Annotated in this window: 55 protein-coding genes and 4 tRNA genes (1 of these 59 only partly in view); 46 read left to right on the forward strand and 13 right to left on the reverse strand. The window is 66.5% G+C overall.

The genetic code is table 11. The features are described 5' to 3' along the window. The first annotated feature begins 112 nt into the window (after positions 1-112). From ACCD11_RS18040 to ACCD11_RS18145, 22 genes are all read left to right on the forward strand, one after another. Entirely contained in the window at positions 113-2086 is a 1974-nt protein-coding gene (locus ACCD11_RS18040) for a caspase family protein (protein WP_413314922.1), read from the forward strand. Between the two features lie 55 nt (positions 2087-2141). Continuing rightward, positions 2142-2699: a type VI secretion system tube protein Hcp gene (locus tag ACCD11_RS18045; protein WP_007833348.1), complete on the forward strand. Its 558-nt coding sequence runs from the start codon at positions 2142-2144 to the stop codon at positions 2697-2699. Between the two features lie 28 nt (positions 2700-2727). Next, positions 2728-3546, forward strand: coding sequence for a type VI secretion system accessory protein TagJ (locus ACCD11_RS18050; RefSeq protein ID WP_007833350.1), 819 nt, complete (start codon positions 2728-2730; stop codon positions 3544-3546). After that, positions 3539-4051 carry a type VI secretion system baseplate subunit TssE gene (gene tssE / locus ACCD11_RS18055; protein ID WP_007833351.1) on the forward strand — a complete coding sequence of 171 codons (513 nt, stop codon included), beginning with the start codon at positions 3539-3541 and terminating at the stop codon, positions 4049-4051. Before ACCD11_RS18050 ends, tssE begins: the two co-directional genes overlap by 8 nt. Positions 4052-4162: 111 nt before the next feature. After that, on the forward strand, positions 4163-6055 hold the full coding sequence (gene tssF, locus ACCD11_RS18060) for a type VI secretion system baseplate subunit TssF (protein ID WP_413314923.1): 1893 nt from the start codon (positions 4163-4165) through the stop codon (positions 6053-6055). After that, positions 6052-7116, forward strand: a complete 1065-nt coding sequence (gene tssG, locus ACCD11_RS18065) for a type VI secretion system baseplate subunit TssG (RefSeq protein ID WP_413314924.1) — start codon at positions 6052-6054, stop codon at positions 7114-7116. The genes tssF and tssG overlap by 4 nt, the downstream gene beginning before the upstream one ends. Further along, a complete protein-coding gene (tssH, locus tag ACCD11_RS18070; RefSeq protein WP_413314925.1) occupies positions 7113-9839 on the forward strand; it encodes a type VI secretion system ATPase TssH in 2727 nt (908 codons plus the stop codon). The genes tssG and tssH overlap by 4 nt, the downstream gene beginning before the upstream one ends. 321 nt (positions 9840-10160) lie before the next feature. After that, positions 10161-13049, forward strand: a complete 2889-nt coding sequence (locus ACCD11_RS18075) for a type VI secretion system Vgr family protein (protein WP_413314926.1) — start codon at positions 10161-10163, stop codon at positions 13047-13049. A gap of 17 nt (positions 13050-13066) precedes the next feature. Next, the gene (locus ACCD11_RS18080) at positions 13067-15670 is read left to right on the forward strand and encodes a DUF2169 domain-containing protein (protein ID WP_413314927.1); all 2604 of its coding nucleotides are present in this window, start codon (positions 13067-13069) and stop codon (positions 15668-15670) included. A gap of 22 nt (positions 15671-15692) precedes the next feature. Next, positions 15693-16742 carry a pentapeptide repeat-containing protein gene (locus ACCD11_RS18085; protein ID WP_413314928.1) on the forward strand — a complete coding sequence of 350 codons (1050 nt, stop codon included), beginning with the start codon at positions 15693-15695 and terminating at the stop codon, positions 16740-16742. Between the two features lie 16 nt (positions 16743-16758). Beyond that, positions 16759-17412 carry a DUF3540 domain-containing protein gene (locus ACCD11_RS18090; protein WP_413314929.1) on the forward strand — a complete coding sequence of 218 codons (654 nt, stop codon included), beginning with the start codon at positions 16759-16761 and terminating at the stop codon, positions 17410-17412. 11 nt (positions 17413-17423) lie between these two features. Beyond that, complete coding sequence (locus tag ACCD11_RS18095) at positions 17424-17819, forward strand: DUF4150 domain-containing protein (RefSeq protein WP_007830901.1); 396 nt, start codon at positions 17424-17426, stop codon at positions 17817-17819. 74 nt (positions 17820-17893) lie between these two features. Next, a complete protein-coding gene (locus ACCD11_RS18100) occupies positions 17894-20239 on the forward strand; it encodes a type VI secretion system Vgr family protein (protein WP_413314930.1) in 2346 nt (781 codons plus the stop codon). Positions 20240-20242: 3 nt separating this feature from the next. After that, entirely contained in the window at positions 20243-20716 is a 474-nt protein-coding gene (locus ACCD11_RS18105) for a DUF6484 domain-containing protein (protein ID WP_413314931.1), read from the forward strand. Positions 20717-20727: 11 nt separating this feature from the next. Beyond that, positions 20728-21777 carry a DUF2169 domain-containing protein gene (locus tag ACCD11_RS18110; RefSeq protein ID WP_413314932.1) on the forward strand — a complete coding sequence of 350 codons (1050 nt, stop codon included), beginning with the start codon at positions 20728-20730 and terminating at the stop codon, positions 21775-21777. After that, a complete protein-coding gene (locus tag ACCD11_RS18115) occupies positions 21774-22838 on the forward strand; it encodes a beta-ketoacyl synthase N-terminal-like domain-containing protein (protein WP_413314933.1) in 1065 nt (354 codons plus the stop codon). Before ACCD11_RS18110 ends, ACCD11_RS18115 begins: the two co-directional genes overlap by 4 nt. Positions 22839-22841: 3 nt before the next feature. Further along, on the forward strand, positions 22842-23774 hold the full coding sequence (locus tag ACCD11_RS18120; protein ID WP_007830908.1) for a PAAR-like domain-containing protein: 933 nt from the start codon (positions 22842-22844) through the stop codon (positions 23772-23774). Between the two features lie 30 nt (positions 23775-23804). Continuing rightward, complete coding sequence (locus tag ACCD11_RS18125) at positions 23805-24746, forward strand: type VI immunity family protein (protein WP_413314934.1); 942 nt, start codon at positions 23805-23807, stop codon at positions 24744-24746. A gap of 5 nt (positions 24747-24751) precedes the next feature. Beyond that, positions 24752-25432, forward strand: a complete 681-nt coding sequence (locus ACCD11_RS18130; protein WP_007830916.1) for a hypothetical protein — start codon at positions 24752-24754, stop codon at positions 25430-25432. Further along, complete coding sequence (locus ACCD11_RS18135; protein ID WP_413314935.1) at positions 25429-26697, forward strand: TIGR02270 family protein; 1269 nt, start codon at positions 25429-25431, stop codon at positions 26695-26697. Before ACCD11_RS18130 ends, ACCD11_RS18135 begins: the two co-directional genes overlap by 4 nt. Positions 26698-26776: 79 nt before the next feature. Beyond that, positions 26777-28438: a type VI secretion system-associated FHA domain protein TagH gene (gene tagH / locus ACCD11_RS18140; RefSeq protein WP_413314937.1), complete on the forward strand. Its 1662-nt coding sequence runs from the start codon at positions 26777-26779 to the stop codon at positions 28436-28438. A 36-nt stretch (positions 28439-28474) separates the two neighbouring features. Continuing rightward, entirely contained in the window at positions 28475-29266 is a 792-nt protein-coding gene (locus ACCD11_RS18145; protein ID WP_413314938.1) for a PP2C family protein-serine/threonine phosphatase, read from the forward strand. Positions 29267-29363: 97 nt separating this feature from the next. Here the strand turns inward: ACCD11_RS18145 and ACCD11_RS18150 are convergent, their stop codons facing one another. The 5 genes from ACCD11_RS18150 to tssA form a co-directional block, all read right to left on the reverse strand. Further along, on the reverse strand, positions 29364-29903 hold the full coding sequence (locus ACCD11_RS18150; RefSeq protein ID WP_007830924.1) for a peptidoglycan-binding domain-containing protein: 540 nt from the start codon (positions 29901-29903) through the stop codon (positions 29364-29366). A gap of 87 nt (positions 29904-29990) precedes the next feature. Then, positions 29991-30470, reverse strand: coding sequence for an Hcp family type VI secretion system effector (locus ACCD11_RS18155; RefSeq protein ID WP_007830926.1), 480 nt, complete (start codon positions 30468-30470; stop codon positions 29991-29993). A gap of 152 nt (positions 30471-30622) precedes the next feature. Further along, positions 30623-32116: a type VI secretion system contractile sheath large subunit gene (tssC, locus tag ACCD11_RS18160; protein WP_007830928.1), complete on the reverse strand. Its 1494-nt coding sequence runs from the start codon at positions 32114-32116 to the stop codon at positions 30623-30625. Between the two features lie 32 nt (positions 32117-32148). Further along, a complete protein-coding gene (tssB, locus tag ACCD11_RS18165; protein WP_007830930.1) occupies positions 32149-32664 on the reverse strand; it encodes a type VI secretion system contractile sheath small subunit in 516 nt (171 codons plus the stop codon). 51 nt (positions 32665-32715) lie between these two features. Then, positions 32716-33753 carry a type VI secretion system protein TssA gene (gene tssA, locus ACCD11_RS18170; protein WP_413314939.1) on the reverse strand — a complete coding sequence of 346 codons (1038 nt, stop codon included), beginning with the start codon at positions 33751-33753 and terminating at the stop codon, positions 32716-32718. A 71-nt stretch (positions 33754-33824) separates the two neighbouring features. Between tssA and tssJ the strand changes: the two genes are divergently transcribed. Then, the gene (tssJ, locus tag ACCD11_RS18175; protein ID WP_007830934.1) at positions 33825-34337 is read left to right on the forward strand and encodes a type VI secretion system lipoprotein TssJ; all 513 of its coding nucleotides are present in this window, start codon (positions 33825-33827) and stop codon (positions 34335-34337) included. A 58-nt stretch (positions 34338-34395) separates the two neighbouring features. Here tssJ and ACCD11_RS18180 read toward each other — a convergent pair whose 3' ends face one another. Next, a complete protein-coding gene (locus ACCD11_RS18180; RefSeq protein ID WP_413314940.1) occupies positions 34396-35739 on the reverse strand; it encodes a DotU family type IV/VI secretion system protein in 1344 nt (447 codons plus the stop codon). Positions 35740-35981: 242 nt separating this feature from the next. Here ACCD11_RS18180 and ACCD11_RS18185 point away from each other — a divergent pair, with 242 nt between their 5' ends. Further along, complete coding sequence (locus ACCD11_RS18185) at positions 35982-36677, forward strand: response regulator transcription factor (protein WP_007830939.1); 696 nt, start codon at positions 35982-35984, stop codon at positions 36675-36677. A 19-nt stretch (positions 36678-36696) separates the two neighbouring features. Here the strand turns inward: ACCD11_RS18185 and ACCD11_RS18190 are convergent, their stop codons facing one another. The 6 genes from ACCD11_RS18190 to ACCD11_RS18215 all read right to left on the reverse strand — a co-directional run bounded on the left by ACCD11_RS18190 (position 36697) and on the right by ACCD11_RS18215 (position 41677). Further along, on the reverse strand, positions 36697-37233 hold the full coding sequence (locus tag ACCD11_RS18190; protein WP_413314941.1) for an Rrf2 family transcriptional regulator: 537 nt from the start codon (positions 37231-37233) through the stop codon (positions 36697-36699). A 213-nt stretch (positions 37234-37446) separates the two neighbouring features. Then, positions 37447-37908, reverse strand: a complete 462-nt coding sequence (locus ACCD11_RS18195; protein WP_413314942.1) for a methyltransferase family protein — start codon at positions 37906-37908, stop codon at positions 37447-37449. A 46-nt stretch (positions 37909-37954) separates the two neighbouring features. Then, entirely contained in the window at positions 37955-38761 is an 807-nt protein-coding gene (locus ACCD11_RS18200; RefSeq protein WP_007830949.1) for an oxidoreductase, read from the reverse strand. A gap of 38 nt (positions 38762-38799) precedes the next feature. Beyond that, positions 38800-39681, reverse strand: coding sequence for a class I SAM-dependent methyltransferase (locus ACCD11_RS18205; protein ID WP_413314943.1), 882 nt, complete (start codon positions 39679-39681; stop codon positions 38800-38802). A 65-nt stretch (positions 39682-39746) separates the two neighbouring features. Beyond that, entirely contained in the window at positions 39747-40592 is an 846-nt protein-coding gene (locus ACCD11_RS18210; protein WP_145744280.1) for an alpha/beta fold hydrolase, read from the reverse strand. Between the two features lie 191 nt (positions 40593-40783). Next, a complete protein-coding gene (locus ACCD11_RS18215) occupies positions 40784-41677 on the reverse strand; it encodes an NAD(P)/FAD-dependent oxidoreductase (RefSeq protein ID WP_413314944.1) in 894 nt (297 codons plus the stop codon). Positions 41678-41836: 159 nt separating this feature from the next. On the opposite strand from ACCD11_RS18215, the gene ACCD11_RS18220 reads away from it, so the two are divergent. Next, entirely contained in the window at positions 41837-42412 is a 576-nt protein-coding gene (locus ACCD11_RS18220) for a TetR/AcrR family transcriptional regulator (RefSeq protein ID WP_413314945.1), read from the forward strand. Between the two features lie 288 nt (positions 42413-42700). Continuing rightward, positions 42701-43411: a phosphoglycolate phosphatase gene (gph, locus tag ACCD11_RS18225; protein ID WP_413314946.1), complete on the forward strand. Its 711-nt coding sequence runs from the start codon at positions 42701-42703 to the stop codon at positions 43409-43411. A 24-nt stretch (positions 43412-43435) separates the two neighbouring features. On the opposite strand, the gene ACCD11_RS18230 is transcribed toward gph, so the two are convergent. Continuing rightward, complete coding sequence (locus tag ACCD11_RS18230) at positions 43436-44041, reverse strand: chalcone isomerase family protein (RefSeq protein WP_007830959.1); 606 nt, start codon at positions 44039-44041, stop codon at positions 43436-43438. 349 nt (positions 44042-44390) lie between these two features. On the opposite strand from ACCD11_RS18230, the gene trpE reads away from it, so the two are divergent. The 20 genes from trpE to rpoB form a co-directional block, all read left to right on the forward strand. Next, on the forward strand, positions 44391-45893 hold the full coding sequence (gene trpE / locus ACCD11_RS18235) for an anthranilate synthase component I (RefSeq protein WP_413314947.1): 1503 nt from the start codon (positions 44391-44393) through the stop codon (positions 45891-45893). Further along, complete coding sequence (locus ACCD11_RS18240; protein WP_007830965.1) at positions 45890-46282, forward strand: GxxExxY protein; 393 nt, start codon at positions 45890-45892, stop codon at positions 46280-46282. Before trpE ends, ACCD11_RS18240 begins: the two co-directional genes overlap by 4 nt. After that, complete coding sequence (locus ACCD11_RS18245; protein ID WP_007830966.1) at positions 46279-46863, forward strand: aminodeoxychorismate/anthranilate synthase component II; 585 nt, start codon at positions 46279-46281, stop codon at positions 46861-46863. The genes ACCD11_RS18240 and ACCD11_RS18245 overlap by 4 nt, the downstream gene beginning before the upstream one ends. Before the next feature lie 7 nt (positions 46864-46870). Next, positions 46871-47932: a low-specificity L-threonine aldolase gene (gene ltaE, locus ACCD11_RS18250; RefSeq protein ID WP_413314948.1), complete on the forward strand. Its 1062-nt coding sequence runs from the start codon at positions 46871-46873 to the stop codon at positions 47930-47932. A 16-nt stretch (positions 47933-47948) separates the two neighbouring features. Then, a complete protein-coding gene (locus tag ACCD11_RS18255) occupies positions 47949-48608 on the forward strand; it encodes a LysE family translocator (protein WP_007830968.1) in 660 nt (219 codons plus the stop codon). 22 nt (positions 48609-48630) lie between these two features. Further along, a complete protein-coding gene (gene trpD / locus ACCD11_RS18260) occupies positions 48631-49653 on the forward strand; it encodes an anthranilate phosphoribosyltransferase (RefSeq protein ID WP_413314949.1) in 1023 nt (340 codons plus the stop codon). A 26-nt stretch (positions 49654-49679) separates the two neighbouring features. Further along, entirely contained in the window at positions 49680-50480 is an 801-nt protein-coding gene (trpC, locus tag ACCD11_RS18265; protein ID WP_413314950.1) for an indole-3-glycerol phosphate synthase TrpC, read from the forward strand. Further along, entirely contained in the window at positions 50477-51184 is a 708-nt protein-coding gene (locus ACCD11_RS18270) for a uracil-DNA glycosylase (RefSeq protein ID WP_413314951.1), read from the forward strand. The genes trpC and ACCD11_RS18270 overlap by 4 nt, the downstream gene beginning before the upstream one ends. A 106-nt stretch (positions 51185-51290) precedes the next feature. Next, positions 51291-51376, forward strand: a tRNA-Tyr gene (locus ACCD11_RS18275). A gap of 65 nt (positions 51377-51441) precedes the next feature. Then, positions 51442-51515, forward strand: a tRNA-Gly gene (locus ACCD11_RS18280). A gap of 41 nt (positions 51516-51556) precedes the next feature. Next, a tRNA-Thr gene (locus ACCD11_RS18285) sits at positions 51557-51631 on the forward strand. 73 nt (positions 51632-51704) lie between these two features. Further along, entirely contained in the window at positions 51705-52898 is a 1194-nt protein-coding gene (gene tuf, locus ACCD11_RS18290) for an elongation factor Tu (protein ID WP_108143266.1), read from the forward strand. Positions 52899-52919: 21 nt separating this feature from the next. After that, a tRNA-Trp gene (locus ACCD11_RS18295) sits at positions 52920-52995 on the forward strand. 102 nt (positions 52996-53097) lie between these two features. Continuing rightward, positions 53098-53481 carry a preprotein translocase subunit SecE gene (gene secE, locus ACCD11_RS18300; protein WP_007831049.1) on the forward strand — a complete coding sequence of 128 codons (384 nt, stop codon included), beginning with the start codon at positions 53098-53100 and terminating at the stop codon, positions 53479-53481. A 3-nt stretch (positions 53482-53484) separates the two neighbouring features. Then, on the forward strand, positions 53485-54087 hold the full coding sequence (gene nusG, locus ACCD11_RS18305; protein WP_007831050.1) for a transcription termination/antitermination protein NusG: 603 nt from the start codon (positions 53485-53487) through the stop codon (positions 54085-54087). A 137-nt stretch (positions 54088-54224) separates the two neighbouring features. After that, entirely contained in the window at positions 54225-54656 is a 432-nt protein-coding gene (gene rplK, locus ACCD11_RS18310) for a 50S ribosomal protein L11 (RefSeq protein ID WP_007831051.1), read from the forward strand. Beyond that, complete coding sequence (rplA, locus tag ACCD11_RS18315; RefSeq protein WP_007831052.1) at positions 54657-55355, forward strand: 50S ribosomal protein L1; 699 nt, start codon at positions 54657-54659, stop codon at positions 55353-55355. A gap of 260 nt (positions 55356-55615) precedes the next feature. Continuing rightward, a complete protein-coding gene (gene rplJ, locus ACCD11_RS18320) occupies positions 55616-56152 on the forward strand; it encodes a 50S ribosomal protein L10 (RefSeq protein WP_007831059.1) in 537 nt (178 codons plus the stop codon). A gap of 43 nt (positions 56153-56195) precedes the next feature. After that, complete coding sequence (rplL, locus tag ACCD11_RS18325) at positions 56196-56570, forward strand: 50S ribosomal protein L7/L12 (RefSeq protein WP_007831060.1); 375 nt, start codon at positions 56196-56198, stop codon at positions 56568-56570. A 296-nt stretch (positions 56571-56866) separates the two neighbouring features. Next, a protein-coding gene (gene rpoB, locus ACCD11_RS18330) for a DNA-directed RNA polymerase subunit beta (RefSeq protein WP_007831061.1) crosses the window boundary here: on the forward strand, positions 56867-57120 show its start. It continues 3871 nt past the right edge of the window; only the first 254 of its 4125 coding nucleotides appear in the window; its start codon is at positions 56867-56869; its stop codon lies off the right edge, out of view.

Here is a 57120-nt window from a genome sequence, read left to right on the forward strand (position 1 = left end):
GGCCGGGGTGGGGGCAGGCGGCGTATCCGACGGGCGCTCTGCCCGCCCCCATCCCAGCCTTCCCCCAAAGAGGGAAGGAACAACACAACTTCGCGTTCTGCAGGTGCTGCTCGTGCTGTGGCTGCTCGCCTGCTGCACCCTTGCTTTCGCCACCCCGCGCGCGCTACTCGTCGGCGTCTCCGAACTCGCCAACCAGCCGCAGGCGCTGTGGCTGCAAGCGCCGCGCAACGACGTGATGCTGATGCGCGATGCGCTGCTCAAGCAGGGCTTCGCGGCGTCCGACATCGCCATGCTCGCCGACGGCGTGAATGGCGCCGCATTGCCCGAATCGCAGGCCATCCACGAGGCTCTTGCCAAGTTGCTTGCGCAGTCGGGAAGCGGCGACTTCGTGCTGCTGTACTTCTCCGGCCACGGCACCCGGCTGCGCGACATCGCCAAGCGCTACCAGGAGCCCGATGGCCTCTCCGAGAACTTCCTCGCGCGCGACGTGCGCGGCACGCTGGGCAGCGACAACGTGCTCACGGGCGACCTGCGCGACGCCGACTTCGATGCATGGATCCAGTCCTTCCTCGCGAAGAACGTGTTCGTCGCCTCGGTGTTCGACACCTGCTCTGCCAACTCCATGACGCGCGGCACCGCCGATGCACCCGCCACCGCCGAGGGCCCGAGCGACGACGAGGTGCGCTGGCGCGGCCTGCGCGCGACCCAACTGACTGGCGGTGCAGCGCCGGTACGACCCCTGACGCCGCCCATACCGGCCGAAGCCGTGCCGCGCGCCCGCTACGTCGCCTTCTTCGCCTCCGAGAGCCACCAGATCACGCCCGAGCTGCGCCTGCCGCGCAAGGCGCGCAACGCCCGGCCGCAGGGCCTGCTGACCTGGGCCATGGTCGAGGCGCTGTCGCGCAAGCCCGCCACCTGGCGCGACCTGTTCGACGGCGTGCTCGCGCTGTACCCGCCGGTCATCGACGAACTCGCACAGCGCTTTCCCACGCGCGAGCTGCCGTCCCCGGTGGCCGAAGGCAACCTCGATGCGCCGCTGTTCGCCAACAGCGGCGCGCCCGCGTCCACGCGCCCCGTGTGGCGCGCGCAGCGCAGCGGCGACAGCCTGGCCATCAAGGCCGGCCTGCTCGATGGCCTTGCACAGCAGCAGGAGCTGCGTGTGATCGCGACGCTCGACGACGGCGCCGTGCGCAGCGCGCCGGCCACGGTGGCGCAGATCAAGCTCGGCGGCGCGTGGCTCGCTGTACCCGCGGCGTTGAAGGACGTGTCGGGCAGCGCGTTCTGGAGCGTCACGCCCATGACCGAGCCGGTCGCCACCGCCTTGCGCGTGCGTGCCGACAAGCCCTTGCCCGCCGGCCTCAGCCTCGACTATCCGGCGGCGATCCGCCGGGCCGACGACGCGGCCACCGCCGACGTGCGCTGGACCGACCTCGGCCCCCCGGGACAGCGCCTCGAGCTGCTCGCGCCGATGCTCGGCGCGACGGTCTCCACCGTGGTGCTGCCCGACACCGCTGCCCTGCGCCGCCGCCTGCAGGCCCTGGCGCAGCTCAAGTGGCTCGCGCAGCTGCAGGCCTATGGCAAGGACGGCCAGCTCGACGGCTTCGATGCGACGCTCGAGGTCTGGAGCGCCGATCGGCTGCTGCGCAGCGTGCCCGTCGTTCAGGCTGCAGCCATGCTGCCATCGCCGCGCGCCGGGGAGCGCGTGCGCCTGACCGTGCGCAACACCAGCGGCCGCTCGCTCGACCTCGTCATCGCCGGCATCGATGCGCGCGGCAACCTGCAGTCGGTCTACCCCGACGAGCTCGGCGAAACCAACCGCTTCAAGCGCGGCACGCCCGAGCAGCCCTCGGTCAAGCGCTTCGACCTGCCCTGGCTCGACGCCGCCGGCGATGCGCGCCTGCTGGTCATGGCCGTGCCCGCCACGCCCTACAGCGCGCCACGCCTGTTCGGCGTGGCTTACGCACAGGCCGAGGTGTCGGAAGTGCGCGTGCGCGGCGGCCAGCCGCCGGCCGAGAGTGGCGAGCGGCAGGTGTTCGCGGCCTTGCTGCGCAGAAGCGGCGCTGCGGACGGCGGAGCCCGGCCATGAAGCCGGCGCATGCGATTTCGGTTCAACCTTTTTTCTTTCGCACCCCGGAGGTGATATGGCATTTCTCGACGACGGCTCCTGGAGCCCTGAAGACGCCCGGCAGTTCTACGACCTGATCGGCACCGGCTCCGCGGAAACCGACCTTGTCATGCTGATCGAGAACAAGGGCGCGCCCGTCGAAGCCGAGCTCGACCGCTCCTTCGACGACGGCAAGGCGCGGCTGAACATCGGCGGCTACTACTGGTCGGTGCAGGTGCCCGAGTCGTCCAGCCAGAACCAGGTCGTGCCCAACAACCTGATCGTCGCGCGCCGCAGCGACGCGGCCACCGCCACGCTCGCCAGCCTGCTGCGCACGCAGGAGAAAGACCTGAAGGTCGTCATCAGCGCCTTCAAGGCCGGCGGCGACGAGCGCTCGCCCGATGCGCAGTCGACTTTCGAGCTGGTGCTGGAGAACGCCCGCATCTGCCGGCTGGTGCTCAACTCCGGCGGCCACTGGGGCGTGCCCTCGGAGCTGGTCTCCATCAGCTACCGCACGGTGAAGGTCAAGTCGGCGCCGCAGAAGACCACCGGCTTGCGCGGCGCGGTGCGCGAATGCCAGTTCACCCGCGCCTGAACGCCGCCACATCCAGGAGCCGCACACCATGACGACCGCCGCCGAACTCCTCAAGGCCGCCGACCCGGCCGCCGCCCTCAAGGCCCTGAGCGACGACGTGCGCGCCAGGCCCGCAGACAGCAAGCACCGCGTCTTCATGGCGCAGCTGCTGTGCGTGCTCGGCCAATGGGAGCGCGCGCTGAACCAGCTCAGCGTGGCGGCCGAACTCGACGCGCTCGCCGTGCCCATGAAGCAGGTCTACGGCGAGGCCGTGCGCTGCGAGGGCCTGCGCGCCGAAGTGTTCGCCGGCACGCGCACGCCGATGATCTTCGGCCAGCCCGACGAGTGGCTGGCGCTGCTCATCGAGTCGCTGCTGCGCCAGGGCCGCGGAGAAAGCGAGCTGGCCGAGGACCTGCGCCAGCGCGCCTTCGACGGTGCGCCCGCCATCAGCGGCACCATCGACGGCGCGCCCTTCGAGTGGCTCGCCGATGCCGACATGCGCCTGGGGCCGGTGCTCGAAGCCTTCGTCAACGGCAAGTACTACTGGATTCCGTACGCGCGCCTCGCGCACATCAAGATCGAGCCGCCCGAGGACCTGCGCGACTGCGTGTGGATGCCCGCGCACCTGCAGTTCGAGAACGGCGGCGAAACGCTTGCGCTGATTCCCACGCGCTACGAAGGCACCGAGAAGACCGAGGACGGCGAGCTGCTTCTTGCGCGCAAGACCGAGTGGCGCGAACTGCGCCCCGAGGTCTGGGCCGGCCATGGCCAGCGCGTGCTCGGCAGCGACGCGGGCGAGTACGCGCTGATGGACGTGCGCGAGATCCTGTTCACGCCCGAGGGCGGCGAAAGCAGCGCCGGTGGCTGAACTCACCGCGCAGGAGCGGCTGCAGCCTTCGCTGCTCGACCGCCTCGTCGACAACGCGCCCGACGAGAAGCGCGAGAGCGACGAGAAGCGCACGCTGACCAAGCAGGCGCTGCGCCAGGCCGTGCTGCGCGACCTCGGCTGGCTGTTCAACGCCACCGGCTACGGCCTTGCGATGGACGACAGGCAGTACCCGAATGCCGCACGCTCGGTCATCAACTACGGATTGCCTATGCTGTCTGGCCAGTTCACCTCGTCGGTGCAGCGTGTCAGCATGGAACAGGCTTTGAAGAACGCAATCCTGCAGTTCGAGCCGCGCATTTTGTCCCGCACACTCGAAGTGGAACTCGTCATGGAAGGCCCGGCACTGGACTCCCACAACAGCATCGGCCTGCAGATCCGCGGCATGCTGTGGGCGCAGCCGGTACCGCTCGAGTTCCTGATGCGAAGCCGCGTAGACCTGGAAGAAGGACGCATCGAGATCGTGGACATGGCGCAGAAGTTATGAGCCCCCCGGCTTTTCACTGCGCTGCGCTTCGTGTAATTCGCCACCCCCCGAGGGGGAGGCGCGGCCCGCCTCGGGGCGGCCCGGCGGCGGCCGCCTTCCTGGAGTGAAGAGATGGACCCCAGGCTGCTGAGTCTGTACGAACAGGAGCTGCGCTACTTCCGCGAAAGCTCTGCCGAGTTCGCGCGCGCGTTCCCGAAGATCGCGCACCGACTTGGCATCGAGGGCCAGGAGGTGGCCGACCCTTACGTGGAGCGGCTCATCGAGGCCACCGCGTTCCTGTCGGCGCGCGTGGGCCTGAAGCTCGACGCCGAGTACCCGCGCTTCACGGGCCACCTGCTCGACATCGTCTATCCGCACTTCCTCGCGCCGACGCCGGCGATGGTGATCGTGTCCTTCGTGCCCGACCCCGACGACGCGAACCTCGCGACCGGCCCGAGCCTGCCGCGCGGCAGCGGCCTGCGTGCGCGGCAGGCCGTGGGGCAGAACACACATTGCGAGTTCCGCACGGCCAGCGCGCTGCGCGTGTGGCCCATCGAGGTGCAGCGTGCGCAGTACTTCACCTACGCCCCCGACCTGCCACTCAACACGCACCCGCAGTCGCGCGCCATCCGCGGCGGCCTGCGCATCGCGCTGCGCGCCACGGCCGGCCTGAACTTCAGCCAGATCGCGCTTGACGACCTCGTGCTGCACTTCGGAGGCGCCGAAGACGTGGCCTGGCAGCTGCACGAATGCGCGCTGGGCCAGCCCGTCGGCGTGCTGGTGCGGCCGCTGGCACCGAGTGGTGCCTTGCAGGGCGCGGCACAGAGCCTGCCCGCCAGCGCCATCGGCGCGGTCGGCTTCGAGGACGACGAGGCGCTGCTGCCCGCCACTGCCACCGGCTTCTCGGGCTTTCGCCTGCTTCAGGAGTACTTCGCGTTTGCGCAGCGCTTCCAGTTCGTGCGCATCGGCGGGCTCGAGGCGCTGCTGGCCACGATGCCGGTGACCGATGTCGAGATCGTGCTGCTGTTCTCGCGCGGCGACGCGGCGCTCGAAAAGCTCGTGAGCGCCGACAACGTGCAGCTGCATTGCGTGCCCGCCGTCAACCTTTTCACCAAGCGGCTCGACCGCGTGGCCATGACCGAGGGCGTGAGCCAGTTCCACCTCGTGCCCGACCGCACGCGGCCGCAGGACTTCGAGGTGCACACCGTCACCGAGGTCATCGGCCATGGCGCGCCCGGTGCCGATGCGGCGGCGGTCGAGCAGCCGTTCAGGCCCTTCTACTCGGCCTTCCACGGCAGCCGCACGAGCCACCCGGCCTACTTCACCACCACGCGCGAGCCGCGCATGCTGTCGGTGCGCCAGCGCACCGAGGGCAACCGCAGCAGCCACATTGGCTCCGAGGTCTACATGCAGATCGTCGATCCGCAGCAGGCGCCGTATGCGGCCACGCTGCGGCAGCTGGCGGTGACCGCGCTGTGCACCAACCGCGACCTGCCGCTGCTCATGCCGCTGGGCCGCGAGAACGACTTCGACTGCGTCGATTCCTTCCCCGTGCAGCGCGTGCGCATGGTGCGCGGGCCGTCGCGGCCGGTGTCGCCGGTAGTGAGCCAGGGGCTGGGGTGGCGCGTGGTCGACCACCTCGCGCTCAACTACCTGTCGCTGTCCGACAGCACGCCGGAGCAGGGCGCCGCCGCATTGCGCGAGACGCTGATGCTCTATGCCGTGCATGCCGACGAGATGCGCCAGGGCCAGGTGCGCGGGCTGCTGTCGGTGAAGTGCAGGCCCGTCGCGCGCAGGCTGCCGCTCAAAGGGCCGATCGCCTTCGGGCGCGGGCTCGAAGTGACGCTTGAAGTCGACAAGGACGCCTTCCACGGCCACAGCGCGTTCCTGTTCGGCGCTGTGCTCGCGCGCTTCCTGTCGCGCCATGTAGAGGTGAATCATTTCGTCGAAACCGTGCTGCGCATCGCAGGCAAGGGCGAGACCATGCGCTGGAGGCCGCTGTGCGGGACGCGCCAGATTCTGTGAGTGCGCGGGTCGACGCCGCACTGCGCGAGTGGTCGGCGCAGCCGTGGGCCTTCGACTATTTCGCGGTGATGCGGCGGCTCGAATCGGTCGCGAAGACCACGCCGCGCTGGGGCCGTGCCCTGTTGCCGAACGCCGAACCGGTGCGTGTGGGGCAGGAGCCTTCGCTGTCGTTCGCTCCCGCGAGCTTCAGCCGCTTCGAGCCCGCCACTGCGCATTCACCGCCACGCTTGCGCCAGCAGTTCTTCGGCTACATCGGCCCCAACGGCCCGCTGCCGGTGCACCTGAGCGACTTCATCCGCGAGCGCAGCCTGAACCACGGCGACCCGACGTGGCTGGCCTTTCTCGACAGCTTCTCGCACCGTTTCTCGCTGCACTTCTATCGCGCCTGGGCGCAGTCGCGGCCGGCCGTGGCGCTCGACCGGCCGGGCGAGGACCGCTTCCGCCTGCAGATCGGCGCGCTGATCGGCATCGGCACGCCGGGCCGCGTGGACCGCGACGAGATCCATGACGACGCGCGCCTGCATTTCTCGGGCTGGCTCGCGCGCCGCGTGCACAACGTGGAGGGCGTGGAGTCGGTGCTGTGCAGCTACTTCGGCGTGCCCGTGAAGCTGGAGCGCTGGGTCGGCCACTGGATGAGCCTGCCGGCCGGGGAGCTCACGCGGCTGGGGCGGGGCGAGAGTTCGCGCTCGATGGGCATGGGCGCCATGCTCGGCACCCGCGCCTGGGACCGCCAGCACCGCGTGCGGCTGCACCTGGGGCCGCTCACGCTCGACCAGTACCGCATGTTCCTGCCGATCGGCAACGCACGGCCCGTGCTGCAGCGCTGGATGCAGCAACTGCTGGGCGACGAGCTGGAGTGGGACGCCGAACTCGTGCTCGAAAAGACGCAGGTGCCGCTCACGCGCCTCGGCGATGCGAAGGGCAACGGGCCGCGCCTCGGCTGGGTCTCGTGGCTCGGGCAGCGCACACGTTCGCGCGACGCAGCGGAGGTGCGCATCGGCAGCCAGCCTTTCAATCAACCCATCTTCATTCGTTCAGAAGAGATACGGAGTCCCTCATGAGTGAAATCAGCCGCACCGCCCTTTTCGGCAAGCTCAACGCGCTGGCCTACAAGGCCATCGAGGGCGCCACCGTGTTCTGCAAGATGAGGGGCAATCCGTACGTGGAGCTGGAGCACTGGTTCGCCCAGCTGCTGCAGGCGCAGGACTCCGACCTGCACCGCGTGATCCAGCACTACGGGCTCGACGTGTCGGTCATCGCGAAAGACATGACCGCCGCGCTCGACCGCCTGCCGCGCGGCGCCACCGCCATCAGCGACTTTTCGCCGCACATCGAGAACGCCATCGAGCGCGCCTGGACCTACGCCACGCTGCAGTTCGGCGAGGCACAGGTGCGCACCGGCTACCTGCTGGTGGGCATGCTCAAGACGCAGAGCCTGCGCAACCCGCTGTTCGGCTTGTCGAAGCAGTTCGAGAAGGTCAAGGTCGAAGACCTGGCGGACAACTTCGCCAAGATCTGCGATGCCTCGCCCGAAGCGCAGATGCGCGCGCAGGACGGCACCGGCATGGGCAGCGGCGCACCCGGCGAAGACTCGGGCGCGATGGCGCCGGCCGCAATGGGCAAGGGCGATGCGCTGAAGAAGTTCGCGGTCGACCTCACTGAGAAGGCGAAGAAGGGCGAGATGGATCCGGTGACCGGGCGCGACGAGGAGATCCGCCAGATCGTCGACATCCTCATGCGCCGCCGCCAGAACAACCCGCTGCTGACCGGCGAGGCGGGCGTCGGCAAGACGGCCGTGGTCGAGGGCTTCGCGCAGAGGCTCGCGCGTGGCGACGTGCCGCCGCAGCTGAAGGACGTGAAGCTGCTCACGCTCGACATCGGCCTGCTGCAGGCCGGCGCGAGCATGAAGGGCGAGTTCGAGCAGCGGTTGCGGCAGGTGATCGACGAGGTGCAGAGCTCGCCCACGCCCATCATCCTGTTCATCGACGAGATCCACACGCTGGTGGGCGCGGGCGGCGCGGCCGGCACCGGCGACGCGGCCAACCTGCTCAAGCCGGCACTGGCGCGCGGCAACCTGCGCACCATCGGCGCCACCACCTGGGCCGAGTACAAGAAATACATCGAGAAAGACCCGGCGCTCACCCGCCGCTTCCAGGTCGTGCAGGTGCCCGAGCCCGACGAGACCAAGGCGATCCTGATGCTGCGCGGCGTGGCCAGCGTGCTCGAGAAGCACCACCGCGTGCAGCTGCTCGACGAGGCCATCGAGGCGGCGGTGAAGCTGAGCCACCGCTACATTCCCGCGCGCCAGCTGCCCGACAAGGCCGTGAGCCTGCTCGACACCGCCTGCGCGCGCGTGGCCGTGTCGCAGCACGCGACGCCGCCCGAGGTGGAAGACTGCATGCGCCGCATCGAGGGGCTCACGGTCGAGCAGGAAATCATCGGGCGCGAGGAGGCCATCGGCATCGATGTGACCAAGCGCGCGGCGCAGGTAGCGGGGCTGCTCGACGAATCGAAGACCCAGCTCGAAGGGCTCAATGCGCGGTGGAAGGAAGAGAAGGGACTGGTCGACCGGCTGCTCGAACTGCGCGCCAAGCTGCGGGCGGGGAACAAGCCGGTCGATGCGCCGGCCGGCGGTGATGCCAAGGCCGACGTGCCCCCACCCCAGCCCTCCCCCAGCGGGGGAGGGAGCGAAGACCGTGCCGCGCTGCTTGAGGAGTTGCACGAGCTGCAGGCCAAGATCCACGCGGTGCAGGGCGAGTCGCCGCTCATCCTGCCCTCGGTCGACGAGCAGGCGGTGGCCTCGGTCGTCGCCGACTGGACCGGCATTCCCGTCGGCCGCATGGTCAAGAACGAAGTCGAAGCCGTGCTCAAGCTCGCCGACACGCTCAACCAGCGCGTCATCGGCCAGAAGCACGGCCTGGAGATGATCGCGCGCCGCATCCAGACCTCGCGCGCGCGGCTCGACAACCCGCAGAAGCCCATCGGTGTGTTCATGCTCTGCGGCACCTCGGGCGTGGGCAAGACCGAGACCGCGCTCGCGCTGGCCGAGGCGCTGTACGGTGGCGAGCAGAACATCATCACCATCAACATGAGCGAGTTCCAGGAGGCGCACACGGTCTCCACGCTCAAGGGCGCGCCGCCGGGCTACGTGGGCTACGGCGAGGGCGGCATCCTGACCGAGGCGGTGCGCCGCCGTCCGTACAGCGTGGTGCTGCTCGACGAAGTGGAGAAGGCCCACCCCGACGTGCACGAGATCTTCTTCCAGGTGTTCGACAAGGGCTGGATGGAAGACGGCGAGGGCCGCATGATCGATTTCAAGAACACGATCATCCTGCTGACCACCAACGCCGGCAGCGAGCTGGTGATGAGCATGTGCCGCGACCCCGAGCTACTGCCCGATTCCAATGCGTTGGCCGATGCGCTCAAGGCGCCGCTGATGAAGGTGTTCCCGCCCGCGCTGCTGGGCCGCATCGTCACCATTCCCTATTACCCGCTGTCGCCCGAGATGATGAAGAAGATCGTGCGGCTGCAGCTGGGCCGCATCAAGAAGCGCGTGGAGACCAACCACGGCGTGCCTTTCGAATACAGCGAGGCGGTGGTCGAGCAGGTGGTCGCGCGCTGCCAGGACCCGGAGTCGGGCGGGCGCGTGATCGACGCGATCCTGACGAACACCGTGCTGCCGACGATCTCGGTCGAGTACCTGCAACGGCTGGCGTCGGGTGGGGAGATCCGCCGGGTGGCACTCGACGTGAAGGATGCCGACTTCACTTATGCCTTCGACTGAAATGAAAGTCTGCTCTTCAGTTTGCGTTGTGCATTGGTCGCGGTGGGATCACGCCGACGGGGTACCTTGCTCCGCGAATGTCCCCCGGCCTGCGGCCTCCTCCCTTATTTCGCTGCGCAAGGCACCCCATCGGCGTGATCGTTCAGAGCACTTGTTGATCGAGCGAAACAACGGCAGCGCCCATCGTGCACAGGGCATCGGGTGCTCCCCGCAGCGAAATAAAGGAGGAGGGCGAAGCCCGGGGGACATTCGCGCAGGGGAGTACCCGGTGGCCTGTGCACGCACCCCGAACAAGCGCCCATAAGTTCCAAAGAGAAAAAAATGGCCGACAACGAGTTCCGCATAGAGACCGACTCCCCCGCCAAGGACGACCTGATGTTCTGGCGCATCGTCGGCCATGAAGCGCTCGCGCGCCCGTCGTTCTACGAGCTCACGGTTCTCTCGAAGAACCGGGCCATCGATGCGAAGGACATCCTCGGGCGTGCCTTCGACGTGGTGATCGAATTCCTGGATTCGGATGGCGGCACGCACGAGCGGCATTGCCAGGGACATGCGGTGCGCTTCACGCGCGTGCAGGCGGCCGGCCGCTACTTCGAGTACCGCATCGCGCTGCGCTCGTGGTTCTGGCTTCTGACCAAGCGCAGCAACTCTCGCATCCTGCAGGACAAGAAGGTGCTCGAGGTGCTCGACGCCGTCTTCGAGGACAGCCCGATCAAGCGATTCAAGAAGACCAAGCCGGGCAAGGTGATCGGTGCCCACAAGCCTCGCCGCTATTGCGTGCAGCACCTCGAGAGCGACTATCGCTACCTGTCGCGCCTGCTCGAGGACGAGGGCATCTACTACTGGTTCGATGCGCACGACGCGCCCGGCACGATGCATCTGTCCGACGCCAGCGACATCGCGCACGACAAACTGCCCGTGGCCGACACGCTGAACCACATGGCCGGCAATGCGAGCGAGGCGCGCTTCAACGAGATTTCCCAATGGGTCAGCGCGCGCCAGTTCGACACCGGCAAGCATGCGAGCCGCGACAGCGACTTCAAGGCCATCAACAAGACGCTGGGTGCCAACGTCGACGCGGCCGACGACCACGAACTGGCGGATTTCGAGGCCTTCGATTTTCCGGGCGGCTACTTCAGCGGCGAGGATGCCGAGAGCAGCGCCAAGGTGCGCGCCGAGGAGCTGGGTGCACGGCGCGACCGGCACTGGGCGTTCACCGCATGGCCCGACGTGACCGCCGGCCGCAGCTTCGCCTACAAGGGCGACCCCGACCGCACGCGCGACGGCGACTATTTCATCGCGGCCTGCACCTTCGTCGCGAGCCATCCGGGCTACGAGGGCCTGCACATCGGCGACGCTCCCGAGCCCTTGGCGCTCACGTTGCGCGAGGCACTGGACGACGACGCCGTCGGTGCCGACACGCGCGCCGTCCTCGAGGCGCTGATTGCGCGCATGCCCGACGTGCGCGGCGGCTGCGCCTTCCTGCTCACGGTGCTGCCCATGGACATGCCGTTCCGTCCACCGCGCCTCACGCCGCGCGTGGTCATGCCGGGGCCGCAGACCGCCATCGTGGTCGGTGCCAAGGGCAAGGAGCACGACGTGGACGAGTTCGGCCGCGTCAAGGTGCATTTCTTCTGGGACCGCTACGACGAGAGCGACGAGAAGTCCACCTGCTGGGTGCGGGTCTCGCAGCCCTGGGCCGGCAAGGGATGGGGCGGCTACTTCGCGCCGCGCATCGGCCAGGAAGTGATCGTCGACTTCATCAACGGCAACCCCGACCGGCCGATCATCGTGGGCCGCGTCTACAACGACGAGCAAGGCATTCCCTACAAGTCGGCCACGCAGAGCGGCTTCAGGACGCGCTCGACGCCTGGCGGCAGCCCCTCGAACTACAACGAGATCATGTTCGAGGACCAGAAGGGCTCCGAGCTGGTCAACATCCATGCCGAGCGCAACATGTCGACCTCGGTCGAGGTGGACGATTCCACCAGCGTCGGCCATGACCAGAGCCTCACGGTGGAAAACGACCGCCACGTCACGGTCAAGAAATTCGAGACGCACGTGGTGGGCAAGAATCAGGACGTGGAGATCCACGGCTACAACACCAGCAAGATCGGCAAGGACTATGCGCTGCTGGTGACCGGCAACCTGCTCACCCAGACCAAGGGTTTCCGTACCGACGTGTCGGTGCTCGGCGAACTCCGCACCGTCGGCGTCGGCCAGACCATCGGCGTGTCGGGCCCGGTAGTGCACGGCTCGGCCTCGCTGGCCGTCACCACGGGCGAAATGAGCGTCACCACTTCGGCGACCAAGCTCGGCGCATCGGGCGACATCAGCGTGACGGCGGGGGGCGCACGCAAGGACGTCGCAACCGGCTCGCACACCATCGCATCGAGCGCCGGCATCAAGCTGGTGGCGGGCGCCGACATCGACCTGATGGCCTACGCGAACATCAATGCGACCTCGATGGGCTCCAACACCACGGTGCTGGGCTCCAACTCGAGCGGCTACATCGGGTCGTCCAGCGAAGCCAACATGGGCATGGCGCGCAGCACCTTCATGGGGCTGCAGATGAGCAACTTCCTCGGCGTGAGCATCGACAACGCGCTGGCGATCCAGATGGAGAACTGCGCCGCGCTGCAGATGCACAACGTGGCCGCGCTGGACCTCACCAACACGCCGGCCGACATCGAGTGCACGGCCGTCAAGATCATCCAGCCCGGTGCCGGCGCGGGCGGGGCCGCCGGCGCGGCCGTGGTCGGTGCGCTGGGCGGATTGGTGGCGGGCGTGCTCGGCCTCGGCGATACCGCGGCGACCATGAAGCAGTACGCCGATGCGGCGCAGGCGCTGCGCGATGCCGCCAAGGACATTCCCGAACTGCCGGGGCTGCAGACCAAGCTCAATGCCCTGGCCGACAGCGCGGACCGCCGGCAGCGGCAAGTCGGCACGGCCGTCGGGGCTGGCGTGGGTGCGGCGGTGGGATTCGTGGCGGGTGGGCCGCTCGGCGCCGCGGCGGGTGCCGCGGTTGGCTCGCAACTGGGAGGCAACTACCTGCCGGGTGCGGCGACCAAGGCCGCCGGGTTCGTGGACGACCACACCAAGGGCGTCGGCGAAGCCGCGGACAAGGCGTGGGATGCCGCCATGCCGGCTGCGGGCAAGTCTCCCGGTCCCCAGGGCGGCAGCGGTGGCTCCAATCCGGTGGGCAGCTGATGCAGGTCTGCAAGCCCATGTCGCTCGGCTTCTCGAGCCGCGCGATCGAATACCGCAAACGCTACGGCCTGTGCGTCACGCACTGCCTGTACCTGCCGTTCGAGCAAGGCGCAAGCGGACGGCTCTGGGGCGAACAGTCGATGTGGAACTTCGTGGGCCGCGAGATGGCCCTGCCGCTGCTCGACGAAGGCGTGGCGAAGCTCACGCCCGAGTTCCTGGTGCACGGCCATGCGTGGCCCGACCCGGCCGGCTCGTCGCCGGACTGCGCCGTGCGGGTCCGGCTCGCCGGAACGCAGAAGACCGTGCTCGCCTTCGGCGACCGGTGGTGGGACGGTGACGAGCCGCGCGCGGCACCGGCGGCAGTGCCCGGGAAGATCGACCTCGACTGGACCAATGCCTATGGCGGCAGCGACTTCGCGCCGAACCCGTTGGGCAAGGGGCGCGCGGCTGGCGCAGGCGTGCGCTTCCTGCCGAACCTCGAGCTGCCGGGCTCGCGCGTTCTGTCGCCACGGTCCGAGGTGGTGCCGGCCGGCTATGGACCGCTCGATTCAACGCATCCGCAGCGCATCGCGTACCGCGGAAGCTACGACGCCGACTACCTCAAGACGCATGCGCCGGGCTTTCCGCCGGACCTCGACTGGAAGCACTTCAACATGGCGCCGAAGGACCAGTGGCTTGGCGAAGCGCTGCGCGGGGACGAGCCCTACGCGCTCGACAACCTGCATCCGACGCAGCGCCACATCGAGGGCCGGTTGCCGGGCCTGCGCGTGCGCACCTTCGTCAACTACGCGCGGGGCGCGTCCGGCGACCACAAGTTGCGCGAGGTGCCGATGCGGCTCACCACCGTGTGGTTCTTCCCGCATGCGGAGCGTCTGGTGCTGGTGTTCCATGGGATGGCCGAATGCGCGGAGGACGATGGCGCCGACATCGTGCACCTGCTCGGCGCGGTCGAGCGGCTGGGTGCCCCCAAATCCGACGCGCACTACATCGACGTGCTGGCCCGGCGCAGCGATCCGAAGCACGGCGGCCTCGAGGCGCTGAACGACACGGACCTGCTGCCCGAAGGCATCGACACCCGCGACCCGGAGGCCGAGCAGGCCGAACAGGCCTTCGCGATGGAGGGACTGCAGGGCCAGGCGCAACGCCAGCGCGCAGAGGTCGACATCGCCCTTGCGCGCGAGGCCCTGCGCGCGCAGGGCAAGGACCCGGACGCACTGGGCATGGTGCTGCCGCCGCCCGAGAAGAAACGCAGCATGGCCGAGCTCCCGGCCTACCTCAAGGCCAGGCAGCAGGAGGCCGAGGCCTCGCGCTGGGCCGCGATCGAGGAGATGGTCGGGCAGGTCCAGCGCGTGCTCGACATGGAAGAGGCGGGCCAGGTCGACATGGCGAAGCTTGCGCACCGCGGGCCGCCACGCTACAACGCCGAAGCCCATCTGGCCGAGCTCGACGCGCAGCGCGCGGAGGGCCTGGCCTTCGACCAGCGCGTCGTCGCCCGGCAACTGGCCCAGCGCGAAGGCGCCGAGCGCCTGGGCTACCTGCAGGCGGCGCACCTCCAGCCGCCGGCCTATGCGCAGCAAGGCGAGGTGGCGGCCGGCGGGCGCTCCCTGATGCAATGGATGCTGGGCAAGGGGCTGCGCAGCTTTCCCGGCATCGACCTCACCGGTGCCGACCTGTCGGCGCTGGATTTGCGCGACGTCGACTTCACCGACGCCTGGCTCGAGAGCGCGAACCTGCAGGGTTCGAACGTGTCCGGTGCGAACTTCACGCGGGCCGTGCTCGCGCATGCCGGGCTGCAGGGCACGATCGCCATCGGTGCCACCTTCACCCATGCCAACCTGGGCCGTGCCCGGCTGGCGGGCGCGGTGTTCGACCAGGCCCAACTCCAGGGCGCCGTCCTGATGCACTGCCAACTCGCGCAGACCAGCCTGCGGCGCGCGGACATCGCTGGCGCGAACCTGCTCGAGACCACGTGGGGCCCGGCCGACTGGAGCGGTGTCGAAGCCGGCAACAACCTGTTCTACAAGCTCGACATGCGGGGGCTGCAGGCCGGCGAGGCGAACCTTGCGGGCGCCACGCTGGTCGAGTGCGACCTGAGCGAGACCGACCTGCGCGGTGCGCGGCTGGCCGGCGCCAGCTTCGTCACCTGCCGGCTCGACCGCACACGGCTGGCCGGCGCCCAACTCGATGGCGCGGTCTTCACCAAGGACTGCTCGCTCACCGAAGCCGACCTGTCGCGAGCCAGCCTGCGCGGCGCCAACCTGGGCGAGGTCGAGATGCGCGGGTGCACGCTGGTCAGGGCGCAGTTGAACGGCGCGAACCTCGGTGCGGCGCGCCTTGCGGGTTGCGACGCGCGCCTGGCCGTTGCCGAAGGCACGCTGCTGCGCAAGGCGGTGCTGACCGGGGCTCGCCTCGCGGGCGTGAACTTCAAGGACGCCATGCTGCAGCATGCCGACCTGCGCAGCGCCGATCTGCGCAACGCCAACTTCTTCGGCGCCGACATCTCCCGCACGAAGCTGGACGGCGACGTGCGATTCGATGGCGCGCTGCTGGAGCGGGTGCGCACCTGGCCGCGGCTCACGCCCGAGCAGCAGGCGCGCCATGCGGCGGCCCACCCGATCTGAACGGGGCGACGGAGAACACCCAGTGAAAGCCGAACACCTCACGCTTGCCATCGGCATGGGAGAGACCATCGACGGACTTGACCTGCGCAAGGGCCGCTTCGCGAAAACCTTCATCGGCGGTGGCGTGTTCACGAAGGCGCAGCTCGACGAAGTCGACCTCCGTGAAGCCGATGGCCGCGAGACCGTGTTCGACCGCTGCCACCTCACGGGCGCGATGTTCAACGGCGCCAATCTGCGTCGCGCGGTGTTCCACCAGTGTGAGCTGGCCCACGCGGATTTCCGCAACGCACACCTGCATGGCGCGACCTTCAGCGAATGCAGCCTGAGCCATGCCCAGTTCGCGCAGGCCTGGATGGGCATGGCGACGTTCTCGCGCTGCCGGCTCGACCACGCGAGCCTGTCGGAAGCCGCGCTCGAGTCTGCGGTGTTCACGGATTGTTCCCTGATCGACGTCAACGCCGACGGCAGCGAATGGAAACATACCTGCGTGCTGCAGTGCGACCTGTCGCAGCTCACCTGGGCGGGCGCGCGCATGACCCGCGCGACGTTCAGCAAGACCGCGCTGCGCCGGAAGTCCTTCGAGGGACTGGCGCTCGACGGCTGCCAGTTTTCCTTTGCCGATCTCAGCGAGGCGAATTTTTCGGGCGTCTCGCTGCGGCAATGCAACTTCCAGGGCGCGACCCTCGACCGGGCCGACTTCAGCCATGCGGTCGGCCCCAACGCGCTGTTCTGCGACGCGCAGGGCGAGCAGGCGAACTTCTCGCAGGCCCGGCTGCGCCAGGCGCTCTTCACGGGCGGCCGCTTTCCGGCGGCGCGCTTCGATGGCGCCGATCTCTACCAATGCCATTTCGCCCATGCGCAACTGGCGGGTGCTAGCCTGGCGGGCGCCGAACTCACCTACGCAGATTTCCGGCACGCAGACCTCGTCAACGCCGACCTGCGCCAGGCCACGATGCTGCGGACCTGCCTGCATGGCGCGAAGGCGGCCGGCGCCCAGATGACCGACCGCGCCCGCGCGCTCGAAACCGACCCCGAGCTGGACCGCGCCGAGCGCTGGACAGCCACCGCCTGATCTTCCGGAGACGACCATGACCACCATCACTCCCTCTGCCCGCCGCCGCGCATCCGCGCGCGACACCTCGCCGGCCACGCCGGCGCAAAGCTGCGTCGGCCTGATCACCGGCAGCGACGCGCAAGGCTTCAGCGTGGCCAGTGGCGGCTTGCGTGCACGCGGCCGGCGCGCCGCGAGCTGCCTGCTCGAGCCGGCCGCCGGCGACACCGTCGCCTGCCTGCTGGTGGCGCCCGACGAGGTCTGGGTGCTGGCGGTGCTGCAGCGCGAAGAGGGCGTAGCCAACGTGCTGAGCTGCCATGGCGATACCCGGTTCGCGGTCGAGGGCGGCGCGCTGAGCCTGGCCGCGCAGACGCTGTCGCTGGAGGCGGCTGCGTTCTCGCTGAAGACGGACAAGGCCAGCGTCTGCGCCGAGGACGCCGAGCTCATGGGCCGGAACCTGCGCGTCATCGGTACCGCGGTCAAGCTGGTGGGGGCGGTGCTGTCGACCGTGTTCGACCGGGTCACTCACTTCAGCCGCCATCACCTGCGCACGACAGAAGGTATCGACCGCGTGCAGGCCACGCACGTGGAATGCGAGGCGCAGCAGTTGCTGCGCCTGTCGGGCGAGCATGCGCTGGTGAACGGCGAGAAGCTCGTCAAGGCGCGCGGCGGCCAGATCCACTTCGGTTGAAGGAGCGCGCCATGTTCGCCAACTGCCAGATGATGGGGATGGACATGGGCTTTCCCGACGTCTGCATCACGCCGGCCGCGCCGTCGCCCATTCCCGTGCCCTATCCCAACATCGCGATGGGGCCGATGGCGATCCCGAACTGCCCGACCATCCTGATCATGGGCATGCCGGCGCACAACCTCGGCACCACCATCCCGATGACGAACGGCGACAACGCCGGCGTGTTGATGGGCGTGGCCTCGGGCACGGTGATGGGGCCGAGCCGGCACCTGACGGCGGCGTTCACCGTGCTCTTCTGCGGCATGCCGGCCACGCGGCTGACCAGCGTGTCGCTGCAGAACAGCACGAACTGCCCGGGTGTGCGCACGGTGCCGAGCCAGGCGCTGGTGCTGTTGCTGGCGCCATAGGCCACACGGCTGCTTCACGGCGAGGCCGCGAAGCGGCATCGTTCGCAAAGAAGCACGAAGAGGGAGTGCATGGCATGGCCGATCACAAGTTCAGCATCCAGGGCGATTCGCCCGTCGTCGACAAGCTCATGTTCTGGCGCATCGCGGGCCATGAGGTGCTCGCGCGCCCCTCGGCCTACGAACTCACCGTGCTGACCGACAACGAAAGCATCGATGCCGCGGACATACTGGGCCGCTCCTTCGATGTCGTGATCGAGTTCGCCGATGCCGACGGCGACGCTCATAAGCGGCACTGCCAGGGGCATGCCGTGCGCTTCACGCGCGTGTCGCAGAGCGGGCGCTTTCTCGAGTACCGCATCAGCCTGCGCTCGTGGTTCTGGCTGCTGAGCAAGCGCGTCAACGCGCGCATCCTGCAGAACAAGCCGGTACTGGATGTGATCGACGCCGTGCTGGACGACGGCCCCATCGGCAGCCTCAAGAAGATCAAGGCCGGCGGCGTGGTCGGGCCCCATGAACCCCACGTCTACTGCGTGCAATACCGGGAGAGCGACTACCAGTTCCTTTCGCGCCTTCTGGAAGAAGAGGGCATCTACTACTGGTTCGACGCGCACGACGCGCCCGGCACCCTGCATCTGTCGGACGCCAGCACACTGGCGCACGAGAAACTGCCGGTTGCCGACACGCTGAACCATGTCGAGCGCGGCGCGTCGGAAGGGCGTTTCAACGAAATCACGCGCTGGGTCAGCTCGCGGCAGTTCGATTCGGGCAAATTCGCGTCGCGCGATCGCGACTTCAAGGTCATCAGCAAGCAGCTGGACGCGGACAAGGGCGACCCCGACACGCATGAGCTGGCCGACCTGGAAGTGTTCGAGTTCCCGGGTGGCTATCAGTCGGGCGACGACACCGACAACCTCGCGCAGCTGCGGCTCGACGAGCTGGTCGGCCGGCGGCAACGCCACTGGGCACTGACCGGCTGGCCCGACGTGACCGCCGGGCGCAGCTTCTCGTTCAAGGGCGACCCCGACGGAAAGCGCGACGGCGACTACCTGATCGCGGCCTGTACCTTCGTCGCGAGCCACCCCGGCTACGAGGGCGCGAACTTTCCCGAGGGCCAGCGGCCGATCGACAGCGTGCTGCACGAGGTGCTGGCCGACGACCCCGTCAACGCCGGGCTGGGCGAGCTGGTGAGCGACCTGATCGCCGAGACGCCGGCGCTGCGCACCGGCCAGCGTGCGAGCAGCAGCTTTCTGCTCACGCTCATTCCGTTGAACACGCCCTGGCGCCCGCCGCGCCTGACGCCGCGCGTGACCATGCCCGGACCCCAGAGCGCCATCGTCACGGGCCGCAGCGGCGAGCAGATCTGGACCGAGGAGCACGGCCGCGTGAAGGTGCAGTTCCACTGGGACCGCTACGGCAAGAACGACGAGAACAGCTCGTGCTGGGTGCGCGTGTCGCATCCCTGGGCCGGCAAGAGCTGGGGCGCGATCAGCATTCCGCGCATCGGCCAGGAAGTGATCGTCGACTTTCTCGACGGCGACCCCGACCAGCCCATCGTCATCGGGCGCTTCTACAACGGCGAGTCGATGGCGCCCTTCGGCCTGCCGGCAGGTGCCGTGGTGAGCGGCATCAAGTCGAATACACACAAGGGCAAGGGCTACAACGAGCTGTCGATGGACGACACCGCCGGCAAGGAGAAGGTGACCATCCACGGCCAGTACGACATGAACACCACGGTCGAGAACAACCAGACGACCACCGTGCACAACAGCCGCACCGACACCATCGACGTGGACGATTCGGAGAGCGTGGGCAACAACCAGAAGCAGCACGTGGGCGTCAATCAGACCGTGTCGATCGGCGCCAACCGCAGCGAGACCGTGGGCGGCACCGAGACCATCGTCATCACGGGCCACCGCACCGAAACGGTCAACGGCGGCGAGACCGTGACGGTCAACGGCGGGCGCAGCCACACAGTCAACGGCATGCAGACCACCACCATCTCGGTGGCCGAGGCGCACACCGTGGGGGCGGGCCGCATGCACAGCGTGGGTGCGGGCGAAGCCATCAACGTGGGGGGCGTGCAGACCGTGAGCGTTGGCGGGGCGCAGATGGTGAGCGTGGGCGGCGTGCAGAAAGTGAACGTGGGCGCGCTGCAGTCGATCAGCGTGGGCGGCCCGCACAAGCTGTCGGCGGCGGTGATCGCCGAGACATCGAAGGGGCCGATCAAGATCAAGGCGGGCGCGATCTGCATGGTCGAGGCGCCCACCATCATGCTCAAGGCGGGCGGCAGCAAGATCGTCATGAATGCCAGCGGCATCACCATCAAGGGCGCCAAGATCACCATCAAGGCCGACGGCACTGCATCGTTCAAGGCCGGGGGCTCGATCAAGATCAAGGGCTCCAACCTGGGGGAGGACTGAGCCGTGGAAGACCACACCGATCTCCAGAGCGCGCGCAGCGTGCTGCACAGCGTGGCGGCCTGGTCGAAGCTGTCGGGCCAGGGCGTGGCCGTGGCCGCCTTCGCGGGCTTCGATGCCGAGGGGCGCTTCCTGGTCACGCTGGGCGACGGCATGGCGCCGGTGCAGGCGCTCTCGACCGTGGGGCTGGCGCCTGGTGATGCGGGCGCGGCCATCGTCGTGGCCTTCGAGCAGGGCGAGGTGCGGCATCCCGTCATCGTCGGGCGCTTGCAGCCGCCACGCACCGGAGCACCGGCGCTCGATGCACGCGTGGACGGCGAACGCGTCGTGCTGCAGGCGCGCGAGCGCATCGAGCTGCGCTGCGGGGAGGCCAGCATCGTGCTCACGCGCGCGGGCAAGGTGCTGATCAACGGCAACTACGTGCTCTCTCGCTCGCGCGGCGCCAACCGCGTCAAGGGCGCGTACGTCGGCATCAACTGAAGAGGCGTGCCATGTGGCAGCTCGACAACCGCACGCCCTACGCCGCCGAACGCACCTGGGTGCGCGACCGCGACGGGGCGGAGATCTGGCTCGTGGCTGTGAAGTGCAGCTTCGACATTTCGCCCGATGGCGAGACGAGCATCGCGCCCCAACAGCCGCCCGTCGCGCAGGCACCCGTCTTCATCGACGAGTCCGCGCCCCAGCCGAGCCTGCTCTACGAGATGGACCTGGTGCGCACCAAGCTGACGACCGACGTGCTGCTGATCGGCCATGCGCACGCGCCCGTCGGCGTGCCGGTGACGCAGCTCGACGTGGGCATGCGCGTCGGCCCTGTTGCCAAGCGGCTGCGTGTGACGGGCGACCGCGTGTGGCTGGGCGGTTCGCCGTCGGAGCCCGAACCCTTCAGCACGATGCCGCTGGTGTGGGAGCGCGCATACGGCGGTGTCGATCCATGGACGCGCGATGCGCCGAATCCGCAGTTCGACGTGCGCAACCCCGTGGGCACCGGCTTTGCGCTCGAGGCCGCGCATGCGGAGGGCATGCGGCTGCCGAACATCGAGTACCCGGATCAATGCGTGCGGACGTGGATCGACCGGCCGGAGCCCGCGGGGTTTGGGCCGCTGTGCAACCACTGGCAGCCGCGGGCGGGGTTCGCGGGGACGTATGACGCAGCGTGGCAGCGAGATCGGTTGCCGCTGCTGCCGGTGGACTTAGATGATCGGCATTACCAGAGTGCGCCTGTGGACCAGCAGGCGCCGCAGTTTCTGCGGGGTGGCGAGCCGGTAGTGCTGATTCATTTGTCGCCGCATGCGGCGCAGCTGAGCTTCGAACTGCCGCGGGTGGTGCTGGGACTGGAAACTTTCTTTTCGAATGGCGCGCGCCAGCGGCACGAGCCGCCGCGCCTGCACACGGTGATTGTTGAGCCCGATGCGGCGCGTGTGTCGCTGGTATGGCATAGCGCGTTGCCCTGTCACCCCAAGGTCCACAAGCTGGAGAAGACGCGCGTTTACGAAAAGCAGCTAGTTCGCCTGGGCGAGACACCTTCAGAGGATTTCGCATGAGCGGCGACGGATTGCGCATCGTAGGCTTGGGCGGTTGCACGCCGGTGGGGCGCGATGTTTTCGCGAGCGCTGCCGCGGTACGCGCAGGAGTTTGCGGTTTCGGCGAGCATCCGTTCGTGATCGATACCGCCGGTGAACCGATGCGCGTGGCCCGCGCAGCCTGGATCGATGCATCGGCTGACGTTGCAGACCGTTGTGCCGCGCTGCTGCTGCCGGCTATCGACGGTGCGCTGCGAGTGCTATCCACGGCCGACGACGTATCGGTGCGATGCGGTCTCGCGCTGGCGCTGCCGCCCACGCGTCCGGGCCGGCCCCACGACCTGGCCGGTTCTTTGTTGGCGTGGGTGTCGCGCCGATATCCCGGGCGCTTCGGTACCGCGCGGGCCTTTGAAGCGGGCCACGCTGGCGGACATCTCGCGCTCGAGGCGGCCGTGCAAGACTGCTTTGCTGGTGCCGTCGACGTGTGCCTCGTCTGCGGCGTCGATTCCACCCTGGCACCAGAGACGCTCGAATGGATTGAGGCATGCGGGCAACTCCACGGCGGAGGTGCCGACAACAATGCATGGGGCTTCGTGCCTGGCGAGGCGGCTGGCGCGCTGCTGCTGGCTTCGCGGGACTTCGCGCGAGCGCGGCAGCTCGACGCCTGGGGTGAAGTGGTGGGGATTGGCGTCGCCCAGGAAGCCCATCTCATCGGGACCGGTGAGGTGTGCGTGGGCGATGGCCTGAGCGAGGCCTTCGAACAGGCGCTCGGGCGATTGCCCCCGGAGGAATGCGTACACAACGTTTTCTGCGACCTCAACGGCGAACCCTATCGTGCCGACGAGTACGGCTTCACGGTGCTGCGAAAGGGTGATCGCTTCCGAGCGGCCAGCGATTTCGTCGCCCCGGCCGACTGCTGGGGTGATATCGGCGCAGCAGGCGTTCCGTTGCACATTGCCATCGCCGCGATCTGCCATCGCAAGCGCTACGGCAAGGGGCGATGGTCGATGGTGTGGGCCAGTTCCGCGTCGGGCGAGCGGGGTGCCGCATTGATCTGTGCGATGGACTTCGGCGAGGAATGAATCATGCCGGTCTCCATCAGGGTCAACGGCACGAGCCTGTCGCTAGTTCACAAGTTCAGCACAGGTGTCAGCATCGCGACCATTCCCGATGTCTGCAAGACCCCGAGCCCAGGCGGGCCGGTGCCGGTACCCTACCCCAACATCGCGAACTCGATCACGCTAAGCAACGGCACCTCCACCGTCAAAGGCGACAAGGCGATGGCCGCCAACAAGGGCTCGAAATTCGCGCTCTCGAACGGCGACAACGCGGGCGTGGCCGGTGGCGTGAAGTCCAGCACCTTCATGAAGGAGGCGACATGGATTCTCTATTCCTTCGACGTGAAGATGGATGGCAAGAACGCTACCCGCCTTACGGACAAGATGTTCCACAACGCGGAGAACGCCGCCAACCTAGGCGGTGTGCTGCAGAACCCAGTGATCGTCGCAGCATTGGGGCAGGAACTCGGGGATCAAATCTGCACTGCCATCTGCGATACGCGTGACGAAGCGGACGAGGGCACGATCCCGTCGAAGAAATACCCAACCCTCCAGTCCCGCGTGGCGAGCAAGCTCAGCAGCGGATTTCCACTCTACAAGCCGAAGAAGCTCGACCTGTTCGTCGAGATGACCTGGAAGATCGCCAAGCGGGTCGGCGGCACTTTCGTCGGCATCATGTCGGAAGGGCGGGCGTTGTCGAATGGCTTGCCGGCACCGGGTTCGTTGTTTCGCGGGCTGGCGGCTGGACGCGGTGCGCCGGGCACTACTTTTCGGCCTGATTTCACGGTCTTGAAGGATGCGGCCAAGCCGGCGAATTTCGACAACGTCAAGAGTTTCGTCGAAGTCAAGTTCAAGGGCGACACGCCCACGGCCAATCAACAACTGGCCAAGGAGCGGCTGGGGGCGAAGAATGCGGGCAAATACCAGCAGATCGAAGAATCGGACTGCGCTTGCGATTGAATGCGGTCCACCTATGCAAGGAAGCAAAGAATGAACGACACGATCCTTGGCGACGGCGCCAGCACGGCCATGCATTTTCGACCGTGTCTTGAAATCCTGGTGTTCTGCACCGTCCCTCGCGCCGCGTTGGCGCCTCAGTTCATAGAGTTTCACCGTGCCTTCTGCGAACATCACGGTCAGGCACTCGGCTGGTACAAGACCAACGTAATGAAGACTGCGAAGCGTCTCGTCGGTCCCGCCAATGATCAGGTGGCACAGATGTTGGGTGACAGGAAGGCGCTCGCGAGCTACCTGCTCGGGGTGGAGCAGCACTCCGGTGCGAGCGCGGCCGACTATGCGTTGCCGTCGTTTCAGTTTTTTTCCGAGGAAGACCTGAGCGACCCTGACGACCGCGTGGTGCGGCACATGCTGCGCATATGCCTCCCGCTCGACGAAGCCAATGTGCCCGATCGAACAGTCGAACGAGTGCTGGGCCTGCTGGCACTGGTTGATTTCGACTCCGGTTATGGCGGATTCTCCTACTACTGGAACACCGGTGATGGCGAGGCAGAGCGCGAGCTCGAACGCGCCAACCGGGGATGGCTTACGCGTTATCCGGGGCTCGCCTACGGCAAGCCACTCGGTCTTTTCAGCTTTGCCGACCTGGGCATTCTCGGAGTGAGCTGGTTGACCTTTCTCGGCAAGGCCCGCGCTGCGGAAATGGGGGGCATCAACGCGCTGGCCTCGGCATTGCCGCCTCCGATCAATGTGCAGGCCATTGCAAACGATCGCGGCTTGCTGATCCGCGCCAGCACGCAACCTGAGCTGGGTGATGTCAATCGGGGGCACGCGTTGCCGGCGTACCACGCGGTCGGCAAGGTGCTCGCGCCGCTGCGCGTGCCGGATGACTGGATCGATAACCTGCTCGTCACTGGCATGACGCCCGAAGAATCACAAGCGTGGTACGCGCGATTCTTCGGCGAAGAGGATTGAGCCGCATGCTGACCTTCTCCGTGGCTACCCGCGCCGATGCTGCCGTCGTCGTGCTCGACTTCGTGCGCGTCGTCGCGCGCGACTTCGCCCGCGCGATGCAGTTGGGCTTCTTCGGCCCCGGTGTCGCGGCGGTGCCGGTAGTTGTGCAGCTGGCGTCGCCCACGCTGGTGCTGGTGCACATGCATACCGATGCAATTCATCCGGCGGTGCTGCGAATTTTGCGCGGCATGTGCGAATGGGGGCGGCTTGCGCGCGATCTGCCGTTGCGGTGGCTCGGCCCGGCCGGGCAACAGGCCGGGGCAACGGCGATCGGTGAAGCTGCCTCGGCTCTCGCAGCCAAACCGCAGCAAGCGTTCATGCTGCAACGTCCCGACTTCGTGGGTTTCGGCGAACAACTGGTGGTCGTGCTTAACCTGGATGCGCCACCCGATGAGCAGCAATCAGACCTGCTCGATGCAGGCTTCGAATGCTGGATCGCGCTTATGCAAGGCGGCCTGCCGCCGGAACCGTACCTGCCGGGTGAATCCACCGTTGGCGCCACGCAGACGATGCGGATCGGCAGTACCACCTGCCAATGGTTTCTCGAAGGCGTGATAGCTCATGAGGCCTGCCTCGACCTGCTTACCCACTTCCTCGTGGCGCATGCCGACGCATTGCGGATTCGCGACGTGGAGATCGAAGTATGAGCGGCGCCGCGCCTGTGATCGAATCCATCCTCGCCGAGCACGCCGACGAAGCCTCCTTTCTCTGGCTCCAGCGCACCAGCGCAGTCCACGCCCCCAACTACTCGCCCCAGCAATTCGCCGACCTCGACGAACGCCTCGCCGCCCACATCGACGGCCTGCGCGTCGCCGGCGAAGAAGGCTGGCTGCATGCACTGGCCCTCATCGACAACGAAGGCCCCGAGGACTTCTTCGTTGCCGCCGTGCTCGCCATCGAAGCGGTCGACAGCCGTTTCGACGATCTGGTCGAGCGTGCAAGAGAAGACCTGCCCGAGGTCGTGCCCGGCCTGATCTCCGCGCTCGGCTGGGTCGAGCCGAAGCATCTGGGCGGCCGCGTCAAGGCTTTGCTCGACGATGCCTCGCCGTTGCGGCAGAAGCTCGGCGTGGCGGCCTGCGCGCTGCATCGGCGCGACCCGGGCGCGCTGCTCGGCGAACTGCTCGCGAGTGCGCCCGACAGCGTGCGCATCCGCGCGCTGCGCGCAGCCGGCGAACTGGGCCGTGCCGACCTGTTGCCGCAAGCACAGTCGCTGCTGGGCGAGGCCAAGCCCGAACTGCGCTTCTGGGCCGCGTGGGCGGCGGTACTGCTCGGCGACCGGGCGCAGGCGCTCGATGCGCTCGCCGCCTTCGCGCTGAAGAGCGGGCCGCGCCAGCCGCGCGCATTCCAGCTCGCGCTGCAGGCGATGGAGATCGCCCCCGGCCATGCGCTGCTGCTCGACGGCGCCACGCTGCCCGGGGCGCAGCGCCTGCGCATCATCGGCTCGGGCTTCATCGGCGACGCGCGCTACGTGCCCTGGCTCATCGAGCAGATGACGCAGCCGGCCACGGCGCGCATCGCGGCCGAGGCCTTCGTCACCATCACGGGCGTGGACTTCAACCTCGCGCAGATGGAGGTCCCGCCGCCCGACGGCTTCGAGGACGGCCCGACCGAGGACCCCGACGACGACAACGTGGAACTGCCCGAGGACATCGCGTTGCCGTGGCCCGACGTCGACAAGATTCGCGCGTGGTGGCAGAAGAACGGCGCGCTCTTCACCCCCGGGACGCGGCTCTTCATGGGGCAGCCGCTCTTGCCCGACAGCTGCACGGGCGTGCTGCGCCAGGGCTTCCAGCGCCAACGCGTGGCGGCCGCGCTGCACCTCGCGTTGCTCGACGCGCGTGCGCCGCTGTTCGCGACCAGCGCGCCGGCGTGGCGGCAGCAGCGCTGGCTCGGCGACGGCATACCTCTTTAGGCGAGATTGCCAAGGTGCCGGCCGGAATGAATACTTCCCTCGAGTTGTTTCGCTCGCGACGGGCGACAGGGGCCGATTCATGATCCATATCGCTGTCATCACCCGGCAAGGCGCTCCGGCGGGGCAGTCCATCGCCGCGGACTTCGGACCCAATGGCGGCACCATCGGCCGCGCCGACACCAACACGCTCGTGCTCGTCGACCCCGACCGCACGGTTTCGCGGGTGCACGCCCAGGTGCTGTGCCGCGACGGGCAGTACTTTCTCATCGACCGCGGCAGCAACCCGATGCAGTGCAACGGCGTGTCGCTGGGCTCGGGCAAGGAGGTCGTGCTGGCCGATGGCGCACGGCTGGTGGTCGGCAGCTTCGAGCTCGCGGTGCGCGTGACGGCCGACGCCGCGCCGCCGTCGCCGGTCATCCCGAACACGGTGCTGGGCGGTCCTTCCGCCGCCGCGCCGGCAGCAACTGCGGCACCGTCGAGCGACGACCCCTTCGCCGACCTGCTGGCGGGCCTCGCGCCGCCGGCCGCGCCGGCTGCATCTGCGCCGGCGTCCGCTCCCGCTGCAGCACTGCCCGATTCGCTGCTGTTCCCCGACCCGATGGAAAGTGGCTCGCGCAACGCGCAGGCCGCGCAGATCGATCCCTTCGCAAACCTGCTCGGACCCACGCCGTCGTCCGCGCCCGCGGCCGGCCTTGGCGCGCTCGACGATTTCTCCGACCTCGGCGCACCCCCGCACGGCAAGGCCGCGGGCATCGACGAGCTGTTCGGCGGCATGGGCGGCGGTGGCGGCATCGGAGGCGATCCGCTCGCGCTGTCGCCGCTGGCCGATCCGCTGCTGCAGCCCAACACCGCCTCCAATGCCGATCCGCTGGCGGCCCTGCAGCAAGCGGCGCCCCCCACGCCCACGCCGCGCTCCGACCATCTTCCGATCGACCAGTTCGGCTTCATGCCGCCGAAGGCGATCACGCCGCCTTCGGCGCCATCGCCGCAGCCCCAACCGATGGCGCAGTTCGACGACGTCACGGGCCAGCCGATCCGCATCAGCGGCCCCGAGGGCTCCGCCAGGCCGTTCGAGCCGCCCGCGCCCGTGGCCCCTGCCGCGTCGCCGCGGCCGGCCCCGCGCCCCGCAGCGCCCGCGCGCACCGCCACCGACGACGAACTGCTCGCCGCCTTCCTGCGCGGCCTCGCCAGCATGCACCAGCCGCCCGAGATGCTCACACCCGGCCTGATGGAGCGCATCGGCGCGATGCTGCGCAGTGCCACCGAGGGCACGCTGCAGCTGCTGCTCACGCGCCAGGAGTTCAAGCGCGAGGTGCGCGCCGAGGTCACGATGATCGCGTCTCAGGCCAACAATCCGCTGAAGTTCTCGCCCACGGTCGAAGTGGCGCTGGCCCATCTGCTGGGCCCTGGCGTGCGCGGCTTCATGCCGCCCGAGGCCGCGATGCGCGATGCCTACAACGACCTGCGCGCACACCAGTTCGGCGTGATGGTGGGCATGCGCGCGGCGCTGGCCCATGTCATCGCGCGCTTCGAGCCGGCGGAGCTGGAGAAGAAGATCAGCGCGAAGTCGGCGCTCGACGCGCTCTTCAGCGCCAACCGCAAGGCCAAGCTCTGGGACCAGTTCGTGTCGCTCTACGGTGGCATCGCGAGCGAGGCGGAAGACGACTTCCACAGCCTCTTCGGCAAGGCCTTCCTCGAAGCCTACGAAGAGCAGATGGCGCGCCTCAAGTCCGAAGCCTGACGACAACTACCACCGCATCACCAGCGAGGCACCCGCTTGGAAATCGAAATCGTCACGCTCTCCCGCCAGGGCGGCCGCACCTACAACGAAGACGTCCACGGCCACTGGCACGACGAGCGCTATGTCGCCTGCCTGGTGGCCGACGGCGCAGGCGGACATGGCGGGGGCGACGTGGCCGCGGCCACCGCGCGCAGCAGCGTGCTGGGCGGCTTCTCGGCCGCGCCGGGGCTCGACGAGCCCACGCTGCGCCGGCTGGTGGAGCAGGCCAACGTCGACGTGGTGGCGCGGCAGGCCGAGGGTGGCAAGCTCGCGGGCATGCGCTCGACCATCGTGTTCGCGGCCATCGACCTCGAGGACCACGCGCTGGCCTGGGTGCACAGCGGCGACAGCCGGGCCTACCTGTTCCGCGGCGGTGCCATCGTGGCGCGTACCACCGACCACAGCCTGGTGCAGCAGATGGTGGCCGGCGGCATGCTCGACGAGGAGGGCGCGCGGCTGCATCCGCAGCGCAACATGCTGCTGTCGGCGCTGGGCTCGATCGAGGAGGCCCCCGACATCGCCGTGTCCGACCGCATGCGCCTGCTGCCAGGCGACGTGCTGCTGCTGTGCAGCGACGGCGTGTGGGAGCCGCTGGGCGACGAGCGCCTGATCGACACGCTGCACGCCTCGCGCACGCCCAGCCAGTGGACCGAGCTGATCGACGCGCAGGTGAAGGCCAACGCCAAGCCGGGCCACGACAACTACACGGCGCTCACGCTGTGGGTGATCGAGGATGAGAGCGACGATGCGACGCGGCTGCTGCCAGAGAGCGTTGCGTCGGCCGACTGACTCTTGAATTGCTTCGAACAAAAGACAAGGGCCTGAAGCGCCGTCCATCGGACGATCGCTCCAGGCCCTTGGTTGTTGCCGAGGGCGGGGCGGAGACTCAGATGCCGCCCGTGACCGGAACCCTCGCGGGTGCGCCGTAGGCGTACTTGCTGGCCGTCTTCTTGACCCGCTTCAATGCGCTGCGCAGCAACAGCGGCATGTCTTCCCGGTTGGGCAGGTTGGTGTAGTTGTCGATCCCCTGTTCCTTGCAGAAATTGGCGCAGCCGTTGTTGAGCAGGTCGAGCGCGTAGCGCGACTGGCTGATCGTGCTGGATGTGCCGGGGTCCCGGAACGGGTCGAAGATGCCGTCCGCCAGGACCTTGCGCCCGGTCGCAACCATCTGCTGCTGGAAGTGCGTGATGTGCTTCTGCGTGACCGGTCCGTAGTAGCCGTCCACGGCGATCACTTCGGTCTGGCCGGGCGGCGGGTCGAAGTCGTGGTTGAAGCCCATCAGCTCGTAGTAGAAGATCTTGAACAGCGCCTGTACCAGCATCACGTCTTCACGCGTGTTGGAGCCGATCCGGCCGACCGACCAGTCGATGTTGTAGGTGGTGAGCAGCGCGCCGCTGTCGCCAATGGTTGGGGTGCTGAATGCCATCGCATTGCTCCGGTGGAGGACACGCAAAGGAAGCGGATCGGGCGCGGCAGCCGCGCCTGATTCCGCACTCGACGAATCCGCCGTCCGTCAGCGCGTTTCGGTGGTCGGCACGTTCCAGCCGAACTTCACTTCGCCGCCCGCTGCACCCTTGTCGTCCTGCGCCTTGTAGGCGAACTCGATGTCCTTGAACGAGCACGACACCTGTTCCTGCACGTCGCCGCCCTGCGCGCCGCCGGGGGCCACGCTGGAGATGAAGACTTCCTTCAGCGTGACCTTGAGGTACTCCTGTTGGCCTTCGCCCGACTTGCGGCAGGTCATGATCATGTCCTTGAAGTGCTTGCCGCCCACGCAGTTCTTGGCCAGCACCGGGGAGGCCTTGTCGTAGGCGTGCACGAAGTGGAAGTCGCCAGGCGTGGCCTTGCCCTTGCCGGAGCCGCCGCCCGAGCCCGCGCCCGAGGCGTTGCTCACGTTCCACGACCACGACGAGATCTCGATCTCGTCCTTGTGGTCCTTGTGGGAAGACTCGCCCTTGACGCCGTCGAGCTTGATGTGAAAGTCAGATGACATGTTCCTACTCCTTGGAACCCGATTTGCGTTCGGGCGGTTGATGACTGGGTTGAAGACGAAGGCTGCCGGCGGTTTGAAGACACGACCGATACGCGGCAGCTACAGAGAGAACGAAACGGAATCGGGAATTTCAAGAAAACCCGCGGGACTTTTCAGGTGCCGCCCTTGGCCGAAGGCAGCTTCGACACCAGGCGCAGCGAGACCGTGAGGCCCTCGAGCTGGTAGTGCGGGCGCAGGAAGAACTTGGACGTGTAGTAGCCCGGGTTGCCTTCCACTTCCTCGACGATCACCTCGGCGGCGGCCAGCGGCTTCTGGGCCTTGGTGGTTTCCGACGAGTTGGCGGGGTCGCCGTCCACGTAGTTCATGATCCATTTGTTGAGCCAGCGCTGCATGTCCTCGCGCTCCTTGAAGCTGCCCACCTTGTCGCGCACGATGCACTTGAGGTAGTGCGCGAAGCGGTTGCAGGCAAAGAGGTAGGGCAGGCGCGCCGCGAGGTTGGCGTTGGCCGTGGCGTCGGGGTCGTCGTACTCGGCCGGCTTGTTCAGCGACTGGGCGCCGATGAAGGCCGCGAAGTCGGAGTTCTTGCGATGGATCATCGACAGCAGCCCGGCCTTCGACAATTCGGCCTCGCGCCGGTCGCTGATGGCGATCTCGGTCGGGCACTTCTGGTCCACGCCGCCGTCGTCGCTCGGAAACGTGTGCAGCGGCAGGTTCTCCACCGCGCCGCCCGACTCGATGCCGCGAATGCGCGAGCCCCAGCCGTAGAGCTTGTACGAGCGGTTGATGTTGGTCGCCATCGCGTAGGCGGCATTGGCCCAGGCGTACTTGCTGTGGTCGGCGCCGGCGGTGTCTTCCTCGAAGTCGAACTCTTCCACCGGGTTGGTGTTGGCGCCGTAGGGCGTGCGCGCCAGAAAGCGCGGCATGCACATGCCGAGGTACTTGGAGTCGTCCGATTCGCGCAGGCTGCGCCAGCCGGCGTACTCAGGCGTGGAGAAGATCTTGGTCAGGTCGCGCGGATTCGCGAGTTCCTGCCACGACTCCATCTGCATCAGGTTGGGACTGGCGCCGGTGATGAAGGGAGCATGCGCCGAGGCCGCGATCTTGGCCATCTCGCCGAGCAGTTCCACGTCCGGCGGGCTCTGGTCGAAGTGATAGTCGCCCACCAGCGCGCCGAAGGGCTCGCCGCCGAACTGGCCGTACTCCTGCTCGTAGATCTTCTTGAACATCGGGCTCTGGTCCCAGGCCGCGCCCTTGAACTTCTTGAGGTTCTTGGCCAGCTCCTGCTTGGAGATGTCCATCACGCGGATCTTGAGGTTCTCGTCGGTCTCGGTGTTGTTCACCATGTAGTGCAGGCCGCGCCATGCACTCTCGAGCTTCTGGTAGTCGGGGTGATGGATGATCTTGTTCACCTGGTCGGTGAGCTTGGCGTCGATCGCGGCGATCATGGCCTGGATCGACCGGGTCACATCCTTGCCGATGACGGTGCTGTTGGCCAGCGCCTGCTGCGCCAGCGTGAGCACCGCGGCTTCGACGGCGCTCTTGGCTTCGTCGCTGCGCGGCTTGAATTCCTTCTGCAGCAGCGAAGAAAAGTCGCTGCCTGCATACGCGACATCTTTCAGCGCGCTCTGTTCGAGTGCTTCGGCCATGGTGGTTTACTCCTCGTGTGCTCGGATGGGTGTCAGGTGGCGGACGCGCTGCCGTCTTCGGGTTTCTTGCTCGCGGCCAGCGTCTGCAGCAGCGCCGGGTCTTCGAGCACCTTGGCCAGCAGGTCCTCGGCGCCGCCCTTGCCGTCCATGTAGGTGACGAGGTTCGACAGCTGGGTGCGCGCCTCGAGCAGTTTGTTGAGCGCACCGACCTTGCGCGCCACGGCGGCGGGCGAAAAATCTTCCATGTTCTCGAAGGTGAGTTCCACCTTGAGGTCGCCTTCGCCGGTGAGCGAGTTCTCCACCGCGAACGCCGCGCGCGGTTTCATGGCCTTCATGCGCGAGTCGAAGTTGTCGACATCAATCTCGAGGAACTTTCGGTCGACCACCGGCGCGAGCGGGTCGGCCGGCTTGCCCGACAGGTCGGCCAGCACGCCCATCACGAAGGGCAGCTGCACCTTCTTCTCGGCCCCGTAGAGCTCCACGTCGTACTCGATCTGGACCCGGGGCGCCCGGTTGCGGGCGATGAATTTCTGACTGCTCTTGGCCATGGAGATGCTCCTTGCGGGTGTGAATGAGTGCGGGTGTCGGGTAGGGCGGGCTTATTCGGACGGGCGGCGGCCCGTGACCGTTTCGATGGTGTCCATCGCGTTCGGCGCGAGGTTGGCCATGATCTCGAGAAAGCTCACGCCGATGAGCTTCTTGGCACGCTCGATCAGCAGCGGCGCGGGGTTGCCGGGCTCGGCCTGCTCGAGGTAGCGGATCACGCGGTCGAGCATCTGCAGCGCGTCCTGCCGGTTCTGGATCTCGCCGCGCATCGCGGTGGGACGGGCGGTGGTGCCGGCCGCCTGCGATTCGTCGGCTTCGGCATCCGCACTCGCTGGCGCTTCGTCAGGCGCGCCAGCGGCGGCGCCGCACGCTTTCTTCAGCACCAGGGCAACGGTGCGAAGCGGGGTCAGGTCGATGGCGTCGGCGCGGCCGGTGCGATCGACCAGCAAGGCCCGCAGTTTCTCGAGGAGGGCGGGCACGTCCATCGCGGTTCGCAACGGCTCGGGCTGGGACGCGTGGATGGCCTCGAGGCCGCCTTTGACCTGCGAGGCCGAGTAGGTGGCTTCGCCGCTCACGGCGCCCAGTGCGTTGTGGGCGACGGCGATGTCGCGCACGCGTATCGGCCCCACGCCGGGTGCCACGCCCACCTGTGCGTCGTACAGCTCTCGCAGCATCGTCTGGCTCTCGTCGCAGAAGGGCGCGAGCGCGTTCAGGCGCATCGTCGGGTCGTTGCCGTCGTCGGCATCCAGCTTTGGATGTATGCCTTCCCAGAAGGTGTCGAGCAGACCCGTCAGCAGTTGCAGTCCGGCAACGAAGCCGGGCACGCCTTGCAGGTGCGTCGATGCGCGCAGCAGCAGCACTGCGGCCCGCACGTCCTTGCTGCGGCGCAGGATGCTTCCGGCCTGTTCGCCCACTTCGCGCCACTCGGGTTCGACCGCGGGGATCACGGTGTCGCCGAACTGCTGCTCGGGCTTGCCTTGCGCGGCCGCCACCAGCGCCATGAAGTCCGCGTCGTACTCGAGATCGTCGCCGCATGGCGAGGCCTCGCCGATGGGCGCGAGCAGTGTGGCTGCAAGTTCGTTGGTCAGCATGTTGCCTGTTGGAGTTCGCTGGTGATAATCAAAGATGCGTCTTGACCGGTCAATGCAACGAAGGGAATAGCATGCGCACGCTGGGTACACACCATTCGTCCTATGAAGGCTTCCTTGCCGCTGCAACGCGGCGCCGCATTGCGGTCCTTGGCCTTGCTGCAGCGGGTCTTTTGATCTCGGGCTGCGCAAGCAAGCCGGTCGTCACCACGGTGGCCGTTACGCTCACGGCGGGTGCCGACGCCAACCCCGATGCGCGCGGCCGCGCCTCGCCGCTCACCGTGCGCGTGTATGCATTGAAGTCGCCGGGCCCCTTCGAGGGCGCCGACTTCTTCTCGCTGTTCGAGAAGGACCAGGCCACGCTCGGCGCGGAGCTGGTGCAGCGCGAAGAGGTGCTGCTGCGGCCCGGCGAGACGAAGAAGCTCGACTTCAACCTGCCGCCCGATGCGAAGTCCATCGGCGTGATGGCGGCGTTCCGCGATCTCGACCGCGCGCGCTGGCGCGAAGTGAGGCCCGTCACTACCGGCAAGGCGCAGGCGCTTGACGTGAACTTCAGCGCCCGCGCGATCCGCGTCGACGCGAAGTGAGCGCCGCGCCGCATGCCGGCGAGCCGCCAGAAGCGGGGGGCGGGGAACGGCAACCCGTTCAACGCGCAACGGTTTCGAGGAACACGAAGTCCGCGATCAGCCGCTCGCCGTTCTTGCTCGCCGCCAGCGCCTCGCGCAGCCGCAGCAGGTAGGCCGAGGCCAGCTCGAAAGGCGGCCGGCCGGATGTTTCTGTAAAAGGCGTCGGCGACGAGAGCACCGTGATCAGCACGCTGCCGAAGGGCGGGCTCACCAGCCAGCTCGAAGGGACGTCGCGGCCCAGCTCCAGCGTCTCGCCGGCCCGCAGCCGCGTGGGCGCCTGTCCGGCGTTGAGGTGCATGACCGAGCCGTCGGCGGTGTAGTAGTCGACCCAGATGTAGCTGTCGTGGCGCGGCGCCACCACCCGCACGCGCACGCCGTCGCCCTCGCGCAGGTCGCCTTCGCGGGCCGAAGGTGCATCCACCTCCAGCCCGTAGGCCTTCTCGCGGTTGCGCGCCTGGTAGGGCTTGAGGATCGCGAACACCTCGCAGTGGGGCCACACGCGCAGGCCGACGTCGAAGTGCGGCGCCTGCACGCCGGGAATCGCGCTCACTTCGCTCTTGACGCGCGGCAGGTCGCCGGGCACCGAGACGAAGCCGGTGACGTGCGTGCGGCCCTCGGGGTCGATGCCGGCCGTGAGGTCGGCGCAGGCGAAAGTCTGCAGATGCTGCTCCACGCGCTGGCCCGGGCCCGCGGCGGTGGCCGGCGGCCCGGTGGACCACAGCCACAGCAGGTAGAGCAGCGGCAGCATCAGCGCCAGCGCGGCACTGCTGCGCAACAGCGTGCGGTCGCGCCGGCGCGTGTCGCCGGGGCCGCGCGGGTCGGACACGTCGTGGGGTTGCGGCGCGACGCGGTCCTGCACCGGGCTGCCGGTGGACAGCGGGCGCAGCTGAAGTTGCCGGCCGTGCAGTTCCTTGAGCTTGCCGAGCTCGCCGTGGTCGCCATCCTCGAAGTAGTACTGGCCCTTGAAGCCGAGCACCAGCGCATGCCAGTACACCTCGCGCACGGGGTCGTCCTGTGGGGTCAGGGCAGACAGGTGATGGAAGAACTCGCTGTGCGCGTTGTTGGAGTTGAAGAGCTGCACCTGCAGCGGGGCTGCGCCAGCCGTGTTGACGGCAGCGGTTGCGCCGGGATGGCGCGCGAGGATTTCGTCGATCCAGGCCACCATTGCGAAGGTTGCCGATTCGATCTGCGCTGCGGGCGTGCCGAAGGCCTCGGCGGCGGCGCGGGCCGCATCGAGCAGCTGGCGGGCCTGCTGCTGTGCGGTCTCGTGCGGCAGCAGCGGCGGCGCGCCGGCCGCGATCGATGCATCCAGCGCGAGACCGAACGAGATGAAGCTGGAGAAGCAGTCGAGAAGGCGAGCCATGCGTGGGCTCGCTCAGCCATGCGTTGCGAAGGATGCCTTGCGCCGGAGTCTGCTGCGATGGCACATGCCCATGTCCCCGGTTTCTTCGAGTAGGCGTGCATTCTTTCAAATGGCTCTCGCCCCGCGCCATACCGCTTGGGGTCTATGCCGTTGGTGGGGCCGCCGCCCTTGCTGCACGGGGCATTCGCCGGTATCTTCAGCGCCTGCAATTCACTGCACGCTGGGACACGGGAAAAAGCATCATGAAAATCCTGATCGCCGACGACCACCGGCTCGTCATCGAGGCGGTCAAAGCCAAGTTGTCGGAGCTGGAGCCTGGCATCGAATTCGTTTTGGCGATGAGCGTCGACGAATTGCTTGCCGGAGCCACCGATGATCTCGACCTGGCCCTGATCGACCTCAACATGCCCGGCGCCGACGGCCAGGCCCACATCGACGAAATCCGCCGCCGCCATCCGGCCGTGCCGCTGATCGTTCTGTCGGGCTACGAAGACCCGGCCATCATGCGCAGCGCGCTCGAGCGCGGCGTGCTCGGCTTCATTCCGAAGGCCTACTCGCCCGAGGTCATGCTCTCGGCCGTGCGGCTGGTGCTGGCCGGCGGCGTGTACGTGCCGCCGATGATGCTGGCTGCGCTGCCGCCCGGCATCGTGGCCGGCGTGGCGCCGCAGGCCGGCGCCGAGGCGCTGGTGCGCAGCGGCAATGGCGGCGCTGGCAGCCAGACGCTGGAGCACCTGCGCAACGTGCTGACGGAGCGGCAGGTCGAGGTGCTGCAGTTGCTGTCGCAAGGCAAGCCCAACAAGCTGATCGGGCGCAGCCTCGGCATCAGCGAGGGCACCGTGAAGATCCACCTTGCGGCGATCTTCCGCGCGCTGAATGTGCGCAACCGCACCGAGGCAGTGGTGGCGGCGCAGGCGCTGACCGAAGCGCAGCAGGCTTGAGCCCGCACGCGCGTGGCGTTCAGCGCTTGGCGAACACGCCGTTCCAGGCGAACACGGAGTTCGGCGCATTCACGCGCATTGGCGTGACGGCGGAGATTTGCGGGGTCTGTCTCTTCGTCGGCGCTTCGTGCTCGACGCGCACGCCCTTGGCGAGTTGCTCTTCGACCAGGCTCTGCAGCGTGACGGAGCCCAGAAACTCCATGACATGGTGCTTGGCGGAGGCCCACAGCGCGTCGGTCGAATAGCAGCCCTTGCCAGCGGTGTCCTTCCTTGGCGAGGCCTCGGTGTCCGCCACGGGCTGGCCATCGACCGAGGCAAGGATGTCAGCCACGGTGATTTCGGAAGCCCTGCGCGTCAATGTGTAGCCGCCTCCAGGGCCGCGCGTTGCCTTGATCAGCGCATGCTGGCGCAGCTTGCTGAAGAGCAACTCCAGCGAAGAACGGGCAATGTGTTGCCGCTGGCTGATCGACGCCAATGGCACGGGGCCGTCCCGCTCGCGCATCGCGACATCGATCATGGCCGTCAAGGCGAAGCCGCCCTTCGTCGTGAGACGCATGGAGTGTTCCTCGGTGGTGAGTTTTGCAAACGATGGACGGTAGGTGTGCAAAAGACCGGGAAAAGTTTCCGACGCGTGGCGGCGGCTTTTTTTGAAACAATATGCAGAACGCCGTGGGCTCTCGCCGTTGAGGGGGGCGGCCGCTTCCGATTTCCTTGCTGCGCTGGGATGTGTTGATGACTTAGGGGGAAGTCCTTGCAGACCCGTTAGGCCTCATGCCCATCTGCGTACCCGCTCTTTGTAAGCCTCGTACTCTGCCCCAAATAGAGACGCCAGCACGCGTTCTTCCGGGACGATTTGGAACCGGGTGATGTAAAGCACGTACACGACAACCCACAGTACCGCAAACGGATTCGCCAGAAACACTGCCCACGCCAACAGGGTAAGCAAGAGTCCGACATACATGGGGTTGCGCGTATACCGGTACACGCCTTGGATGACCAACGAGGACGCCAAGCTTGCCTTGATGGGGTTCGCGGTGGTCTTGGCGCGCCGAAACGCAACCATTCCGGCGATGCTGATGCCTTGGCCAATGCACACCAAAATGACGGCGCAGAGCACGCGGGCCGGATAGGGAATCTGCACAAGGCCCGCGATGGCTGGCGTCAGCCACATAAGAAGCGCCAGGACAAGCGCCACGATGGGGGGAGGAACCTTCAGTTCAAGCACGCTCATATTACTCCATGAGGTCTAGCACCCGGCCGTGAACACAGCTGTGATTTCAGCCCAGTCCGAACGTCTTGCGCAGGCCCTTTTCGACCGGGCCAGCGGGCATGAAACGGCGCAACTTGGCCAGGAGGGACGCTTCGCCCTTGGGCGTGTGGCGCATCTTCCACGGACCAAGTGCCGCGCTGACCATCGTCGCCACAACGCCTTCAGGCGTGGGCGCCTTTTGCACGTTGTTCTGGAAGGCTTTGGTGACGATGGCAAGCTCTTTGCTGTAGTCCGGGATTCTGGCAGCAGTCTGAGGCGCGTTGAGATCAAGGTTGGTTTTGGTGAAGGAGGGTTCGACCAGCGACACGCGGATGCCGAATTGGCGTACTTCATGATCCAGTGACTCGGACAGCCCCTCAACAGCGTATTTGGAGGCCGCATACAAGGCCATGTACGGCGAACATAGAAAGCCCACCACCGAGCTGACATTGACGATACGACCGGAACGCTGCTGACGCATGTGCGGCAGCACGGCCTTGATCACGCGCAAGAGGCCGAAAAGGTTGGTTTCGAACAGCGTCTGGGCTTCGGCAATCGAGGTTTCTTCAGTCGCGCCCAGCAGGGTCACACCCGCATTGTTGACCAGCACATCGATGCGCTTGGCCTGCGCGATGATGGCCTGAATGCCTCGATCAACGGAAACATCGTCGCGGATGTCCATCTCAATGAGCGTGACGCCAGGTATGGCTTGGGCCTTTGCCGTGTTGCGCACGGTGCCGAAGACCCGGCAGCCTTGTTCGGCAAACTTTGTGGCGGCGGCGCACCCGATGCCTGACGACACGCCGGTGACGAGGACAACTTTGGAATTCGACATGGCAGTTCCGTTGTGTAGAGGCAGTGGAGTGAGGAGGATCAGTTGTGTAAGGAGGCAGGTCTGATCGGATTGCGTGCCATGACGATCCACGCTGCGCCGTCGATCATCACCGAACGCTCGCCGGGGAGGCCTGCGAAGACGGCACGAACCGCGGCCGAGGCGCGGGCGCGGATGTCGTCGGGCTGATCAGCGAGCGCGCGCGAAAGCGGGCCGACCTCGAGCGCCATCTTCACCGCGTCGTCGATCGCAGCGTCCCGCGTCCCGCCCTCGCCGAACGGGACGGAAGCATCGAAGGGCGCGATAGCGATATCGGTGAAGCCGGCTGCCGTCAGGATGCGCGCCACTCGTCCCTGGTCGCCGAACGAAAATGGGCCGGGCGCTTCGGGATCGGGCAGCGCAGTCAACGGGACGATGCTCTTGAGCGCGCCAATCGGCAGGCGCACCCAATCGTTCTCGGCCACGCCGCGCCAGCAGACGAAAGCGACCCGCCCGCCCGGCCGGAGCGCGCGTCGCAAGTGGGCGAACGCCCCTGTCGGATCGTCGAAGAACATCACCCCGAAACGCGAAAACAGGATGTCGAACGCGCCCTCGGGCAGCTCGGCGCTGCTGGCGTCGGCCACCCGGAACAGGGCCGACGTATCCTGTGGCGCAAGCGCGCGCGCTCGGTCGATCAGCGCTTCGGATATGTCCACTCCCAGCACTTGGCCCCCCGGGCCAACGCGGGCGGCCAGAGCCAGACTCGACGCGCCCGCGCCGCAGCCGACGTCCAGCACGCGCTCGCCCGTCGCAGGCGCGACGGCTTCGATCGCGGCCTGGCCGAACACCGCCACCATGGCGTCGAGCCGGGCCTGGTTGGCGACCCAGCGCCCTCCGCTTTGGCCATTCCAGTCGGCGACCTGATAGGCATTTTTCTCTGTCATGCTATCTCCTTGTGCTGATTCGTTCTTAACTAGCTACCCTTTTATCGAGGCAGGGGGAAATGACGCTACTCGGCCCATGCCGCGATCCGTTTCGCGATCGCCTCGGGGGCCTCGATGTGCAGGAAGTGACCGACCCCGGGGATGACTTCCAGCGCGTGCGGAGCGGCGAACCGATGTCGGTCGTCGACCTGCTGGGGGAGGATGCAGCCGTCGTCGGCACCGTGAAGCTGCAACAGGGGCACCGCGATCGGCCGAGACAGGCGGCGCGTCGCTCCAAGCATGCCGGGGCGCAGCATCGCCCGGTAGTACTTGAGAGGCGCGGGCATGCTCGCCCGCAGGTGCTCGTGCAGCTCTGCCTGGAGAGCAGGAGCTAGCGAGAGGCCGGGCGACCACTGACGCCAGAGGTGGTCGATGAGGGCGAGATCGCGGGCGGCGGCCATCCAGCCGCTTCCCGGCAGTTGAAAGAGTCCCATGTACCAGCTCCGGCGTAGCTGAGCGGGGCGCGCAAGCTGGCGCATGAACGTGAGTGGATGAGGGATTGCGAGCGTGACCGCGCGTTCGATCCGCTCCGGCGCGGTGACGCAGGTATCGTAGGTGACCAGGGCGCCCCAGTCATGGCCAATCAACTCCACGGGCCGCCCCGGAGACCAGCGGTCGATCAGGGCGATCACGTCGCCGGTGAGGGCAGCGAAGTCGAACGGCCCCGCAGTCGGGGACGGGGCGTAACCGCGAAGCCAGGGGGAGACGACGTGACGCCCACGGCGACCGAGCTCGGCAAGGAAGGGCTTCGCCGTCGGCGGATGGTCCGGGAAGCCGTGCAAGACGATGGTCGGTTGGCCATCGGGATCACCCCCCTGCAACGCATGAAAGGTGCCGTGTGGCAGGTCGAAAGTGACGTGTTCGAACTCCATGTGTGGGGCTTCTCCAAGAGCGGTCGGACGAGAGATGCTGATGCTGGCTTCGGCGTTCCTGGTTTGGACAGGCGCGTGTCCTCAGGCGCCGGGTGTAATGCGGGGTCAGCCGGCCAGCCGGCTCTCCGTGACACCGGCCCGCAAGCTTTCAGAATCAAGCCCGCGGCAACCGGAGAAGGGAATCGATGCTCTCAAGCCAGCATCGATTGCTGGGCGAAGATTCCCGCCATCGCGCCCTGCGACGATGCCTGGGTGACCGAGGGCAAGAAGGGCGTGGTCAGGTCGCCGGCGGCGTAGATGCCGGGCATGCTGGTTTGGCGGCGCTCGTCGACCTTGAGGACGATGCCGGTGGGCGTATCCACCGTGGCGAGGCCCAGTGATTCATGCAGGCTTGCGGACGGCTTGTTGCGCGGATGGGCGAACAGGACGTCGACCGCGACATTGCGGCCGGTATCGAGATTGACTGTGGAGATATGGCCCTTGTGATGGGCGATCTCGACGATCCGGCCATCGATGACAGGTATGTTGCGGCGCGCCAGATCGGCCTGGATATCGGGCGGGATGTCGTGACCATCGGCGAAGACAGTCAACTTGTCGGTCCAATCGCGGAACAGCCTGGCCTGATTGTGCGATTGCGGGCCGGACCAGACGAGGCCCCAATGCCGGTCGGCGACTTCAAAGCCGTCGCAATAGGGGCAGGGCACGATGGACGTGCCCCAGCTTTCGGCAAAGCCCGGAACATTTGGCATCTGGTCGGCGACGCCGTAGCTCAGGATCACGCGGCGCGCCCCGAGGCTTTCGTGATCGTCAGTGACGACGCAGAAATCGTCGATGGCGCCAGACACGCTCTCGGCCCGGGCATTGACCAGCCTGATCGTTGGATAGCGCGCCAGCTGCTGCCGCGCCTCGGCCAGGATGTCCAGCGGTGGCTTGTGATCGTGGCCGAGCAGGCCATGCGAGTGGCCGGCAAAGCGGTTGCGCGGCCGGCCGGTATCGAGAACGGTGACCTTGCGGCGGGCACGGCCGAGTTGCAGGGCGGCGGCGAGGCCGGCAAAGCTGCCGCCGATGATGATGACGTCATTCATGGTGATGGGCTCCGTGTGGGCTGGTAGATTATTGGACTATCTGGTACAGTAATTTAGAGTCGATATAGTAAACTGTCAAGTCCACTAAATATGCCCATGGCCCGTCTACCAGTTTCTGCTCCGAAGCCCCAACGCGGGCGGCCACGCGATCCCGAGCGCGTGCGGCGCATCCTGGAAGCGGCGCAAAGGCACTTCAACGAGCATGGCCTGGAGCGTGCCAGCGTGGATGCCATCGCCGCGGACGCAGGCGTCTCCAAGATGACCGTGTACAGCAACTTCGGCTCCAAGGAGGGGCTGTTCGAGGCGGTCGTGCGCGACAGGACGGCAGCCGTAATGGCTGGCTTCCCTGGCGCCGGGACGCTGGACCCGGACCAGCCGGAGAAGGTGCTGCTGGCGATCGGCGCTCGGTTTCTCGCACTGGTGCGCGGTGACGCACTGGGCGCGTTGCGCGCTGTCTATGGCGTCGCGGGGGCGCAGCCGGAAGTCTGCCGCGCGTTGTACAAGGAGGGCCCGGAGCGTGTGAACGACGCGCTGGCTGCATACCTGCGCCGTGCCAACTCGGCGGGCACGCTGAAGGTGCGGAACCCGCTTCAGGCGGCGGACCTTTTCCTGTCGATGTTCCTGGGCTCCGGGCACATCCGCGGACTGCTGAAGCTCGAGATGCCGGATTCCCGGGAAAACAGGGCTCTTCTGCGCGAGGCTGTACGGGTCTTCATGGCGGCCTACGTCGCGTAGGTACCCGATTTCCCGTGCGGCGCTTGGTTGGCTCGCACAACATGCCGATCCCAAATGTGGAGCCTGGTGTTCTCCTCAAGTCAGGCGACGTGCGAAATCTGATCGTCCGATCAGGAATGCGTTTGGCGAAAACTGCGCCTCACGAGGCTTGGCTCTCACATCTTCGATGAACTGCAGCTACTGCGGGTGCACCTTCGCTTTTCACCCGGCATTTACGATTTTTTTTGAACTCTATTTTTTGATGGCCAGTAGAGTACCAGGCAATTTTTTGAACTCTATTTGTTTGTTTTGAACTCTATTAGCTTCGACCACACCCGCTTCGACGCAGCCATCGTCGACCTCGACGGCACCATGATCGACACGCTCGGCGACTTCGCCGCGTCGCTGAACCGCATGCTCGACGATCTCTCGCTGCCGCATGTGGCGCCTGCCGCCATCGAGGCGATGGTAGGCAAGGGCTCGGAGCACCTGATCCATTCCGCGCTCGTGCACGTGATGGCGCCGTCGGGCGCCGACGCTGCTGGCGCGAAGGCGCGTGCGCTGTTCGATCGCGCGTGGGAGCGCTATCAGCATCACTACCTTGCCATCAACGGACAGCATTCGGCGGTGTATGCCGGTGTGATCGACGGGTTGAAGGCGCTGCGTGCGCGAGGCCTCAGGCTGGCCTGCCTCACCAACAAGCCGACGTCGTTCGCCAAGCCGCTGCTTGCCGGCAAGGGTCTCGACGGCTTCTTCGATCTGGTGTTCGGCGGCGATGCCTTCGAGCGCAAGAAGCCCGATCCGCTGCCGTTGCTGAAGACCTGCGAAGCACTGGGCACCCAGCCTGCGCGCACGCTGATGATCGGCGACTCGAGCAACGACGCGCGCGCCGCACGGGGTGCGGGTTGCCCCGTGGTGCTCGTGACCTACGGCTACAACCACGGCGAGCCGGTGCGCGGCGTCGATGCCGATGGCTTTGTCGATTCGCTGGCCGAGTTCGGGGCGGCCGCGATGCGATAGCGGCGCTGCCTGCTTGTTGGCGAGCTATTGCTTGCCGAGCAGCGCGTCCTTCAGTTTCCAGTCGGCCGGATTCGGCCCCAGCCAGATGCGCAGCAGCGCGTTGAAGAAGGCCTGCTCCCTGATCGGATCGGGCTGCGCCACGCCGCGCACGGTGATCACCGTGCCGGTACCGGGCAGCCAGTCGATGGTGAAAGTGTCGCCGGCCTTCAGCTGCTTCTGGTCGGCGAACATCTGGCCCATGCGCAACAGGCCGGGAATGAGGTTGACCATCTCGCTCTTGGGCGAGTTGTCTTCCACGCCCTTGGTGAAGAGCTTGCCGAGCTCGTTCGCGTCGATGTCGCGCAGCATGGTGATGGCCACGCGCTTGGGGCCCGGCGCGGCCAGTGCCTCTTCGGTGGTCGATGCCTTCTTGCCCATGTACAGGCCGGCCGTGTAGACCTTGAAGATGGCCTTGTAGCGAATGCCCGCGCCATTGAGCACCAGGGGGGTGCCGCGCAGATCCATCTGGTCTTCGAGCTTGACGCCGGCCACGTCGACCTGCGCGGCCGAGGCGCCGAGGGCTGCGGTGGCCAGACAGGCGCCCAGGAGGAGGCGCGAGAAGAACGCGCCCGGAAGCGAAAGAGCAGTCAACGGGGGACTCCTTGGATTTTTGCGAACGGTCGTGCGAATGTATCTTTTCGTTTTACGTTTCGCCCTCGGGGGAACCCTCAAAACCGAGGTTGGCGGCTCCCGGTGCACGCTTGCGCGTTTTCGTGGGCTAAACTCCGCGCCTCATATGTTCGTTCATCACATCATTCAAACAGGTGAAGGCAGCCGGGGAGCCTGGCCCTGGCGTCGCCATACTTCGCTGACTGTTTGATTGCACGGCGCACGCCGTGCGCCCGCGGTTCCGGATCGACACACACGACGACGCCGGACCATCCGTGAATGACCTTGCCACGGCCAAAGCAGCGCCGGCCGGCAACTGGAGAACGAATCCGTGATCACCGAACTTGAATTCAAGAGCCTCAGCGCCCAGGGCTACAACCGCATTCCGCTGATGGCCGAGGCCTTTGCCGACCTCGAAACGCCTCTGTCCCTTTATCTCAAGCTGGCCCATTCGCAGGGCGGTGGCAAGCACAGCTTCTTGCTCGAATCCGTGGTGGGCGGCGAGCGCTTCGGGCGCTACAGCTTCATCGGACTGCCGGCGCGCACGCTGCTGCGCGCCAGCGGCTTCGGCGCCGAGGCCGTCACCGAGGTGGTGACCGACGGCCAGGTGGTCGAGACCGCCGCGGGCAATCCGCTGGACTTCATTGCCGAATACCAGAAGCGCTTCAAGGTGGCACTGCGGCCCGGCCTGCCGCGTTTCTGCGGCGGCCTCGCGGGCTACTTCGGCTACGACACCGTGCGCCACATCGAACGCAAGCTCGAGAACAGCTGTCCGCCCGACACGCTGGGCTGCCCCGACATCCTGCTGCTGCAGTGCGAGGAACTGGCGGTCATCGACAACCTCTCGGGCAAGCTCTACCTCATCGTCTATGCCGATCCGAAGCAGCCCGAGGCCTATGCCGTGGGCAAGCGACGCCTGCGCGAGCTGAAGGAAAAGCTCAAGTACTCGGTGAGCGCACCCATCGTGAAGCCCACGCAGCCGCACCCGCCCGAGCGCAGCTTCGCCAAGGCCGACTACCTCGCAGCCGTGGAGCGCGCCAAGGAAATGATCGCCGCCGGCGACTTCATGCAGGTGCAGGTGGGCCAGCGCATCAGCAAGCGCTATACCGAGTCGCCGCTGTCGCTGTACCGCGCGCTGCGTTCGCTGAACCCGTCGCCCTACATGTATTACTACAACCTCGGCGACTTCCACGTGGTGGGCGCGTCGCCCGAGATCCTGGTGCGCCAGGAGAACACGGGCGAAGGCGAGCAGAAGATCACCATCCGCCCGCTGGCCGGCACGCGCCCGCGCGGCGCATCGACCGAGCTCGACAAGGCGGCCGAGGTGGAACTCATCAACGACCCGAAGGAGCGCGCCGAGCACGTGATGCTCATCGACCTCGCGCGCAACGACATCGGCCGCATCGCCAAGACCGGCACCGTGAAGGTGACGGAAGCCTTCGCGGTGGAGCGCTACAGCCACGTGATGCACATCGTGAGCAACGTCGAAGGCACGCTGAAGGACGGCATGACCGCCATCGACGTGCTCAAGGCCACCTTCCCGGCCGGCACGCTGACCGGCGCGCCCAAGGTGCATGCGATGGAGCTCATCGACCAGCTGGAGCCCACCAAGCGCGGCCTGTACGGCGGCGCTTGCGGCTACATCAGCTACGCGGGCGACATGGACGTGGCCATCGCCATCCGCACCGGCATCGTGAAGGACCAGATGCTGCACGTGCAGGCCGCGGCCGGCGTCGTGGCCGACTCGGTGCCCGAGCTGGAGTGGAGGGAAACGGAAGCCAAGGCGCGCGCACTCCTGCGTGCCGCCGAACTGGTCGAGGAAGGCCTGGAATGAGCACCGCACCGGATATTCAGAACGACTTCTCGCACGAGATCATCGGCGCCGCCGTCGAGGTGCAGCGCGTGCTTGGCACGGGCCTGAGCGAAGACGCCTACGCCGCCGCGCTGGCGATCGAACTCGCCGAGCGCGAGATCGGCTTCACGCGCGACGTGGCGCTGTCCGCCACCTACAAGGGCCGCTCGCTCGGCGAGGTGTACCGCGCGGGCTTCGTGGTCGAGCAGTCGGTCATCGTCGAACTCAGGGCAGTCGACGTGCTGACCGACCTGCATCGCGCCCAGGTGCTGGCCGCGCTGCGTCTTTCGGGCCTCAAGCTGGGCCTTCTGATCAACTTCAACGTATTCCCCGTCGTCAAGGGCGTGCACCGGATTGTGAGCAAGCCATGAAACTGCTGATGATCGACAACTACGATTCCTTCACCTACAACATCGTCCAGTACCTCGGCGAGCTGGGCGCGGATGTGCAGGTGCATCGCAACGACGAGATCACGGTAGCGCAGATCGGCGAGCTGATCGCCTCGGGCGTGACGCGGCTCGTGGTGTCGCCGGGGCCTTGTTCGCCGGCGGAAGCGGGCGTTTCGGTGCCGGCCATCAAGCAGTTCGCGGGCAAGCTGCCGATCCTCGGCGTGTGCCTGGGCCACCAGGCGATCGGCGCGGCCTTCGGCGGCAGGATCGTGCGCGCGCAGCAGCTGATGCACGGCAAGACCAGCGAGATCACGACCACGCAGGAAGGCGTGTTCGCGGGGCTGCCCGCGAAGTTCACCGTCAACCGCTACCACTCGCTCTCCATCGAGCGCGAAAGCTGCCCGAAAGAGCTGGCCATCACCGCATGGACCGACGACGGCGAGATCATGGGCGTGCGGCACACCGGCTTTGCGCATGATGTGCGCATCGAGGGCGTGCAGTTCCATCCCGAATCGATCCTCACCGAGCACGGCCACGCCATGCTCAAGAACTTTCTCGATTGATCCCGCCATGACAGACCGCTCCTCCCTCGTCGACCTGCGCAGCGACACCGTCACGCAACCCACCCCGGCGATGCGCGAGGCCATGATGGCGGCGCCGCTCGGCGACGACGTCTTCGGCACCGACCCGAGCGTGAATGCGTTGCAGGAAAAGATCGCGGCCATGCTGGGCTTCGAGGCGGCGCTGTTCGTGCCCACGGGCACGCAGAGCAACCTCTGTGCGATCCTGTCGCACTGCGGCCGCGGCGACGAATACATCGTCGGCCAGCAGGCGCACTGCTACCGCTGGGAAGGCGGCGGCGCCGCGGTGTTCGGCAGCGTGCAGCCGCAGCCGCTCGACCATGCACCCGACGGCACGCTGCCGCTCGCGCAGATCGAGGCGGCCATCAAGCCCGACGACGCGCACTTCGCCCGCACGCGGCTGCTGGCGCTGGAGAACACGCTGGGCGGCAAGCTGCTGCCTTTCGAGTACGTTCAGGCGGCGACTGATCTAGCGAGGAGCAGGGGGCTGCAGCGGCACCTCGACGGCGCGCGGCTCTTCAATGCGGCAACCGCGCAGGCGGCATTGAACAATCGAAGCGACATCCGCGCGGAAGCCCGCCGCATCGCGCAATGTTTCGACAGCGTGTCGGTGTGCTTCAGCAAGGGGCTCGGCGCGCCCATCGGTTCTGCCCTGGTGGGTTCGCGGGAGTTCATCGCGCGGGCACACCGCATCCGCAAGATGGCGGGCGGCGGCATGCGGCAGGCGGGGCTTCTGGCGGCAGCGGCTTCGCATGCGCTCGACCGTCATGTCGACCGTCTCTCCAACGACCACGCACTGGCGCAGCGCCTGGCGCAGGGGCTCGAAGGCATCGAAGGGCTGAAGGTCGAGGCGCCGCACACGAACATCGTGTTCGTCGATCTTGCCGGCGCCGCGCAGGCGCGTTCTTCGGAACTGCTCGCGAGCCTCAACCAGCAGGGCATCCTTGCAACCGGGCTCTACCGCCTGCGCTTCGTGACGCACCTCGATGTCGATGCCGCCGGCGTCGACCGGGCCATCGGCGCGATCCGCGCCTTCTTCAACAAGTCCTGAGTGCTGCGAGAACGCGATGCCTGATCTTCCCCATCTGCTCGCCTTCATCGCCGCCGGCTGGCTGCTGAACCTGACGCCGGGCCCCGACGTGCTTTACGTCGTGACCAACTCGCTGCGCTCGGGCGTGCGCGCCGGCGTCATGGCGGGGCTTGGCATCACGGCAGGCTGCTTCGTTCACATCTTCGCCGCAGCGGTCGGCGTCGGCACGCTGATGGCGACATCCGCCACGGCCTTCACCGTGCTCAAGTACATCGGCGCGGCGTACCTGCTGTACCTCGGTGTGCGCATGCTGCTGTCGCGCGCGAAGCCACCAGCCGACCTGGAAGCCGTGGCCGCCGTGAGCGAGGCGCGCAGCCTCAAGGCGATCTTCCTTGGCGGCTTCTGGACCAACGTGCTGAATCCGAAGGTTGCGCTGTTCTTCCTGGCCTTCGTGCCGCAGTTCATCGCGCCGGGCACAGACAGCAAGGCATTGGCCTTCGTGTTGCTGGGCGTGCTGTTCAATCTCAACGCCATCCCCGTCAACGTCGGATGGGCCATGGCCGCGAGCTGGATGGCGCACCGCAGCGCCGTGCAGAAAGGCATGCACTGGCTCGACCGCGCCGCCGGCGTGCTTTTCATCGGCTTCGGCCTCAAGCTCGCGTTCACCGACGCGCCCGCCGTTCGCGTCGGTTCCTGACGCACTTTCCAGGAGACTTTCCATGATCACCCCCCAGGAAGCGCTGCAGCGCACCATCGAACACCGCGAAGTCTTCCACGACGAGATGCTGCACATCGTGCGCCTCATCATGAGCGGCGAGTGCTCGCCCGTGATGATGGCTGCGCTGATTACCGGCCTGCGCGTGAAGAAGGAAACCATCGGCGAGATCACCGCCGCCGCGCAGGTGATGCGCGAGGTGTCGACCAAGGTGCCCGTGACGGACACGACGCACCTCGTGGACATCGTCGGTACCGGCGGCGACGGTTCGCACACCTTCAACATCTCGACCTGCTCGATGTTCGTCGCGGCCGCGGCGGGTGCCAAGGTGAGCAAGCATGGCGGGCGCAGCGTGTCGAGCAAGTCGGGCAGCGCCGACGTGCTGGAGTCGCTGGGCGTCGACATCAACCTGAAGCCCGAGCAGATCGCACGCTCGATCGAGCAGGTGGGCATCGGCTTCATGTTCGCTCCGAACCACCATCCCGCGATGAAGAACGTCGCGCCGGTGCGCAAGGAGCTCGGCATCAAGACGATCTTCAACATCCTCGGGCCACTGACGAATCCGGCCGGTGCGCCGAACATCCTGATGGGCGTGTTCCACCCCGACCTCGTGGGCATCCAGGTGCGTGCGCTGCAGCGGCTCGGCGCCGAGCATGCGATGGTGGTCTACGGCCGCGACGGCATGGACGAAATTTCGCTTGGTGCGGCCACCATGGTGGGCGAACTGAAGGACGGCGAAATTCGCGAATACGAACTGCATCCGGAAGACTTCGGCTTCCAGATGTCGAGCAACCGCGCACTGCGCGTGGAGACGCCCGAACAGTCGAAGGCGATGCTGCTTGGCGTGCTCGACAATCACGCCGGCCCCGCGCTCGACATCGTGTTGTTGAATGCTGGCGCCGCACTGTATGCGGCGAACGTGGTCGATTCGGTGGCGGCGGGCGTGGAGCGCTCGCGCGCTGCCATCGCGTCGGGCGCGGCGAAGGCCAAGCTGGCCGAACTGGTCAAGGCCTCTGCGGCCGTCTGAGCCTCAAGAAAACGGAACCCAAAGCTATGTCCGACATCCTCGACAAGATCGTTGCCGTCAAGCACCAGGAAGTGGCGGCGGCCCTGAAGCGCGCGCCGCTCGAGGCCGTTCGCTTCGACGCCGAGAGCCGCGTGCTGACGCGCGATTTCGAAGCCGCGCTGCGCGCCAAGATCGCCGCCGGCCATGCCGCCGTGATCGCCGAAGTCAAGAAGGCCAGCCCGAGCAAGGGCGTGCTGCGCGAGGACTTCATTCCCGCCGACATTGCGCAGAGCTACGCCGAAGGCGATGGAGAGATCAGTGCGGCCTGCCTTTCGGTGCTGACCGACAAGCAGTTCTTCCAGGGCGGCGTGGACTACCTCAAGCAAGCCCGCGCCTCGTGCGACCTGCCGGTGTTGCGCAAGGATTTCATCATCGACGCGTACCAGGTGTACGAATCGCGCGCAATGGGTGCCGATGCGATCCTGCTGATCGTCGCGTGCCTCGACGACGCGCAGATGAAGGACTACGAAGCCATCGCGCGCGGGCTGGGCATGGCGGTGCTGGTGGAAGTGCACGACGCCGCCGAACTCGACCGCGCGCTCAAGCTGAAGACCGCGCTGATCGGCGTCAACAACCGCAACCTGCGCAACTTCGAGGTGTCGATCCAGGCGACCATCGATCTGCTGCCCAGGCTGCCGGCGGACCGCCTGCCCGTCACCGAATCGGGTATCGCCACGCGCTCGGACGTGGCTACGCTGCGCGTGGCCGGCGTCAATGCATTCCTGGTCGGCGAGGCGTTCATGCGCGCCAAGGAGCCCGGCGAGGCCCTGGCTGCGTTGTTCAAATGAATCGGCCCGATCAGCTGTCGAGCAGCGATCCCGCCGACTGGCCGGTAGCGCCCGGCTGGCAGCCGCTGGTCGACGACTTTTTCGGTGGCGCCGTCGGGCAGAAGTTGCTGGGTTTCCTGCGCGAACGCCTCGATGCGGGCGCCGTGATCTTTCCGCCGCAGCCGCTGCGGGCGCTGGAACTCACGCCGCCCGACGAGGTGCGCGTGGTGATCCTGGGCCAGGACCCGTACCACGGACGCGGCCAGGCCGAGGGGCTGGCGTTCTCCGTGGCGCCCGGCGTGGCGCTGCCGCCGTCGCTGCGCAACATCTTCAAGGAGCTTCAGCGCGACCTCGGCGCGCCGCAGCCGCCGTTTCCGAACCCGGGCGGCAGCCTGGTGAAGTGGGCGAAGCACGGCGTGCTGTTGCTCAACACCTGCCTGACGGTCGAAGAAGCGCAGCCCGCCAGCCATTCCGGCCGCGGCTGGGAAGTGCTGACGGATGCCGCCATCCGCCATGTTTCGGCTGGCACCAAACCTGTTGTTTTTATGCTGTGGGGCTCGCACGCGCAGAGTAAGCGTGCGTTGATCGATGTTGGGCGCCATAAGGTGCTGATGGCGAATCATCCGTCGCCCCTTTCGGCGCTGCGCCCGCCCGTGCCGTTCATCGGCTGCGGTCATTTCGGCGAAGCGCGCGCATGGCGGGAGGCGCAGCGGCCGGAGGGCTGAACTTCGGAGATAATCGTGGGCTCACGCCTCGGGCAGTTCTTCCGCATCTTCTTGATGCTGGGATTTCTGGGTAGTCACAAAACCGTGCTATATTTCGAGGTTCGCCGGAGAGGTGGCCGAGTGGTTAATGGCAGCAGACTGTAAATCTGCCCTCTTACGAGTACGCTGGTTCGAATCCAGCCCTCTCCACCAGCGATGAATTTGGTTTCTAGGAGCGATTGGATCTAGCGCTTTGGGTGCCTTGAAGTGCCCCTGATGCGGGAGTAGTTCAATGGTAGAACCCCAGCCTTCCAAGCTGATGACGCGGGTTCGATTCCCGTCTCCCGCTCCAGAGATCCGGTTCGGCGCAGGAATGCGATTTGGTTAGACAAAGCCCTTTTGGCTCAGTGGTAGAGCACTCCCTTGGTAAGGGAGAGGTCGCGGGTCCGATTCCCGCAAAGGGCACCAGTTTTTGGGGGTTGCAACGGCAGCTTTGCAACCCATCTGCATACGTTGGAAACGTTTTTTTCGGAGTCGAAAAATGGCAAAAGGTAAATTCACCCGCACCAAGCCGCACGTGAACGTGGGCACGATCGGTCACGTCGACCACGGCAAGACCACGCTGACGGCGGCGATCGCCACGGTGCTGTCGGCCAAGTTCGGCGGCGAAGCCAAGGCCTACGACCAGATCGATGCTGCGCCCGAAGAAAAGGCCCGCGGCATCACGATCAACACCGCGCACGTCGAGTACGAAACGGCCAACCGCCACTACGCACACGTCGACTGCCCCGGCCACGCCGACTACGTGAAGAACATGATCACCGGCGCCGCCCAGATGGACGGCGCCATCCTGGTGTGCTCGGCCGCTGACGGCCCGATGCCCCAGACCCGTGAGCACATCCTGCTGGCGCGCCAGGTGGGTGTGGGCTACATCATCGTGTTCCTGAACAAGTGCGACATGGTCGACGACAAGGAACTGCTCGAGCTGGTCGAAATGGAAGTCCGCGAACTCCTCGACAAGTACGAATTCCCCGGCGATGACACCCCCATCATCCACGGCTCGGCCAAGCTCGCCCTCGAAGGCGACAAGGGCGAGCTGGGCGAAGGCGCCATCATGAAGCTGGCCGAAGCCCTCGACACCTACATCCCGACGCCCGAGCGCGCCGTGGACGGCACCTTCCTGATGCCCGTGGAAGACGTGTTCTCGATCTCGGGTCGCGGCACCGTCGTGACCGGCGCTGTCGAGCGCGGCGTGATCAAGGTCGGCGAGGAAATCGAAATCGTCGGCATCCGCCCGACCGTCAAGACCACCTGCACCGGCGTGGAAATGTTCCGCAAGCTGCTGGACCAGGGCCAGGCTGGCGACAACGTCGGCGTGCTGCTGCGCGGCACGAAGCGCGAAGAAGTCGAGCGCGGCCAAGTGCTGTGCAAGCCCGGCTCGATCAAGCCGCACGTGCACTTCACCGCCGAGGTGTATGTCCTGTCGAAGGACGAGGGCGGCCGTCACACGCCGTTCTTCAACAACTACCGTCCGCAGTTCTACTTCCGCACGACGGACGTGACCGGCGCGATCGAGCTGCCCAAGGACAAGGAAATGGTCATGCCTGGCGACAACGTCAGCATCACCGTGAAGCTGATCAACCCGATCGCGATGGAAGAAGGCCTGCGCTTCGCCATCCGCGAAGGCGGCCGCACCGTGGGTTCGGGCGTCGTGGCGAAAATCCTCGACATCTAAGTCGAGCGAAAAGAGTACCGGAGGGGTATAGCTCAATTGGCAGAGCGTCGGTCTCCAAAACCGAAGGTTGTAGGTTCGATTCCTACTGCCCCTGCCACCTAGGTGGCGCCCCGAAAAAGCCCATCGTGACCCGATGGGCTTCGGCGTCTCAAGAGGCGCATTGAATAGAAGGCCGAAAGGCGCAGGAAATCAGCCAACCATGGCCACTTCTCAAATCGAAACCGTGAGCACCGGCGCAGACAAGGCCAAGTTGGCCGCGGCTGTTGTGCTGGCAGTGGGCGCCATCGTGGCGTTCTATCTGCTGTCGCGTCAGGGCTCGCTGGTGCAATGGGCTGCGCTGCTGGTCGGCCTGGCCGCTGCGGTGGGTGCCTTTGGCAGTTCGGAGAATGGCCGTCAGTTGTGGGCTTTTGGCCGCGACTCGTGGCGCGAGGTCAAGAAGGTCGTGTGGCCGACCCGCAAGGAAGCAATGCAGATGACGGCTTATGTGTTCGCCTTTGTGGCGATCATGTCCGTCTTCCTCTGGCTCACCGACAAGACGCTCGAATGGGTGTTTTTCGACCTCATTCTGGGCTGGAGAAAGTAAGCAATGACCGACGACGTAGTTGAAACCACGCCTGAAGAGGAAAACACTCCGATTCTGGCTCCCGCCGCCAACCCCGATCTGCGTTGGTATGTGGTGCATGCCTATTCGGGCATGGAAAAGGCCGTCGAGCGCAACATCACCGAGCGCATCAACCGCGCCGGCATGCAGGACAAGTTCGGCCGCATCCTGGTTCCGACCGAGGAAGTGGTCGAGATCAAGAACGGCCAGAAGCGCACCACCGAGCGCCGCTTCTTTCCTGGCTACGTCCTGGTCGAAATGATCATGGACGACGAGAGCTGGCACCTGGTGAAGCACACCAACAAGGTGACGGGTTTCGTGGGTGGCGCCAAGAACCGTCCGGCCCCGATCTCGCAGAAAGAGGTCGAGGACATCGTCAGCCAGATGCAGCAGGGCACCGAGAAGCCGCGCCACAAGGTCGAGTTCACCGTCGGCGAATTCGTGCGCGTCAAGGAAGGCCCGTTCACCGACTTCAACGGCACGGTCGAAGAAGTCAACTACGAGAAGAGCAAGGTCAGCGTGTCGGTCATGATTTTCGGCCGCGCGACGCCTGTGGAGCTCGAATTCAGCCAGGTCGAAAAGACCTGAGTCACAGGCCGCAAGGCCTGAAGCATTCCCGGCTGCGCGTTGTCCGACTCGGCGCGCGGCCTTGATCGAAGAGTCGTTCAACCCCGGGGAGCCCTGGCCGCAAGCCAAGGCGATATCACCCGCAAGGAGCAAAAAGCATGGCGAAAAAAATCGTCGGCTTCATCAAGCTGCAAGTGCCAGCTGGTAAGGCCAACCCGTCCCCGCCGATCGGTCCCGCACTCGGTCAGCGCGGTCTGAACATCATGGAGTTCTGCAAGGCGTTCAATGCGCAAACCCAAGGCGTCGAGCCGGGTCTGCCGCTGCCGGTGGTCATCACCGCCTTCGCTGACAAGAGCTTCACCTTCATCATCAAGACGCCTCCGGCGATCACCTTGATCAAGAAGGCCATCAAGCTGGAAAAGGGCTCGGCCCGTCCGCACACCGACAAGGTCGGCAAGATCACTCGCGCACAGCTCGAAGAAATTGCCAAGGCCAAGATGAAGGACCTGACTGCCGCCGACCTCGACGCAGCAGTTCGCACCATCGCCGGCTCGGCCCGCTCGATGGGCGTGAATGTGGAGGGCGTGTAAATGTCCAAGATCACCAAGAAGCAGAAGTCGCTCGCAGGCAAGGTCGACAGCAACAAGCTGTACCCGCTGGCTGACGCGATCGTCATCGTCAAGGACGCCGCCACCGCCAAGTTCGACGAATCGATCGACGTGGCTGTGCAGCTCGGCATCGACGCGAAGAAGTCGGACCAGGTCGTGCGTGGCGCCGTCGTGCTGCCCAACGGCACCGGCAAGACCAAGCGCGTCGCCGTGTTCGCCCAAGGCGCCAAGGCTGAAGAAGCCAAGGCCGCCGGCGCCGACATCGTCGGCATGGACGACCTGGCTGCCATGGTCAAGGCTGGCGACATGCCTTTCGACGTCGTGATCGCCGCACCGGACGCCATGCGTGTCGTCGGTACGCTCGGCCAGATCCTCGGTCCGCGCGGCCTGATGCCCAATCCCAAGGTTGGCACCGTGACCCCGGACGTCGCCACGGCCGTGAAGAACGCCAAGGCTGGCCAGGTCCAGTTCCGCGTCGACAAGGCCGGCATCGTGCACGGCACGATCGGCCGCCGCTCGTTCGACAACGACAAGCTGCAGGGCAACCTCGCCGCGCTGATCGACGCTCTGGTCAAGGCAAAGCCCGCGACCAGCAAGGGCGTGTACCTGCGCAAGGTGGCTGTGTCGTCGACCATGGGTCTGGGTGTCCGCGTGGACACGCAAACCATCTCGGCGAGCTAAAGAGATTTGCCTTGCCCCTGATCTAACGTGAAGGGGCGGGGCGAATGTGGTGGGTCGCGGCAGCTCAGGTTGCTGCGGGCCATCCAAGACCGCTGGTGTGCAGGGCGCTGCACTTAATCGCCGGATCGATCCTTCCGGTATCCAGCGCAGATGGCGATCCCGCTGCAAGGAATTTGATTTTTGTTCCGAAACAGTTGTTGGTCGCTGCATGAAGCGCGATCCCAGGCCCTGGCCGAAGATCGCATTAAAAGGAGTAGACCTTGAGTCTGAATCGCAGTGAGAAAGAAGCGGTCATCAGTGATGTGACCAGCCTCGCCGCAAAAGCTCAAACGCTCGTGATGGCGGAATACCGTGGCATCACGGTGGCCGATATGACCAAACTGCGCATCGAAGCGCGCAGCAAGGGTGTGACCCTGAGTGTTCTGAAGAACACCCTGGCACGCCGTGCTGTCGCCGGTAGCGCGTTTGAGATTGTTGGCGACCAGATGACCGGTCCGCTGATCTACGGCTTTTCCGAAGACGCAGTGGCTGCCGCCAAGGTGGTGGCCGACTTCGCGAAGACCAACGACAAGTTGGTGATTCGCGGTGGCGCGTTTGGCGGCAAGGCCCTGGACGTGAACGGCGTGAAGCAACTGGCCAACATCCCTTCGAAGGAAGTGCTGCTGGCGCAATTGCTGGGCTTGATGCAATCCCCGATCTCTCGTACCGCCCGCGTGCTCGCGGCGCTGGCCGAGAAGCGCGGTGGTGGCGAAGCTGCACCCGTTGCCGATGCACCGGCAGAAGCGCAGGCCGCTTGAGCCTCGCGTTTGAAACATTCAACCCAATTGTTAGGAAACAAAAATGGCATTCGATAAAGACGCATTTCTGACCGCACTCGACGCGATGACGGTCCTGGAGCTCAACGACCTGGTGAAAGCCATCGAAGAGAAGTTCGGCGTGAGCGCCGCTGCAATGTCGGCTCCGGCCGCCGGTGGTGGCGCTGCCGCCGCTGTGGTCGAAGAGAAGACCGAATTCAATGTCGTGCTGGCCGATGTCGGCGCGAACAAGGTGTCGGTCATCAAGGCCGTGCGCGAAATCACCGGCCTGGGCCTCAAGGAAGCCAAGGACCTGGTGGAAGCCGCTCCCAAGGCTGTCAAGGAAGGCCTGTCGAAGGCTGACGCTGACGCTGCCAAGAAGAAGCTGGAAGAAGCCGGCGCCAAGGTGGAACTGAAGTAATTCAGACCCCCTAGAGGGCTGGAGGTGCTTGAAAAGGCCCTCCAGCCTTTGCCGCTTTCAGAGCGCACCCGAAAGTCGGCTTGATTGCCGGCTTCCCCGGAGATCTTCAGGTCGAAGGGAAAGTCAAAATCAAGCGGATTTTCGAGTGTCTTCTGACCCCGACTGCAGAAGATCCCTTGGTTCGGGCGATGTGCAACGCATCGCTGTCCGCCAACGGCTGGTAGTGGCCAGCCGCCAAGCAGTGGTGCCTCGGCACTGCTGACAAGTCGCTGAAGATCTCAAGCACCGGAGCTCTCATGGCCCAATCGTCCGCGTACAGTTACACCGAACGCAAGCGCATCCGAAAAAGTTTCGGCAATCGCGACAGCGTCGTCGAAATCCCCTACCTGCTGCAGATGCAGAAAGACGCGTACACCGCGTTCCTGCAAGCCGGCATTCCCCCCAAACAACGCACCGTCGAAGGCCTGCAGGCCGCGTTCGACGCCGCCTTCCCGATCGTCTCGCACAACGGTTTCGTCGAGATGAAGTTCCTCGAGTACAACCTGGCGAA

This window comes from Variovorax sp. Varisp36 (assembly GCF_047304235.1).
Classification (GTDB): domain Bacteria; phylum Pseudomonadota; class Gammaproteobacteria; order Burkholderiales; family Burkholderiaceae_C; genus Variovorax.

Coding starts and splice junctions, on each gene's coding strand:
- ACCD11_RS18045 (WP_007833348.1), top strand. CDS start 2,142: ATGGCATTTCTCGACGACGGCTCCTGGAGCCCTGAAGACGCCCGGCAG.
- ACCD11_RS18050 (WP_007833350.1), top strand. CDS start 2,728: ATGACGACCGCCGCCGAACTCCTCAAGGCCGCCGACCCGGCCGCCGCC.
- tssF (WP_413314923.1), top strand. CDS start 4,163: ATGGACCCCAGGCTGCTGAGTCTGTACGAACAGGAGCTGCGCTACTTC.
- tssH (WP_413314925.1), top strand. CDS start 7,113: ATGAGTGAAATCAGCCGCACCGCCCTTTTCGGCAAGCTCAACGCGCTG.
- ACCD11_RS18075 (WP_413314926.1), top strand. CDS start 10,161: ATGGCCGACAACGAGTTCCGCATAGAGACCGACTCCCCCGCCAAGGAC.
- ACCD11_RS18080 (WP_413314927.1), top strand. CDS start 13,067: ATGTCGCTCGGCTTCTCGAGCCGCGCGATCGAATACCGCAAACGCTAC.
- ACCD11_RS18090 (WP_413314929.1), top strand. CDS start 16,759: ATGACCACCATCACTCCCTCTGCCCGCCGCCGCGCATCCGCGCGCGAC.
- ACCD11_RS18095 (WP_007830901.1), top strand. CDS start 17,424: ATGTTCGCCAACTGCCAGATGATGGGGATGGACATGGGCTTTCCCGAC.
- ACCD11_RS18100 (WP_413314930.1), top strand. CDS start 17,894: ATGGCCGATCACAAGTTCAGCATCCAGGGCGATTCGCCCGTCGTCGAC.
- ACCD11_RS18110 (WP_413314932.1), top strand. CDS start 20,728: ATGTGGCAGCTCGACAACCGCACGCCCTACGCCGCCGAACGCACCTGG.
- ACCD11_RS18115 (WP_413314933.1), top strand. CDS start 21,774: ATGAGCGGCGACGGATTGCGCATCGTAGGCTTGGGCGGTTGCACGCCG.
- ACCD11_RS18120 (WP_007830908.1), top strand. CDS start 22,842: ATGCCGGTCTCCATCAGGGTCAACGGCACGAGCCTGTCGCTAGTTCAC.
- ACCD11_RS18125 (WP_413314934.1), top strand. CDS start 23,805: ATGAACGACACGATCCTTGGCGACGGCGCCAGCACGGCCATGCATTTT.
- ACCD11_RS18130 (WP_007830916.1), top strand. CDS start 24,752: ATGCTGACCTTCTCCGTGGCTACCCGCGCCGATGCTGCCGTCGTCGTG.
- ACCD11_RS18135 (WP_413314935.1), top strand. CDS start 25,429: ATGAGCGGCGCCGCGCCTGTGATCGAATCCATCCTCGCCGAGCACGCC.
- tagH (WP_413314937.1), top strand. CDS start 26,777: ATGATCCATATCGCTGTCATCACCCGGCAAGGCGCTCCGGCGGGGCAG.
- ACCD11_RS18150 (WP_007830924.1), bottom strand. CDS start 29,903: ATGGCATTCAGCACCCCAACCATTGGCGACAGCGGCGCGCTGCTCACC.
- ACCD11_RS18155 (WP_007830926.1), bottom strand. CDS start 30,470: ATGTCATCTGACTTTCACATCAAGCTCGACGGCGTCAAGGGCGAGTCT.
- tssC (WP_007830928.1), bottom strand. CDS start 32,116: ATGGCCGAAGCACTCGAACAGAGCGCGCTGAAAGATGTCGCGTATGCA.
- tssB (WP_007830930.1), bottom strand. CDS start 32,664: ATGGCCAAGAGCAGTCAGAAATTCATCGCCCGCAACCGGGCGCCCCGG.
- tssA (WP_413314939.1), bottom strand. CDS start 33,753: ATGCTGACCAACGAACTTGCAGCCACACTGCTCGCGCCCATCGGCGAG.
- tssJ (WP_007830934.1), top strand. CDS start 33,825: ATGCGCACGCTGGGTACACACCATTCGTCCTATGAAGGCTTCCTTGCC.
- ACCD11_RS18180 (WP_413314940.1), bottom strand. CDS start 35,739: ATGGCTCGCCTTCTCGACTGCTTCTCCAGCTTCATCTCGTTCGGTCTC.
- ACCD11_RS18185 (WP_007830939.1), top strand. CDS start 35,982: ATGAAAATCCTGATCGCCGACGACCACCGGCTCGTCATCGAGGCGGTC.
- ACCD11_RS18190 (WP_413314941.1), bottom strand. CDS start 37,233: ATGCGTCTCACGACGAAGGGCGGCTTCGCCTTGACGGCCATGATCGAT.
- ACCD11_RS18195 (WP_413314942.1), bottom strand. CDS start 37,908: ATGAGCGTGCTTGAACTGAAGGTTCCTCCCCCCATCGTGGCGCTTGTC.
- ACCD11_RS18200 (WP_007830949.1), bottom strand. CDS start 38,761: ATGTCGAATTCCAAAGTTGTCCTCGTCACCGGCGTGTCGTCAGGCATC.
- ACCD11_RS18205 (WP_413314943.1), bottom strand. CDS start 39,681: ATGACAGAGAAAAATGCCTATCAGGTCGCCGACTGGAATGGCCAAAGC.
- ACCD11_RS18210 (WP_145744280.1), bottom strand. CDS start 40,592: ATGGAGTTCGAACACGTCACTTTCGACCTGCCACACGGCACCTTTCAT.
- ACCD11_RS18215 (WP_413314944.1), bottom strand. CDS start 41,677: ATGAATGACGTCATCATCATCGGCGGCAGCTTTGCCGGCCTCGCCGCC.
- ACCD11_RS18240 (WP_007830965.1), top strand. CDS start 45,890: ATGAGCACCGCACCGGATATTCAGAACGACTTCTCGCACGAGATCATC.
- ACCD11_RS18245 (WP_007830966.1), top strand. CDS start 46,279: ATGAAACTGCTGATGATCGACAACTACGATTCCTTCACCTACAACATC.
- ltaE (WP_413314948.1), top strand. CDS start 46,871: ATGACAGACCGCTCCTCCCTCGTCGACCTGCGCAGCGACACCGTCACG.
- ACCD11_RS18255 (WP_007830968.1), top strand. CDS start 47,949: ATGCCTGATCTTCCCCATCTGCTCGCCTTCATCGCCGCCGGCTGGCTG.
- trpD (WP_413314949.1), top strand. CDS start 48,631: ATGATCACCCCCCAGGAAGCGCTGCAGCGCACCATCGAACACCGCGAA.
- trpC (WP_413314950.1), top strand. CDS start 49,680: ATGTCCGACATCCTCGACAAGATCGTTGCCGTCAAGCACCAGGAAGTG.
- ACCD11_RS18270 (WP_413314951.1), top strand. CDS start 50,477: ATGAATCGGCCCGATCAGCTGTCGAGCAGCGATCCCGCCGACTGGCCG.
- tuf (WP_108143266.1), top strand. CDS start 51,705: ATGGCAAAAGGTAAATTCACCCGCACCAAGCCGCACGTGAACGTGGGC.
- secE (WP_007831049.1), top strand. CDS start 53,098: ATGGCCACTTCTCAAATCGAAACCGTGAGCACCGGCGCAGACAAGGCC.
- nusG (WP_007831050.1), top strand. CDS start 53,485: ATGACCGACGACGTAGTTGAAACCACGCCTGAAGAGGAAAACACTCCG.
- rplK (WP_007831051.1), top strand. CDS start 54,225: ATGGCGAAAAAAATCGTCGGCTTCATCAAGCTGCAAGTGCCAGCTGGT.
- rplA (WP_007831052.1), top strand. CDS start 54,657: ATGTCCAAGATCACCAAGAAGCAGAAGTCGCTCGCAGGCAAGGTCGAC.
- rplL (WP_007831060.1), top strand. CDS start 56,196: ATGGCATTCGATAAAGACGCATTTCTGACCGCACTCGACGCGATGACG.